Source organism: Rhodocyclaceae bacterium, assembly GCA_020248265.1.
Taxonomy (GTDB): Bacteria; Pseudomonadota; Gammaproteobacteria; order Burkholderiales; family CAIKXV01; genus CAIKXV01.
Genome location: JADCHX010000010.1, coordinates 1 through 57,671, shown reverse-complemented (window position 1 = coordinate 57,671; position 57,671 = coordinate 1). Strand labels below are relative to the sequence as shown.

46 protein-coding genes and 1 tRNA gene (1 of these 47 running past the window's edge) are annotated in these 57,671 nt (G+C 68.0%); 27 read left to right on the top strand and 20 right to left on the bottom strand.

What is annotated here, in order from left to right; genetic code table 11:
- Positions 1–1,245, top strand: the final stretch of a protein-coding gene (gene alaS, locus ING98_09870; protein ID MCA3102170.1) for an alanine--tRNA ligase. Its footprint begins 1,383 nt before the window's first position; the window shows 1,245 of its 2,628 coding nt (coding positions 1,384–2,628); its start codon lies off the left edge, out of view; it ends in the stop codon at positions 1,243–1,245.
- A 173-nt stretch (positions 1,246–1,418) separates the two neighbouring features.
- On the opposite strand, the gene ING98_09865 is transcribed toward alaS, so the two are convergent.
- Positions 1,419–2,192, bottom strand: coding sequence for a TetR/AcrR family transcriptional regulator (locus ING98_09865; GenBank protein ID MCA3102169.1), 774 nt, complete (start codon positions 2,190–2,192; stop codon positions 1,419–1,421).
- A 54-nt stretch (positions 2,193–2,246) separates the two neighbouring features.
- On the opposite strand from ING98_09865, the gene ING98_09860 reads away from it, so the two are divergent.
- From ING98_09860 to ING98_09845, 4 genes are read left to right on the top strand one after another with little or no spacing between them, the layout of a single operon-like run.
- Positions 2,247–3,386: an FtsX-like permease family protein gene (locus ING98_09860; protein MCA3102168.1), complete on the top strand. Its 1,140-nt coding sequence runs from the start codon at positions 2,247–2,249 to the stop codon at positions 3,384–3,386.
- 3 nt (positions 3,387–3,389) lie between these two features.
- The gene (locus ING98_09855) at positions 3,390–4,091 is read left to right on the top strand and encodes an ABC transporter ATP-binding protein (protein MCA3102167.1); all 702 of its coding nucleotides are present in this window, start codon (positions 3,390–3,392) and stop codon (positions 4,089–4,091) included.
- A gap of 11 nt (positions 4,092–4,102) precedes the next feature.
- Positions 4,103–5,125: an HlyD family efflux transporter periplasmic adaptor subunit gene (locus ING98_09850; protein ID MCA3102166.1), complete on the top strand. Its 1,023-nt coding sequence runs from the start codon at positions 4,103–4,105 to the stop codon at positions 5,123–5,125.
- Positions 5,126–5,172: 47 nt separating this feature from the next.
- Complete coding sequence (locus ING98_09845; GenBank protein MCA3102165.1) at positions 5,173–6,630, top strand: TolC family protein; 1,458 nt, start codon at positions 5,173–5,175, stop codon at positions 6,628–6,630.
- 13 nt (positions 6,631–6,643) lie between these two features.
- On the opposite strand, the gene ING98_09840 is transcribed toward ING98_09845, so the two are convergent.
- Positions 6,644–7,648, bottom strand: coding sequence for a tripartite tricarboxylate transporter substrate binding protein (locus ING98_09840; protein ID MCA3102164.1), 1,005 nt, complete (start codon positions 7,646–7,648; stop codon positions 6,644–6,646).
- A 128-nt stretch (positions 7,649–7,776) separates the two neighbouring features.
- Between ING98_09840 and ING98_09835 the strand changes: the two genes are divergently transcribed.
- The 3 genes from ING98_09835 to ING98_09825 all read left to right on the top strand — a co-directional run bounded on the left by ING98_09835 (position 7,777) and on the right by ING98_09825 (position 10,426).
- Entirely contained in the window at positions 7,777–8,661 is an 885-nt protein-coding gene (locus tag ING98_09835) for a polysaccharide deacetylase family protein (GenBank protein ID MCA3102163.1), read from the top strand.
- Between the two features lie 18 nt (positions 8,662–8,679).
- A complete protein-coding gene (locus ING98_09830; protein MCA3102162.1) occupies positions 8,680–9,603 on the top strand; it encodes a 2-dehydropantoate 2-reductase in 924 nt (307 codons plus the stop codon).
- 115 nt (positions 9,604–9,718) lie between these two features.
- Positions 9,719–10,426 carry a zinc ribbon domain-containing protein gene (locus ING98_09825; GenBank protein MCA3102161.1) on the top strand — a complete coding sequence of 236 codons (708 nt, stop codon included), beginning with the start codon at positions 9,719–9,721 and terminating at the stop codon, positions 10,424–10,426.
- Between the two features lie 30 nt (positions 10,427–10,456).
- On the opposite strand, the gene ING98_09820 is transcribed toward ING98_09825, so the two are convergent.
- From ING98_09820 to ING98_09795, 6 genes are all read right to left on the bottom strand, one after another.
- Positions 10,457–11,179 (bottom strand): proteasome-type protease, encoded by a 723-nt coding sequence (locus ING98_09820; protein MCA3102160.1) that lies wholly within the window; start codon positions 11,177–11,179, stop codon positions 10,457–10,459.
- Complete coding sequence (locus tag ING98_09815; GenBank protein ID MCA3102159.1) at positions 11,176–12,111, bottom strand: transglutaminase family protein; 936 nt, start codon at positions 12,109–12,111, stop codon at positions 11,176–11,178. Before ING98_09815 ends, ING98_09820 begins: the two co-directional genes overlap by 4 nt.
- Before the next feature lie 10 nt (positions 12,112–12,121).
- Positions 12,122–14,713 carry a circularly permuted type 2 ATP-grasp protein gene (locus ING98_09810; GenBank protein MCA3102158.1) on the bottom strand — a complete coding sequence of 864 codons (2,592 nt, stop codon included), beginning with the start codon at positions 14,711–14,713 and terminating at the stop codon, positions 12,122–12,124.
- Positions 14,714–14,785: 72 nt separating this feature from the next.
- Complete coding sequence (locus tag ING98_09805) at positions 14,786–18,151, bottom strand: transglutaminase family protein (GenBank protein MCA3102157.1); 3,366 nt, start codon at positions 18,149–18,151, stop codon at positions 14,786–14,788.
- A gap of 3 nt (positions 18,152–18,154) precedes the next feature.
- Positions 18,155–19,126 (bottom strand): alpha-E domain-containing protein, encoded by a 972-nt coding sequence (locus ING98_09800; GenBank protein MCA3102156.1) that lies wholly within the window; start codon positions 19,124–19,126, stop codon positions 18,155–18,157.
- Positions 19,127–19,176: 50 nt separating this feature from the next.
- Positions 19,177–20,631 (bottom strand): circularly permuted type 2 ATP-grasp protein, encoded by a 1,455-nt coding sequence (locus tag ING98_09795; protein MCA3102155.1) that lies wholly within the window; start codon positions 20,629–20,631, stop codon positions 19,177–19,179.
- 118 nt (positions 20,632–20,749) lie between these two features.
- Between ING98_09795 and ING98_09790 the strand changes: the two genes are divergently transcribed.
- Together ING98_09790 and ING98_09785 are read left to right on the top strand one after the other, a co-directional pair.
- Positions 20,750–21,811, top strand: coding sequence for a DUF72 domain-containing protein (locus tag ING98_09790; protein ID MCA3102154.1), 1,062 nt, complete (start codon positions 20,750–20,752; stop codon positions 21,809–21,811).
- 7 nt (positions 21,812–21,818) lie between these two features.
- The gene (locus ING98_09785) at positions 21,819–24,086 is read left to right on the top strand and encodes a bifunctional (p)ppGpp synthetase/guanosine-3',5'-bis(diphosphate) 3'-pyrophosphohydrolase (protein MCA3102153.1); all 2,268 of its coding nucleotides are present in this window, start codon (positions 21,819–21,821) and stop codon (positions 24,084–24,086) included.
- A 34-nt stretch (positions 24,087–24,120) separates the two neighbouring features.
- Here ING98_09785 and ING98_09780 read toward each other — a convergent pair whose 3' ends face one another.
- The 3 genes from ING98_09780 to ING98_09770 are packed head-to-tail and all read right to left on the bottom strand — an operon-like array spanning position 24,121 to position 27,024.
- A complete protein-coding gene (locus tag ING98_09780; GenBank protein MCA3102152.1) occupies positions 24,121–25,005 on the bottom strand; it encodes a dipeptidyl aminopeptidase in 885 nt (294 codons plus the stop codon).
- Between the two features lie 19 nt (positions 25,006–25,024).
- Entirely contained in the window at positions 25,025–26,023 is a 999-nt protein-coding gene (locus tag ING98_09775) for an amidohydrolase (protein MCA3102151.1), read from the bottom strand.
- Positions 26,020–27,024: a LysR family transcriptional regulator gene (locus ING98_09770; protein MCA3102150.1), complete on the bottom strand. Its 1,005-nt coding sequence runs from the start codon at positions 27,022–27,024 to the stop codon at positions 26,020–26,022. The genes ING98_09775 and ING98_09770 overlap by 4 nt, the downstream gene beginning before the upstream one ends.
- A 169-nt stretch (positions 27,025–27,193) precedes the next feature.
- Here ING98_09770 and ING98_09765 point away from each other — a divergent pair, with 169 nt between their 5' ends.
- The 4 genes from ING98_09765 (at position 27,194) to ING98_09750 (ending at position 31,598) form a co-directional block, all read left to right on the top strand.
- The gene (locus ING98_09765) at positions 27,194–28,300 is read left to right on the top strand and encodes a Gfo/Idh/MocA family oxidoreductase (GenBank protein MCA3102149.1); all 1,107 of its coding nucleotides are present in this window, start codon (positions 27,194–27,196) and stop codon (positions 28,298–28,300) included.
- A 59-nt stretch (positions 28,301–28,359) separates the two neighbouring features.
- Complete coding sequence (locus tag ING98_09760) at positions 28,360–29,469, top strand: Gfo/Idh/MocA family oxidoreductase (protein MCA3102148.1); 1,110 nt, start codon at positions 28,360–28,362, stop codon at positions 29,467–29,469.
- 93 nt (positions 29,470–29,562) lie between these two features.
- Complete coding sequence (locus ING98_09755) at positions 29,563–30,555, top strand: tripartite tricarboxylate transporter substrate binding protein (GenBank protein MCA3102147.1); 993 nt, start codon at positions 29,563–29,565, stop codon at positions 30,553–30,555.
- Between the two features lie 56 nt (positions 30,556–30,611).
- The gene (locus ING98_09750; GenBank protein ID MCA3102146.1) at positions 30,612–31,598 is read left to right on the top strand and encodes a tripartite tricarboxylate transporter substrate binding protein; all 987 of its coding nucleotides are present in this window, start codon (positions 30,612–30,614) and stop codon (positions 31,596–31,598) included.
- A 4-nt stretch (positions 31,599–31,602) separates the two neighbouring features.
- Here ING98_09750 and ING98_09745 read toward each other — a convergent pair whose 3' ends face one another.
- Entirely contained in the window at positions 31,603–32,547 is a 945-nt protein-coding gene (locus ING98_09745) for a LysR family transcriptional regulator (GenBank protein MCA3102145.1), read from the bottom strand.
- A 149-nt stretch (positions 32,548–32,696) separates the two neighbouring features.
- Here ING98_09745 and ING98_09740 point away from each other — a divergent pair, with 149 nt between their 5' ends.
- The 3 genes from ING98_09740 to ING98_09730 are packed head-to-tail and all read left to right on the top strand — an operon-like array spanning position 32,697 to position 35,401.
- Positions 32,697–33,218, top strand: a complete 522-nt coding sequence (locus tag ING98_09740; GenBank protein MCA3102144.1) for a flavin reductase family protein — start codon at positions 32,697–32,699, stop codon at positions 33,216–33,218.
- A gap of 60 nt (positions 33,219–33,278) precedes the next feature.
- Positions 33,279–34,391 carry an LLM class flavin-dependent oxidoreductase gene (locus tag ING98_09735; protein ID MCA3102143.1) on the top strand — a complete coding sequence of 371 codons (1,113 nt, stop codon included), beginning with the start codon at positions 33,279–33,281 and terminating at the stop codon, positions 34,389–34,391.
- Positions 34,392–34,402: 11 nt separating this feature from the next.
- Positions 34,403–35,401: a Gfo/Idh/MocA family oxidoreductase gene (locus ING98_09730; GenBank protein MCA3102142.1), complete on the top strand. Its 999-nt coding sequence runs from the start codon at positions 34,403–34,405 to the stop codon at positions 35,399–35,401.
- 1 nt (position 35,402) lies between these two features.
- Here the strand turns inward: ING98_09730 and ING98_09725 are convergent, their stop codons facing one another.
- The 3 genes from ING98_09725 to ING98_09715 are packed head-to-tail and all read right to left on the bottom strand — an operon-like array spanning position 35,403 to position 38,709.
- Positions 35,403–36,677, bottom strand: a complete 1,275-nt coding sequence (locus ING98_09725; protein MCA3102141.1) for a hypothetical protein — start codon at positions 36,675–36,677, stop codon at positions 35,403–35,405.
- A gap of 31 nt (positions 36,678–36,708) precedes the next feature.
- The gene (locus ING98_09720; GenBank protein ID MCA3102140.1) at positions 36,709–37,737 is read right to left on the bottom strand and encodes a tripartite tricarboxylate transporter substrate binding protein; all 1,029 of its coding nucleotides are present in this window, start codon (positions 37,735–37,737) and stop codon (positions 36,709–36,711) included.
- Between the two features lie 48 nt (positions 37,738–37,785).
- Positions 37,786–38,709 (bottom strand): LysR family transcriptional regulator, encoded by a 924-nt coding sequence (locus tag ING98_09715; GenBank protein MCA3102139.1) that lies wholly within the window; start codon positions 38,707–38,709, stop codon positions 37,786–37,788.
- A gap of 120 nt (positions 38,710–38,829) precedes the next feature.
- Here ING98_09715 and ING98_09710 point away from each other — a divergent pair, with 120 nt between their 5' ends.
- The 5 genes from ING98_09710 (at position 38,830) to ING98_09690 (ending at position 45,564) form a co-directional block, all read left to right on the top strand.
- Positions 38,830–40,878 (top strand): hydantoinase/oxoprolinase family protein, encoded by a 2,049-nt coding sequence (locus ING98_09710; GenBank protein ID MCA3102138.1) that lies wholly within the window; start codon positions 38,830–38,832, stop codon positions 40,876–40,878.
- Entirely contained in the window at positions 40,878–42,554 is a 1,677-nt protein-coding gene (locus ING98_09705; protein MCA3102137.1) for a hydantoinase B/oxoprolinase family protein, read from the top strand. Before ING98_09710 ends, ING98_09705 begins: the two co-directional genes overlap by 1 nt.
- A 41-nt stretch (positions 42,555–42,595) precedes the next feature.
- The gene (locus ING98_09700; GenBank protein ID MCA3102136.1) at positions 42,596–43,708 is read left to right on the top strand and encodes a threonine synthase; all 1,113 of its coding nucleotides are present in this window, start codon (positions 42,596–42,598) and stop codon (positions 43,706–43,708) included.
- Between the two features lie 61 nt (positions 43,709–43,769).
- Entirely contained in the window at positions 43,770–44,540 is a 771-nt protein-coding gene (locus ING98_09695) for an aspartate/glutamate racemase family protein (GenBank protein ID MCA3102135.1), read from the top strand.
- A 49-nt stretch (positions 44,541–44,589) separates the two neighbouring features.
- A complete protein-coding gene (locus ING98_09690; GenBank protein ID MCA3102134.1) occupies positions 44,590–45,564 on the top strand; it encodes a tripartite tricarboxylate transporter substrate binding protein in 975 nt (324 codons plus the stop codon).
- Positions 45,565–45,619: 55 nt separating this feature from the next.
- Here the strand turns inward: ING98_09690 and ING98_09685 are convergent, their stop codons facing one another.
- Positions 45,620–47,038: an MmgE/PrpD family protein gene (locus ING98_09685; GenBank protein MCA3102133.1), complete on the bottom strand. Its 1,419-nt coding sequence runs from the start codon at positions 47,036–47,038 to the stop codon at positions 45,620–45,622.
- Between the two features lie 95 nt (positions 47,039–47,133).
- On the opposite strand from ING98_09685, the gene ING98_09680 reads away from it, so the two are divergent.
- Both ING98_09680 and ING98_09675 read left to right on the top strand, forming a co-directional pair.
- Positions 47,134–47,463, top strand: a complete 330-nt coding sequence (locus tag ING98_09680; protein ID MCA3102132.1) for a hypothetical protein — start codon at positions 47,134–47,136, stop codon at positions 47,461–47,463.
- Between the two features lie 69 nt (positions 47,464–47,532).
- Positions 47,533–48,801 carry a hypothetical protein gene (locus ING98_09675; protein MCA3102131.1) on the top strand — a complete coding sequence of 423 codons (1,269 nt, stop codon included), beginning with the start codon at positions 47,533–47,535 and terminating at the stop codon, positions 48,799–48,801.
- Positions 48,802–48,862: 61 nt separating this feature from the next.
- Here the strand turns inward: ING98_09675 and chrA are convergent, their stop codons facing one another.
- The gene (gene chrA, locus ING98_09670) at positions 48,863–50,224 is read right to left on the bottom strand and encodes a chromate efflux transporter (GenBank protein ID MCA3102130.1); all 1,362 of its coding nucleotides are present in this window, start codon (positions 50,222–50,224) and stop codon (positions 48,863–48,865) included.
- A 284-nt stretch (positions 50,225–50,508) separates the two neighbouring features.
- Between chrA and ING98_09665 the strand changes: the two genes are divergently transcribed.
- On the top strand, positions 50,509–51,432 hold the full coding sequence (locus ING98_09665) for a tripartite tricarboxylate transporter substrate binding protein (GenBank protein MCA3102129.1): 924 nt from the start codon (positions 50,509–50,511) through the stop codon (positions 51,430–51,432).
- 52 nt (positions 51,433–51,484) lie between these two features.
- Positions 51,485–52,354: an amidohydrolase family protein gene (locus tag ING98_09660; protein MCA3102128.1), complete on the top strand. Its 870-nt coding sequence runs from the start codon at positions 51,485–51,487 to the stop codon at positions 52,352–52,354.
- Positions 52,355–52,372: 18 nt separating this feature from the next.
- Here ING98_09660 and ING98_09655 read toward each other — a convergent pair whose 3' ends face one another.
- Positions 52,373–54,298, bottom strand: a complete 1,926-nt coding sequence (locus ING98_09655; protein MCA3102127.1) for a PhoX family phosphatase — start codon at positions 54,296–54,298, stop codon at positions 52,373–52,375.
- A gap of 148 nt (positions 54,299–54,446) precedes the next feature.
- On the opposite strand from ING98_09655, the gene ING98_09650 reads away from it, so the two are divergent.
- Positions 54,447–54,523: transfer RNA gene (locus tag ING98_09650), tRNA-Val, on the top strand.
- Positions 54,524–54,768: 245 nt separating this feature from the next.
- Here ING98_09650 and ING98_09645 read toward each other — a convergent pair.
- Entirely contained in the window at positions 54,769–55,533 is a 765-nt protein-coding gene (locus ING98_09645; GenBank protein ID MCA3102126.1) for a hypothetical protein, read from the bottom strand.
- Positions 55,534–55,589: 56 nt separating this feature from the next.
- On the bottom strand, positions 55,590–57,638 hold the full coding sequence (locus ING98_09640) for a DUF2974 domain-containing protein (protein MCA3102125.1): 2,049 nt from the start codon (positions 57,636–57,638) through the stop codon (positions 55,590–55,592).
- Positions 57,639–57,671 lie beyond the last annotated feature (33 nt).

The window sequence follows — 57,671 nt, the reverse complement described above, 5'->3', positions numbered from 1 at the left end:
GGCAGGGTGGTGGCGCTGTACGTCGGCGGCACGGCGGTGGACAAGGTGGGTGCTGGTGACACGGCGATCATCGTGCTCGACGAGACGCCGTTCTATGCCGAGTCCGGTGGCCAGGTGGGCGATGTCGGCGAACTGGTCGGCGCCTCCGGCACGTTCACGGTCGACGACACGACGAAGATCCAGCCGGACGTGTTCGGCCACCATGGCAAGATCATGACCGGTTCGATCGCGATCGGCGAGACGCTCGGTGCGCGGGTCGACATCGTCGCGCGTTCGCGGGCGGCAGCCAACCATTCGGCCACGCACCTGATGCATGCGGCGCTGCGCAAGGTGCTCGGCGCGCATGTGCAGCAGAAGGGCTCGCTGGTCGATGCCGACCGCACCCGGTTCGACTTTTCGCACGACAGGCCGATGAGCGCCGACGAGATCGCGGCGGTCGAGGTGCTGGTCAATACCGAGATCCGCCGCAACACGGCGGTCGGCGCACGCGTGATGAAGTACGACGATGCGATCAAGGCTGGTGCGATGGCCCTGTTCGGCGAGAAGTACGGCGACGAGGTGCGGGTGCTGTCGATGGGCGGCGACAGGTCGGCTGCGTTCTCGACCGAACTGTGTGGTGGTACCCACGTGTCCCGCACCGGTGACATCGGCTTCTTCAAGGTACTGATGGAAGGTGGCGTGGCGGCCGGCATCCGCCGGGTCGAGGCGGTCACGGGCGAAGGCTCTCTAGCCCACGTGCAGCGGATCGACCGTTCGCTGTCCGAGATGGCGTCGGTGCTCAGGACCAGCCCGGCCGAACTGCAGGCGCGCGTGGGGCAGGTGCTCGACCAGGTGCGGATGCTCGAGAAGGAACTCGGCCGGCTGAAGTCGAAGATGGCTTCGTCGCAGGGCGAGGACCTCTTCACGCGCGCGGTCGACGTCAAGGGCATCAAGGTGCTGGCCGTGTCGCTCGATACCGGCGATGCAAAGGCGCTGCGCGAGACGATGGACAAGCTGAAGGACAAGCTGAAGTCGGCGGTGATCGTGCTCGGTGGCACCGCGGACGGCAAGGTCACGCTGATCGCCGGCGTGACCCCGGATCTCGTCGGCAAGGTGAAGGCGGGCGAAGTCGTGAACTTCGTCGCACAGCAGGTCGGCGGCAAGGGCGGCGGCCGGGCCGACATGGCACAGGCGGGCGGAACCGAACCGGCGAAACTGCCGCAGGCGCTGGCTGCGGTCGAGGCCTGGGTGGGGGAACGGCTGTAGCGTTGGAGCGATGCCTGCGCGTTAACGGAGAGTGCTGCGCCCGAGCGTCCGGGCGAGGGCGCCGATCAGGCGCTGGCCGGGCGTGTGCCGACAGCATCGCGCAGCTCGAGGCTGGTTTCGTCGACACGAAGGTCGAGGCATTGTCGGCGCTGCGCTGAACGTCCGCTGCAGCTTCAGCCGCGTTTCGAGCGCCGGAGGCCGGCGACCGGACCTGCTGCAGCCCTGGTGCGCGTGCGGCCGTCCGCTCCAGTGACCGCAGGTCGGGTCCAGGCGCGCAGCATCAGGTCGGCGCAGTGCTCGACATGCCGTTCGAGTTCGGACTGGCCCATCGGCGGCAGTCCCATCTGTGAAAGCAGGAACGGACGTCCCTTGACCAGATCCAGATAGTCGTGCGAAGCCTGCCGTGGATCGCCGACGGAAAGGCGCGCATCGGGTTCGAAGCCGGCGATGACCGAGGCGACCTGCTCGATCGTGGGCTGGATCGCCGAGCGGTAGAACAGTTCCGACAGCTCGCTCGACTGCTCCTGCATGATCAGCCGGAACATCGCGACCGCCTCGGGGCTGAGCAGTAGCCCGAGGAACGTGTCGCCCACGGCGATCAACGCACGCCGGGGCGCCATGTGCCCGGTGGCTGCGAGGTCGAGCGGAGCCAGCATCTCGGCACATTTCGTGGTGACCGCCGAGACGAACACGTCCTGCTTGGAGCCGAACTGGTTGTAGACCGTCAGCTTGGACACGCCGGCATGCTCGGCGATCGCTTCCATGGTGGTCGCGCCGTAGCCGTTTGCGCAGAACAGTGTCTGCGCTGCCAGCACGATGGAGGCGCGCTTCGATTCGTCGCGCGGACGTCCGCGCCCGCGCGATCGCGCAGGAGCGTCCGCGGCAGGACGCACATGGCCTGCGCCAGCGGTCGAAACCATCACGCCATGGATAGACTGCTTGCTCATCAGAATACTATACTGTACCGTACAGTTTATTAAACATTACGCGCGTGGTATACGATGATCGAGATTGCGCTGCGCATGCTGTCCGGCGACCGGACCAAATATCTGGGCCTGGTCAGCGGCATCGCGTTCGCGACGCTGCTGATTTCGCAGCAGGCGTCGATCTTCGTGTCGCTGATGATACGCACGGCCAATCAGGTGCTGGACGTGCGCGAGGTCGACCTGTGGGTGATGGATCCACGCGTGCGCTACGTAGACGAAGTCGAGCCGCTGCGCGATGTGGACCTCGGACGCATCCGCGGGGTGGATGGCGTCGAGTGGGCCGTCCCATTCTACAAGGGCACTGCCATCCTGCGCACCCGTGAAGGGCTCATCAACCAGGTGTTCCTGGTCGGCGTGGACGATGCCACGCTGGTCGGTGCGCCGCACCAGTGGGTGAAGGGCGACCTGTCCGCGTTGCGCCGTCCGAACGGCATCGTACTCGACCTGCAGGGTGCGCAGTTCATCTGGCCCGGCGAGGACGTGCCGCTGGGACGCAGCGCCGAGATCAACGACGTGCGGGTCGAACTGACCGGCATCGCGGACGTCTCGCCGACGTTCATCACCTGGCCGATCGCCTACATGCGGTATTCCGATGCCGTGCGCCTGCTGCCGCCGCAGCGCAACGTGCTGTCGTATGTGGTCGTCAAGGCCGCGCCAGGCATCGACCCGGCGGAACTCGCTGCGCGCATCGCCGCGCGTACCGGATTGCAGGCACTGACCTGGGACGCATTCGCCTGGCGCAGCGTCGAATACGTGCTCACCCGTACCGGCATCCCGGTGAACTTCGGCATCACCGTGATGCTCGGCATCCTGGTGGGCGCAGCCGTGACCGCACAGACCTTCTATCTGTTCGTGTTCGAGAACCTGCGCCAGTTCGGCGCACTCAAGGCGATCGGTGCGACCAACAGGCAGATCCTGGGCATGGTGCTGGCCCAGGCGGCGGTGGTGGGCGCGCTCGGCTATGGCATCGGCGTCGGGCTGTGCGCGATCTTCTTCGAGGTGACCAGCGGCTCGGCGGCGCTCGAGGGCTTCCGGCTGGTGCCGCAGGTGGTGGTGGCGACAGCGGGCGTGATCGCGCTGATCCTGGTGCTGTCCTGCCTGTTCAGCGTGCGCCGGGTGTTCGTCGTCGACCCAGCCATCGTGTTCAGGGGCTGAGCGATGATCGCGGCAAGCGCGCGCGACGTGGTGATGGAGTTCGAAGGCGGCGGCGGCCGGACACGCGTGCTGCACGGCGCCAGCATCGAGGTGCCGGCGGGCGGCCTGACCCTGCTGGTGGGGCCGTCCGGCTGCGGCAAGACGACGCTGCTCTCGGTGCTGTCCGGGACGCTGGCCGCCACCTCGGGCGAGGTGGAAGTGATGGGCGAGCGGTTGTCGGACCTGGACGACGCCGCGCGCGTGCGCCTGCGCCGGCGGCGCATCGGTTTCATTTTCCAGCAGTACAACCTGCTGCCAAGCCTCACTGTTGCCGAGAATGCCGCGATCCCACTGGTGACCGCAGGCATGAAGCTGTCCGAAGCCAGCCGGCGGGCGCAGCCGGTCCTGGAACGGCTGGGCATGGCTGCGCACCTGGACAAGCTGCCTCGGCAGCTCTCTGGCGGGCAGCAGCAGCGGGTGGCGATCGCCCGGGCGCTGGTGCATGAACCGGCGCTGGTGGTGTGCGACGAGCCGACAGCGGCGCTGGACGCGAAGACCGGGCACACGGTGATGGAACTGCTGCGCGCGGTCGCTGCGGCCCCCGGGCGCGCGGTGCTGGTGGTGACCCACGACAGCCGGATCCATGAATTTGCCGATCGTATCGTGGAGATGGAAGACGGCCGTGTGCTGGGCGAGCGCATCCTGCATCGTCCGGAAGCCAACTGAGGGAGGCGTGGATGACTGACGAGACCTGGCAGCGGCGATTGCGCCGCCGTTCCGGGACGGCCGTGCTGCCGCTGATGGCGACTGGCCTGTTCGTGTTTGCGATGGTGTCTATCGTCGAGCCGGAGCGCACCCGGGCGGCGCCACCGGTGCCGCCGCCGGCGACCGGCTACGGCTCTACGATCGCCGGCATCGGCATCGTCGAGCCGGAGTCGGAACCGGTGGCGATCGCCAGCGAACTGGCCGGCGTCGTGCGTTCGGTCGAAGTGGTGCCCGGACAGGTCGTAAAGGCCGGCACGGTGCTGTTCCGCCTCGATGACCGCGCGCTGTCGGCGGCACTGGACAGTGCGAGCGCCGAAGCGCGCTCGGCGCTCGCCGAGCAGCGCGTGGCCGAGGCGGCGCTGCCGGTGGCACGCGCGGGGCTGGCCGATGTCGAGGCGCGACTCGCGCTCTACGGCGCTGTAGACGATGCGCGCGCGGTGTCCGGCGACGAGGTCGAGCGCCAGCGCTTCGCGGTCGAGCGCGCTCGTGCGGCGCTCGCCCAGGCCAGTGCACAGGCAGAGGCGGCGCGGGCCCGGGCCGAGCATGCCGATGCGCGCGTGCGCTCGGTACGCACCGACCTGGACCGCCTGCAGGTTCGCTCGCCGATCGATGGCCGGGTCTGGCGGCGCAACGTGCGTCCCGGCGAGTTCGCGCCGGCCGGCATCACGCCCGAGCCGCTGATGGTCCTGGGATCGGACCGGGTACTCCAGGTACGGGTCGAGATCGACGAGGAGGATGCCGGCCGCCTGCGTGCGGGCGCGCGTGCCGAAGGGTTGTTCCGCGGCGAGCCGGGGCTGCGTATCCCGCTGGTGTTCACCCGCATCGAGCCTCAGCTGCGCGCCCGGCGCGCCTTGTCGGGGGCGGCGCAACGGGTGGACAGCCGGGTGGTCGAGGTGCTCTATCGATTCGAACCGGCCGGCGCCGGCGATGCGCCGCTGCTGATCGGGCAGCGGATGGATGTGTTCATCGAGGCCGACGCTGGGAGGCGCCGGTGAACCGGTGGTGGCGGCAGGGGCCGCGCGCGGCGTGCCCCGGAACCGGCGTGCGCCCGGGCAGGAGTGCTGCCGCTTCAGCCGTGCTGCTGCCGATCGCGCTCGGCATCGTCGGTTGTGCATCGACGCCGAGCGGTGGACTAGAGCCTTTGCCGGCGATCCCGAGCGGCTGGACGCACGCACGCGATGCGACGACGACCGTAACCACGACCGCACCCGATAGCGGCAGCGCTGGCGACGATCGTCCCGCCGGACGAATGCCAGGCCCTGCAGGCAGCTGGTGGCTGGCGGTCGACGATCCGCAACTGCATCGCCTGGTGGAGGCCGCCGGCGACGTAGCCTCGGTACGCCTCGCGCGCGAGCGTCTGGCCGAGGCCGAGGCTGCGCTGCGTGCGGCGAGTGCGGCGCTGGCGCCGTCGGTCAACGGTAGCGTGTCCGCCAGCTTCAACGCGCCCGGCGACGGCGCCGTGCGTCAGTCGACACGCAGCACCGCTGCCGTGTTCGGATACGACTTCGATGTCTCCGGCGCGGGACGTGCGCGCGAATCGGCGACGCGTGCGCTGGTCGAGTCGCGTACCGAGGCGGTGGCCGCCGCCCGCATCGCTGCGCGCGAGATGGCGGTGCGGTTGTATGCCGCCTTTGCCGGTGCTGCGGAGAGACGACAGGCAACGCTGCTGTCGGTGCGTTCGCTGGAGGATGCGCTGCGGCTGGCCGCCGCGCGTACGCGTGCGGGACTGGGCACCGAGCTCGATGTCGCGCAGGCCAGGGCTGCGCTGGCCGCCGCGCGGGCGCAGTTGCCGCGGCTGGAGGCGGCGCGCGACAGCGTACGGCTGGGGCTGGAAGCGCTGCTGGGCCACTTGCCCGGGACGCTTGCGCCGACGCTGGCGCGCCTGGAGGCCGCCCCGACCGTCGACGCGATGCCGTTGATGCGTACGCCCCTGCAGGTCGTCGCTTCGCGCCCTGACCTGCGCGCCGCTGAACACGAACTGGCGGCCGCATCGGCTACGACGGCGGCCGCCTTGCGCGATCGCTGGCCGAAGCTCACGCTGGACGTGCTGATCGGCGTGCAATCGGTGCGCATTGCCGGTCCGCTGGCGGGAGACGGGCTGACCTCCTCGCTGCTCGCAGGCCTCACCGGACCGCTGTTCGATGCCGGCCGGCTCGCGGCAAGGGCCGATGCCGCACGGGCACGCGAGCGCGCGGCGGCGATCGCCTATCGCCAGGCAGCGCTGGAGGCGCTGGGCGAGGTCGAGGACGGCCTCCAGCGTCTCGCGCAGGCGATGGCGGAGGACGATCAGAACGCGGTCGCGGCCGATGCAGCGGCGGCGCGGGTGGCGCTTGCCCGGTCGCGCTGGCGGGCTGGCCTGGTGCCCTTCCTGGACGTCGTGCTGGCCGAGCAGGCATTGCATGCAGCCAATGCCGAGCGTGCGCTGTCGCGCAGCCGGATGCTGGAGTCCTTCGCGCGGCTGTCGGCCGCGGTCGGGCTGGGCGGGGAGGCCGGAGGCTGATCCGGCCGCCAGCTCACTTCACCCGGATGTTCGCGTCCTTCACCAGCGCGCCGAATCGCTCGCGCGCCTTCTGCTGGCTGGCTGCGAACTCGTCCGGCGTCGACGGCGTGGCCGGCTCGGCGGCCATGCTGGAGAGCACTGCCCGAGCCTCAGGCGTCTGCATGATGCGGTTGATCTCGCGGTTGAGCCGCAGCACGACATCGCGCGGCGCTGCGGCCGGCGCATAGACGCCGGACAGCCATGCGATGGTCATGTTGGTGCCGGCTTCGATCATCGTCGGCGCGTTCGGGAACAGCGACGAGCGGGTGGTGGAGGGTACGGCCAGCAGCCGCACCTTGTCCGACTTGATGTGCTCGATGGCGGCGCCGAGGTCGAAGGTGAAGTCGATCTGGCCGCCGAGCAGGTCGACCATCACCTGCTGCGATCCCTTGTAGGCGACATGGACCACGTTGAGCTTCGCCTCGCGGGCGAGCATCTCGGTGGCCACGTGCTGCAGGGTGCCGTTTCCGGCTGACCCGTAATTGAGCTTGCCAGGGTTGGCGCGCGCATGGGCGATGAACTCGGGCAGCGTCTTCACCGGCAGCCCGGCACGCGTCACCAGGAAGATCGCGGCACGCCCGGTGGGGGCGACCGCAGCGAGGTCCTTCGCCGGATCGGACGGCATCTCGTACAGGAACGGGTTGATCAGGATGGTGCCGTCGGACGAATGCAGCAGCGTGTAGCCATCCGGGGCCGAGCGGGCGACCACGTCCAGGCCGATGTTGCCGCCGGCGCCGACCCGGTTCTCGACCAGCACCTGCTGGCCGAGCGCATCGCCCAGCCGGGGTGCCATCGACCGTGCGATGACATCGGTGCTGCCACCGGCCGCGAAGTTCACGATCATGCGGATCGGCTTCGCCGGCCATGCCTGTGCGCTCGCGCCTGACGGTGCGAGCAGTGCCGCAGCCAGCAGTGGCGGGAGCAGGGCCGGGAGTGTCCGGAGATGCGCCGTGGCGCAGGCAGTCGGGCGATCGTGCATTCAGGCATCCCCTCGGGTCGACGTTGCACCCAGCATAGCAGCGCGCCCGCGCGGCTGTCGATGCCGCGTTGACCAGGGCCCCCGCCACGGCTTAAGGTTGCCGCCTGCGACGACACCAGGGCCATCCCATGCTCAAGAGCCACGGCAGGTACGACTACTCCCCGATCAGCAGGCGCCCGGACTACAGCTGGCCGGGCGGCAAGCGGCTGGCCGTCCACTTCTGCCTGAACGTCGAGCACTTCTCGTTCGGGGAAGGGCTGGGCAACGACTACGGCGTGCCGCAGCCACAGCCCAACGTGCGCAGCTACGCCTGGCGCGACTACGGTAACCGGGTCGGCGCCTGGCGCCTGCTCGAGTTCGCCGAGGAATACGGGCTGCCTTATGCGCTTCTGATCAACAGTGCGTTGTACGACTACTGCCCGCAACTGGTCGAGGCCTATGCCGCGCGTGGCGACGAGATCGTCGGACACGGCCGTACCAACGCAGAACGGCAGAGCGAGATGCCGCTCGACGAAGAGCGCCGCTGCATCGGCGAGGCCACTGCGGCGATCGAGAGGCACTGGGGACGCAAGCCGCTCGGCTGGCTGGCGCCATACATCGCGCAGACGCACGACTCGCTCGACCTGCTGAAGGAAGCCGGTTACCGCTACATGATGGACTGGTCGCTCGACGATCAGCCGGTGTGGTTCCGCACGAAGCATGGTCCGATCCTCTCGGTTCCCTACGCGCACGAGCTGAACGACTCGGTCGAGGTGGTGTCGCGCAGGACCGGCTCCGAGGAACTGTGCAACAACCTGATCGCCCAGTTCGACGAACTGCTGGCCGAGTCGGCGCGGCGTCCGCTGGTGATGCCGATCGTGCTGCACAGTTTCGTGCTCGGCCAGCCGTACCGGCTGCATCATTTCCGGCGCGTGGTCGAGCACATCCTGCGTCACCGCGACCGTGTCTGGCTGACCCGTCCCGGCGAGATCTGCGAGTACATCGAAGGCCTGCCTGCAGGCATCGTGCCCTGAGGGGCGGAAGGAAAACCAATGCGCATTGCAATCATGGGTGCCGGCGGCATCGGCGGGTACTACGGCGCGAAGCTTGCGGCGAGCGGTAACGAGGTGGCATTCATTGCGCGCGGTGCCCACCTCGATGCGATCCGCTCGAAGGGGTTCTCGCTGGTCGGCCCGGCCGGGGACATCCACCTGCCGGAGGCGGTGGCCACCGATGACCCGTCCTCGCTGGCGCCGGTGGACGTCGTGCTGTTCTGCGTGAAACTGTTCGACACCGAGGCCGCGGCACGGGCGATCGAGCCGCTGCTCGCGCGCGGCGGCGTCTGCATCAGCCTGCAGAATGGCGTCGACGGACAGCACCGGATCGGCGTGGTGGTCGGCGCCGATCGCGTGCTCGGCGGGCTCGCGTTCGTCTCGGCAGTGATCGAGACGCCGGGCACCGTGCGCTACAACTCGGCCAACCCGGCGCTCGAGTTCGGCGAAGTCGATGGCAGCCAGTCGGAGCGTGCGGTGCGCTTCCGCGACGCCTGCCTGGCCGCCGGCTTCGGCGCGACCGTGGTGAAGGACATCCGCGCCGCGCAGTGGAACAAGTTCATCGGCCTGAGCACCAATGCCGCGCTGACGGCGCTCGCGCGCCGCCCGGCGGGCGTCGTCTACCATGATCCCGACCTGCTCGAGGTCGCGCGCCAGGGATTTGCCGAGGCAGCCGCGGTGGCACGTGCGGTCGGCATCGATCTGCCGGCCGACATCGTCGAGCAACTGGTGAAGAAGCACCAGGGCTTCCCGGCCGACATGTATGCCTCGATGTACCACGACCTGAACCGCGGCAAGCGGCTGGAACTGGAAAGCCTGTCCGGCCTCATCGTGCGCAAGGGGCGCGAACTGGGCGTGCCGACGCCCGTGCATGCGGTGGCCCATGCCTGCCTGAAGCCGTTCCTCGGGGGCGCTGTCCGCTGAGGCGGGCAGCCGGCCTCATCCGGCCCCATCCGGCCGCGTCCGCATGTATCCGGCGATCTGTCCGAAGTGCACGACCGCGCGCGTACGCGGACCCGACGGACCGGCGCCGTCTTGCATGCAATGCGGACTGGTATTCTCCAAATGGATCGACGCGCAGTCCGGACGCGGCACCGATCCTGATGACGAGGAGGTCGATACGGGCCGGCCGACCTGGCCGGACGGACCTGTCGGCGAGTTCCTCGCGCGGTTCATGGTGCCGCCGCAGTCGATGGGCGAGACCTCGCGCATCGCCCACGGACTGCTGCTGGCGGCGCTGTTCTGCTACAGCTGGACGTTCATCCTGGGCGACGTGCGCACGGCGGATGCATGGAACGGGTTCCTGCATGGCGTGAACCTGGTGTTCCACGAAGCGGGACACCTGTTCATGATGCCGTTCGGCCGATTCATGCATGTGCTCGGGGGCACGCTCGGGCAACTGGCGATGCCGCTGGTCGTGTGCATCGCCTTCGTCGTCAGTCGCGGGGACACGGTGGGGGCATCGGTCGGCCTCTGGTGGTTCGGCCAGAGCCTGACCGACTGCGCGCCCTACATCGCCGACGCGCGCAAGCTCGACCTGCAGTTGCTCGGTGGCGGCACCGGCGCCGAGCGCGACGGCCACGACTGGGAGTACCTGCTGAACACGCTGGGCCTCGCACCGTACGACCTGTTGCTGGGCAGCCTGGTGAAGTACACCGGGGGGGCGATCATGCTGCTCGCCGTGGCCTGGGGTGGATGGATGCTCTGGCGGGCGCAGGCGGACAGTGCACGGCCGGTCGATATCTGAAGCCGGGAGGCGTGCGAAACGGGAAAGTCCTCAGACCGGGTCTGGCAGCCCGTCGAACACGCGGATGATGCCTTCGCCGAACGCCGAGCCCAGTGCGTCGAAGTAGGCATCGTTCGGCGGGTAGCGCCGGCGGAAGTCGACCTGCAGGCTGTCTCGACGGTAGATGAGCAGGTCGATCGGCATGCCTACGGTGACGTTGCTGCGCAGGGTCGACGCGAACGAGATCAGCGCGCATTTCGCCGCCTTGCCCAGTGGCGTCTCGGCGGTTACCACGCGGTCGAGCATCGGCTTGCCGTACTTCACCTCACCGATCTGGAAGTAGGGCGTCTCGCGCGTCACTTCGATGAAGTTGCCGGCGGCGTAGATGTTGAAGAGACGGGGCGCCTCGCCGGCGATCTGCCCGCCGAGGATCAGCGAAACGGTGAACTCGTAGCCGAATTCGCGCAGCGCGGCACCGTCGAGCTTGTGGACTTCACGCACGGTATCGCCGATCAGCTGGGCGACATTGAACATCGTGGTGGCGTTCCACAGGTTGACCTGGCTGGCGACATGCAGGCGCTCGTTCAGCAGGTTGATGACCTTCTGCGTGATGGCCAGGTTGCCCGACACGAGCAGCACGATGACCCGGTCGCCCGGTCGCTCCCAGACCGACATCTTCGGCACCACCGCGATATGGTCGGGTCCGGCGTTGGTGCGCGTATCGGACGCGAACACGATGCCGTCGTCGACGTGCAGCGCGCAGCAATAGGTCATGGCTGCCAGGAGCCGGTCCCGCCGACGCTTTCGGTCGCCGACGTGGCGCCTGCGGTATCGAGGTTGAGCACGTCCACCGCGACTTTCATCGTCATGCGGCCGCCGCCGAAGATGATGCCCTTCAGCGGGGTGACGTCGGAGTAATCGCGACCCCAGGCCACCGTGATGTGCTGGGTCTCGGGCATCTGGTTGTTGGTCGGGTCGAAGTCGACCCAGCCTGCGTCCGGCACGAACACCGAGAACCAGGCATGCGAGGCGTCGGCGCCGACCAGCCGCGGTTTGCCTGGTGGGGGCAGCGTCTCGATGTAGCCGCTGACGTAGCGGGCAGGTAGTCCCTGCGAACGGATGCAACCGATCGCCAGGTGCGCGAAATCCTGGCACACGCCGCGCCGGTGCTCCAGCACCTGCGTCAGTGGCGTCGACAGCGTGGTGAACTCCGGGTCGTAACGGAAGTCTCGATGGATGCGCTCCATCAGGTCGTGCACCGATTCGAGCAGCGACCGGCCGCGCGTGAAACTGCCGGTCGCATAGTCGGCCAGCCCGGGCTGGGCTGCGACCAGTGGCGAATCGAGCACGAAGTCGCGTGCCGTCAGAGACTCGGCGTCGATCGACTGCATCAGGATGCCGCGGCTCTTCTCCCACGACTCGCCTTCGAACAGTTCGAGGCGGCCCGAGCGGGGTTCCACCGCGACCTCGCTGGTCGCTGTGACGGTGAGCGACCGGTGTGGCTGGTCGATGGAGAAGCTGGCCACGCGGTTGCCGAAGTAGTCGAGCCGCTCCCGGTAGTCGGACGGCGGAGGATCGATCGCGAGTGCCGATGCGGTGGCGACCTGCCGCGGCACCACGCGTGGCAGCAGCCGTGCCTCGTTGTAGCCGCTGTCTACGGGCTCGGCGTAGTGGTACTCGGTCCTGTGGCTGATCCGGTAGTTCATCGCGCGCCGTTCAGCCGTTCTCGATGCGCGCCTGCGCAAGTTGCTGGCTCTCGCGCAGGTGCGCGAAGTACTGCTCCGCGATCACCTCGGACATGCGGGTGAGCAGGTGCGTGATGCGTGCCATCGTCTGGTCGAGGTCGTGGCGCAGTACCGATCCCGGGCCGGATTGCACCAGCCGGTCGAGGCTGACCAGCCTGAGCTGGGTCACTGCTTCGAGCGCCAGCCGGTCACGCTCGCAAAGCTCCGAGCCACCCGTGGCCGCGCCGGGGGAGGGTGGCAACCCTGACAGCGCCTCCTGCAGGCGGAGCAACTGGTGGATGAGCCCGCGCGGGTTGTTCGAGTCGAGCAGCATCAGCTCGAGCACGGTGCGCACCTCGAGGTAGGAGCGGTAGCGCTGCCGGTAGGTGAGGATGCTCTCGCCGGTGGACAGTACCGCGTCGAGCAGCAGGGCCTCGACCGCCGCGTCGGTGTGCAGCGCGACGGTGGAACGGGTCAGCGAGGCGAGCAGCAGCGAGCGTTCGATGCGCCTGCCCATGTCGAGGAATCGCCATGCCTGGTCGCGCATCAGCCGGTCGCTGGTCAGTCCGTTGAACGCGGCAAGCGAGACCACGATCTGGTTCAGGTGCTCTGACAGGTTCTCGATGGTCACGCCGCTGCGGTGGCGCAGGGTCGCGAGCTGGGTGTCTATCGTGTCGAGCACGCGCCAGGAGTCCGACGACCAGAAGTCGCGGATCGCATGTGCCGAATGGATCAGCGCCTGCAGCGACTGGGCGAGGCTTCCGCTGCGCGTGGCGTCGCACGCGACAGCCAGCAGTTCGTCGTCGGGCTGTTGCAGCCGGGCGTCCTCCGCCATGAAGCCGGGGTAGGTCGCCGTGAAATGCGTGAGCGAGCGCAGCAGTGCATGCAGGCACTGTGCGTGTTCGGGATCGTCGTACTGCAGTGCCTCGTCGTACTTCTGAAGGATCGTGCCCAGCAGCCGCGCCGTTCCTTCCGCCCGCTCCGAGTACCTACCCAGCCAGAAGAGATTGTCTGCCGCGCGCGAGGACAGCGGCGCCCGGTTGCCCGAGGTCATCTGTTCGCGGGCCGGCTGCAGCCACAGCGTGACCTGCTGTTCCGGCTCGGAGGCGAGCACCCAGGTGTCTTTGCTGCTGCCGCCATGCTGGTTGCTCACCAGCGGGCTGCCCTGGCTCGAGGCGACACGGGTCAGGCCTCCCGGCATCACTGCGTAGTCGGCATCGCGCGCGACGAGGAAGGTGCGGAGCACGGCCGCTCGCGGCTCGATGCCCGCGTCCGACAGCGTCGGCGTGGCGGACATGAGGGCGAGTTCCTGCCCGGCGTAATTTCGCGGCTGCGCGGTGATCTGCGCGCGCAGCCGGTCGAGTTCGGCGCGGCTCATGGTCGGCCCGAGCAGCGTGCGCTCGCCGCGCGCGCGCGACAGGGGCTTGATCACCAGGCGTTCGAGGTTGGCCAGAACATGCTGCAGCTCTGACGGGTTGCCGCACCACCAGGTCTGTACCGAGGAAAGACGCAGCGGCTGGCCCAGGAAGTGGCGCGCGATGGCTGGCAGGAAGGCGAGCAGTGCCGGGTTCTCGAGCAGCCCGCTGCCCAGCGGGTTGGCGATCGACACATTGCCACGCCTCACGCAGTCGAGCAGGCCGGTGACGCCCAGGCGCGACTCTGGCCGCAATTCGAGGGGATCGCACCAGTCGTCATCGACCCGGCGGATGATCACGTCGACCGGCTGCAGGTCGGCCAGCGTACGCTGCCAGACGCGGCCGTTCCTCACCGTGAGGTCGTCGCCCTGTACCAGCGGGTAGCCGAGGTAGCTGGCGAGGTAAGCATGCTCGAAGTAGGTTTCGTTTCGCGGCCCCGGCGTGAGGATCACGATGCGTGGCTCGCGGCTGGCCCGCGGTGCGATCGAGACCAGCGTCTGGCGCAGCGCTCGGAAGAACACGGCGACCCGGTGTACCCGCGAATCCCGGAACAGTGACGGCAGGATGCGCGTGATCACCATCCGGTTCTCGAGCGCATAGCCGGCGCCCGATGGTGCCTGGGTACGGTCGCCGAGTACCCACATCCGGCCATCCGGTCCGCGCGCGAGGTTCGCCGAGTACAGGATCAGCTGTCGCTCGCCGGGCAGCCTCGCGCCGTCGCACTGGCGCAGGAAGCCCGCATGGCCGAACACCAGTTCAGGCGGCAGGAGACCTTTGCGGAGCAGTTCGCGCGGCCCGTACAGGTCGCGCAGGATCAGGTCCATCAGTTCGGCGCGCTGGATCAGCCCGCTCTCGATGCCTGCCCATTCGTTGCTGCCGATGACCAGCGGGATCGGGTCGAGGTCCCAGACGCGGTTGTAGCCATCCGGATCGTCGTAGACGTTGTAGCTGACCCCGTTCTCGCGCAGCAGGCGGCTCGCTTCATCGCGCCGGCGCCGCAGTTCGGCCGTACCGAGGCCCTGCAGCGCACGGGACAGGTACTCCCAGTGCGGGCGGACCGTCCCGTCGGCCGACCGCGTCTCGTCGAACAGGCCTGCGGTGGGCGCATACCAGGGTTCGGACAAAGGTTTCGGGGTGACTGCGGTATCTGCGCGCGCGTCCGTCGACATCGGTGCGGGGGGAACCTGTGGAACGGAGGATTCTGACCGGGTCAGTCTAGCACTGCGGCCATTCTCGAAGGGTCATCGACGCAGGTCCAGCGTGTGCGGAAAGTCGCGATCGGGCTCGACCGGGGGCGGTGCCATCGGCCTGGGCGTGTCCTTCGGCAGGTGGCCTCCCGGCTCCGGCGGCGGCAGGTCGCCCGGCGTGTGGCCGTAGGCGTGGAAACGCGACACCCGGCGCGACTCGGCCTCGAACGCATTGACCGGGAAAGTCTCGTAGCTGCGCCCGCCCGGATGCGTCACGTGGTAGCGGCAGCCCGCGACCGCGCGTCCGTTCCAGGTGTCGATGAGGTCGAACGTCAGCGGGGCATGCACGCCGATCGCGGGATGCAATGCGGACGGTGGCTGCCAGGCGCGGTAGCGTACGCCGGCTACGTACTCGCCGCGGACGCCGGTCGCGCGCAGTGGCACCCGGCGGCCGTTGCAGGAAACGACGTAACGCGAATCGGTGAAGCCGGTCGCCTTCACCTGCAGGCGTTCTACCGATGAATCGACGTAGCGCGCAGTGCCGCCCGCGGACACTTCCTCGCCGAGAACGTGCCACGGTTCCGTGGCAGCGCGCAGCTCGAGCTGCAGGTCGCCGCTGACCAGCGTGCCGTAGTGCGGATAGCGGAACTCGAAGAACGGTGCCAGCCAGTCCGCCGAGAACGGATATCCGGCGGCCTGCAGGTCTGCGACCACGTCTGCGATGTCGGAGCGGACGTAGTGCGGCAGCATGAATCGGTCGTGCAGTTCCGTGCCCCAGCGTACCAGCGGTCGGTTGTAGGGATCCTTCCAGAAGCGGGCGATCAGTGCGCGCAGAAGCGCCGCCTGCACCAGCGCCATCTGCGGATGCGGTGGCATCTCGAACGCGCGCAGCTCGACCAGGCCGAGGCGGCCGGTTTCGCCTTCCGGCGAATGGAGCTTGTCGATGCAGAATTCGGTGCGGTGCGTGTTGCCGGTACTGTCGATCAGCAGGTTGCGCAGCAGCCGGTCGACCAGCCACGGCTGTGCCACGTCGCCGGTCGGCAGCTGGCGGAACGCGATCTCCAGCTCGTACAGGCTTTCGTTGCGCGCCTCGTCCACGCGCGGCGCCTGACTGGTCGGCCCGATGAACATGCCCGAGAACAGGTAGGACAGCGACGGATGGTTCTGCCAGTAGCTGATCAGGCTGCGCAGCAGGTCGGGGCGGCGCAGGATCGGGCTGTCGGCCGGCGTCGCCGCGCCGATCGTGATGTGGTTGCCGCCACCGGTACCGGTGTGCCGGCCGTCGAGCATGAACTTCTCGGTGGCCAGCCGCGTCTCGCGCGCCTCCCGGTACAACGCCTGCGTGTTGTCGACCAGTTGCGTCCAGCTCGAAGCCGGATGGATGTTCACCTCGATCACGCCTGGATCCGGCGTGACCGGGAGCCGCACCAGTCGCGGGTCGCGTGGCGGCGGATAGCCTTCGATCACCACCGGCAGGCCGAGCGCCGCGGCGCTGGCCTCGATCGCGCCGACCAGTTCCAGGAAATGCTCGAGGAAGGCCAGCGGCGGCAGGAACACGTACAAGCGCCCCTCGCGCGGCTCGATGCACAGCGCGGTGCGCACGGCATCGTTCGGCTGGTGGCTGGCGCCGCCTTGCGTCGATGCGAGTGCAGCTGCCGGACGCTGTACGCCGCTGGCAGGAGCCATGGCCGGGCCGGCCGCAGCCGGCACGGCGCGTGCGCGGCCATAATCGGGGAGCCCCGGCAGCGGCTGCATCAGCGAGCGTTCGATGAACGGGAGCCGTTGTTCCGGCGTCAGCTGTGGCAGTGCGTCGAGCGGCAGGCGGTAGCCCATCGCGGAATCGCCGGGCAGCAGGTACATGTGCCCGCGGCGGAAGGTCCAGTTGCCGCTCAACCAGCGGTTGCGCGCCGTATCCCATGCCAGCGGTAGCGCGAAGCCGGTCGCTTCGCCCAGCCCGCGTTGAAGCAGGCGCGCCAGCCGCTGCCGTTCCAGCGGATCCTTCAGGTTCGCGGACAGTGGATCGACGTTGTCGGGAAGATTCTGCTCAGCGTGAATGTAGTACAGCGTGTCTTCGTGCCCGGGCTGCAGGTAGACCGTCGGCAGGCCCAGGCGTTCGGTCAGTTCCTGTGCGAACGCCTCCGCTTCCCGGAGACCGTGGCCGTAGTCCTTCGTCGTGTCGGCGAGCAGCGATGCGTCGTGCCATACCGGCCGGCCGTCGGCCCGCCAGAACACGGCGAGCAGCCAGCGTGGCAGCGGCTCGCCCGGATACCACTTCCCCTGGCCGTGGTAGAGCATGCCGCCGGGTCCGAAGGTCTCGCGCAGCCGTCGCACGAGCACGTTCGCGCGCTCGCGCTTGGCGTCGCCGTCGGCGGCGATGGTCCATTGCGGCGATTCCATGTCGTCGATCGACACGAAGGTAGGCTCGCCGCCCATCGTCAGGCGCACGTCGCCCGCCTGCAGGTCGGCATCGACCTGCTGTCCTAGTGCGTCGATGCGCGCCCACTGGTCAGGCGAGTAGGGCCGGGTGACGCGCGGATCCTCGTGGATGCGGGTGACCGTGTTCGCATACTCGAAGGTGACCACCTTGCACTCGTCGGTGAAGCCGGTCACTGCAGCTGCGCTCTCCGGGTCGGGCGTGCAAGCGAGCGGGATATGTCCTTCGCCGGCGAACAGGCCGGAGGTCGGGTCAAGACCGACCCAGCCCGCGCCCGGTATGTATACCTCGGCCCAGGCATGCAGGTCGGTGAAGTCCTCGGTCGGGCCACTCGGGCCTTCCAGCGGCTTCTGGTCGGCGACCAGCTGCACCAGGTAGCCGGACACGAAGCGGGCGGCGAGCCCCATGTGGCGCAGCACCTGCACCAGTACCCAGCCGGTATCGCGGCAGGACCCGAGCGCGCGTTCGAGCGTCTGCTCGCAGGTCTGGACGCCCGGCTCCATCCGGATCGTGTAGGCCACGTCGCGCGCGAGGCGCTGGTTCACCGAGACCAGGAAATCGACGGTGCGCATGCGCGAGCGGTCGACGCCGTCCAGCCATCGGCGCAGGTGCGGGCCGGATTCGCGTACCTCGAGGTAGGGCGCCAGGTCCTTCCTCAGATGCGCTTCGTACTCGAACGGGAAATGCTCTGCGGCTTCCTCGAGGAAGAAATCGAACGGATTGATCACCGTCATGTCCGCGACGATGTCTACCTGTATCGACAGCTCCAGCGTGCGCTCCGGGAACACGACGCGTCCGAGGTAGTTGCCGAACGGATCCTGCTGCCAGTTGAGGAAGTGTGGCTCGGGCGTGACGCGCAGCGAATAGCTCTCGATGGGCGTGCGGGAATGCACGGCCGGGCGCAGCCGCATCACATGCGGAGACAGGGCGACCGGACGATCGTAGCGATAGAGCGTCTTGTGATGGAGCGCGACACGGATGGTCATGGATCAGGTGCTTCCGGGCGCGGTGGCCGGTCCCGTGAGGAAGTAGGTCGCGCTGATCCGGTCGTGCAGCGTGCCGAAGCCGATCTGAAGCTCGTCCGTGTAGCGATGGAGCGCCTGCCGGTCGAGGCGGTCGAAATCGACATGCTCGAGGTCGTCGACCAGCCTGCGGATGTCGCGGGTGATCGCACTGCTGCGCGGCAGCCGCCGCAGCAGCGCGTCCATCTGAGCCAGGCAGAAGCCGATCGAGCGCGGAAAGCGCGTGTCGGTCAGCAGGAATCGCAGCACGTCTGCGTGGCTGACCGGGCCGCGAACGGTCTGGCGGTACACCTGATAGCCTGACAGCGAGCGCAGCACGCTCATCCACTGGATCGTCTCGAAAGGCGCCAGGTCTGCCGCACCGTCATCGGACTTCACGCTGCCGTCGAGCAGGTTGGCCGAACGCACGTCGATGATACGGGTGGTCATGTCGGCGCGCTCCAGCGCGAGGCCCAGGCGCAGGAAATCGTACGGGTAGTCATGCGCCATCGTGCCCGCCAGCGTGCCGGACAGCTGCTGCGCGCCGCGGATCACTGCCTCGAGGTAGTCGTAGCGCCGACCTTGCGCGAGCGAGTTGCCGGCATCCTGCTTCGCGCGCAGGTAGAGCTCGTTGATCTGCTCCCAGGCTTCGCGCGGCAGCAGGTCGCGCAGCAGCCGAGCGTTCTCGCGAGCGCAGGCGAGCGAGGACAGGATCGACCCCGGGTTCTTCTCGTCGGCGATCAGGAAGCGCACGACGTTGCGTTCGTTGGTTTCCCTGTACAGATCGGCGAACAGGTCGGAGTAGCCGGTGATCGCGATCAGCGGCGCCCAGCCGAAGGTGTACTTGCGCGGCAGGTCGAGGAGCAGGTTGGCATGGACGTTGGCCAGTCGCGCGCCGTCCTCGGCCCGCTCGACATAGCGGCCCAGCCAGTAGATCGATTCAGCGTGCCCGGAAAGCATCGAGCGGGCTCCAGACGGTGAGCGGGACGCTGCTGCGGCGTTTGATGGGGTCAGCTCGCTTCATGGTCGACGATCCAGGTGTCCTTGCTGCCGCCGCCCTGCGACGAATTGACCACGGTCGAGCCCTTGCGCAGTGCGACGCGGGTCAGCCCGCCGGTCGTCACGTAAGTGGACTTGCTGGACAGTATGAACGGACGCAGGTCGACATGACGCGGCTCGACGTGGTCTTCGACCAGCGTAGGCGCGGTGGAAAGCGTGATCATCGGCTGCGCGATGTAGTTTCGGGGATCACGCCGGATGTGGCGCGCGAAGTCTTCCAGGTCCTTGCTGCTTGCCTGCGGGCCGATCAGCATGCCGTAGCCGCCTGACTCGTTTGCGGGCTTGACCACCAGTCTGGCGAGGTTCGCCAGCACATGGTCGCGTTCCTTGCGGTCGACGCACTTGTACGTTGGCACGTTCGGCAGGATCGCCTCCTCGTCGAGGTAGTAGCGGATCATCGCCGGCACGAATGCGTAGACGACCTTGTCGTCCGCCACGCCGGCCCCGGGCGCGTTCGCCAGCCCGACCTTGCCGTTGCGCCAGGCGCGGAACAGCCCCTTAACGCCGACCACCGAATCGCTGTTGAACGACTCCGGGTCGAGGTAGAGGTCGTCGATCCGGCGATAGATGACGTCGACGCGTTCCAGCCCGGTGATCGCCTTCTTGTACACGCAGTCGTCGTCGCCGACCACCAGGTCGGACCCCAGGCAGAGCTCCGCGCCCATCTGCTGTGCGAGGTACGCATGCTCGAAGTAGGCGGAGTTGTGGATGCCCGGCGTCAGCACCACGACTTCTGGGCGACGGCCGCGGCGCGGCGACAGCGAGGCAAGGCAGTCGAACAGCTGCGACGGGTAGTCGTCCACCGGCAGGATCGTGCTGTTGGCGAACAGTTCCGGGAACACGCGCTTCATCACCAGCCGGTTCTCGAGCATGTACGACACGCCGGAGGGTACGCGCAGGTTGTCTTCGAGCACGTACATCGTGCCGTCGCGGTCGCGCACCAGGTCGGAGCCGCAGATGTGCGCCCAGATACCGTGCGCCGGCGTCGCACCGACGCACTGCGGCCGGAAATTCTTCGAGTCGGCCAGCAGTTCGGCAGGGAACACCTTGTCCTTGACGATCCGCTGGTCGTGGTAGATGTCGTCGATGAACAGGTTCAGGGCCTCGACCCGCTGGCGCAACCCGCGCTCGATGCGCGTCCACTCGCTGCGCGCGATGACCCGCGGGATGATGTCGAACGGCCAGGCGCGGTCGATCGACCCGCCCTCTTCGGAGTAGACGGTGAAGGTGATGCCGAGGTTGCGGATCGCCAGGTCTGCGGCGGCACGTCGGTCGCGCACCTCCTTCTCGGTCAGCGAACCGAGGTAGTCGCAGAGGCTGCTCGCCACGGGCCGTACCTCGCCGGGTGCGGCGAGCAGCGTGTCGTACACGCCGCGGGCGGGGTAGGTCTTCCAGTTGATGGCCATGTCGAGCGATTACCAAGCCTTCCGAAGCAGAAAACATGCCTGTAAGGCGATCATTGTAGCGGGTCGCGGGTGCGCCTGCGGCACGATGGATACGCGGATTTCGCCTTATCCTTCCGCGATGACTTCCGGAATGTCGCAACTGGATCTTTTCGGGCGGCCGGTCCCGGCCGCATCCGAGGGCGCCGGGACCGGGCCGCGCGCCGCGCGTCAGGCCGGCGGTCTCGGTCCGGCAGTGGTGTCGCCGGCATTGGTCGAACTCGGCCAATCGCTTCCGGCAGCGCTCTACCTCGGTACTTCGTCCTGGTCGTTCCCGGGCTGGGCCGGTCTCGTCTACGACCGCAGCGCAGACCCCTCCCGGCTGTCGCGCGAAGGGCTGGTCGCGTATGCGCGCCATCCCGTGCTGCGTACGGTCGGCATCGACCGCACCTTCTATTCGCCGCTGCCGGCGGCAGCGTTCGCGCGCCATGCTGCGCAGGTGCCTGACCATTTTCGTTTCCTGGTCAAGGCACCGTCGGCGTGCACCAGCGCCGTCGTGCGCAGCGAGGGTGCGTTGCCGGTGGCCAATGATCAGTTCCTGGACGAACGCGTGGCCATCGACCAGTTCGTTCGCCCGGCGCTCGAAGGACTCGGCCCGAAGGCCGGACCGCTGGTGTTCCAGTTCTCACCGCTGGGCCGGGCGTGGACGCGCGTGCCGCAGCGCTTTGTCGATGCGCTCGACGGATTCCTCGGCGCAGTGCGCGCCGAAGAGCCCGATGCCCTGCTGGCGGTCGAGGTGCGCGATCCGGAGGTACTCGAGCCGGCTTTCTTCGCGGCGCTGGCCGGGCATCGTGTGCGCTATTGCATCGGCGTGCATGCCCGGATGCCATCGGTCCAGGCGCAGGCCCAGCGGGCGCGGCTGGCCGGCCCCGGCCCGCTGGTCGTGCGCTGGAACCTGCACTCGGGGTTCGGGTACGACGAGGCGAAGGCACGTTACGAGCCGTTCGATCGCCTGGTCGATGAAGATCCAGTGGCGCGGGCGGCGCTCGCGGCACTGGCCTGCGACACCCTCGGCGCCGGCGACGCCGTGTACGTCATCGCCAACAACAAGGCCGAGGGCTCGGCACCGTTGACGCTCACCCGGCTGGCGGAAGCGGTGCGCGGACGCATCCACGCCGGAGCCGCGGCAGGGCCGGTGGGATAATCGCACCATGACGACCGACGAACGGCCCCTGCCGCTGCAATGGACGACCGACGACTGGGCGCTGCATGCGGCGGCCCTGCTGCGCGAGCAGGGCCGGCTGGCGGCGATCCCGGGTGCGCAGGTCGAGGCGGCGCTCGCCTGGGCGGGGCTCAGGTATGGCGACCTGAAACTGCCGGTGGGCTCGCTCAGGTCGGCGGCAGCACTCGATGTCGCCCAGGTGCTGGCCACGATCGGTGCGGATCCGGCGAGCCGCATGGCAGCGCTGCTCGCCTGGCTGCCGCTCGATGCCGGCAACGCGCGCGAGGCGCTGCGACAGCGCGCCGGCACCGAGGTTGCCGCACTGGTCGAAGGAACGGCCCGCCTCGATTCGATCCAGACCCTGTCCGAGGTGGGCGAGGCCGGTACCACGCCCGCCCAGCAGGAGTCGCTGCGCAAGATGCTCCTGGCGATGGTGCAGGATATCCGTACCGTACTGATCAAGCTGGCCCAGGAACTGGTCACCCTGCGCGCGCTCATCCGGCATCCCGACGAGGCACTGCGCCGACGCCACGCGCGGGTGACGCTCGACCTGTTCGCGCCGCTCGCCAACCGGCTGGGCATCTGGCAGCTCAAGTGGGAGATGGAAGATCTCGCCTTCCGGTTGTCGGATCCGGTCACCTACAAGCACATCGCCAAGCTGCTCGACGAGAAGCGCGTGGCGCGCCAGAAGATGATCGACGAGGTGATGCGCATCCTGCGCGCGGACCTCGCGGCTTCCGGCATAGCCGCCCAGGTGACCGGCAGGCCGAAGCACATCTACAGCATCTGGCGCAAGATGGGCCGCAAGGGTGTCGAGTTCGGAGACCTGTACGACGTGTTCGGCGTGCGCGTGCTGGTCGACGAGGTGAAGGACTGCTATGCCGCGCTCGGTCTGGTGCACAACCGCTGGACGCCGGTACCGAAGGAATTCGACGACTACATCGCCAAGCCGAAGGGCAATGACTACCGGTCGCTGCACACCGCCGTCATCGGTCCCGGCGACCGGGCGGTCGAGGTCCAGATCCGCACCCATGCGATGCACCAGCACGCCGAGCTGGGCGTGGCTGCGCACTGGGCCTACAAGGAGGCCGGCAGCCGGTCGGCCGGCAGCGACTACGACCAGCGGATCGCCTGGCTGCGGCGCGTGCTCGACTGGCGCGATACCGTCGTGCAGCAGGGTGGGCAGGCCATGGGCCAGGCACCGGACGCGGCGCCCGATCCAGACCAGCCCGCCGAGTCGCTGGGCGAACGGTTCAAGACCGAACTGTTCAGCGACGTCGTCTATGCGCTGACACCGCAGGGACGGGTGGTCGACATGCCGGCTGGCAGCACGCCGGTGGACTTCGCCTATGCGCTGCATACCGAACTGGGCCATCGCTGCCGCGGCGCCCGGGTCGACGGTGCGATCGTCCCGCTCAGCTTCCCGCTGTCCAATGGCCAGACGGTCGAGATCATCACCATCCGCGAGGGTGGCCCTTCGCGCGACTGGTTGAATCCGCAGCTCGGCTTTACCCGCAGCTCGCGTGCGCGCAACAAGGTCCGGCAGTGGTTCAACGCGCAGAACCTGGCAGCCAGCATCTCGCAGGGGCGGGCGGTGGTCGAACGCGAGCTGCAGCGACTGGGCATCGGCTCCTACAACCTGGAGCAGTTGCCGGGTCGCCTCGGCCTGGGCAAGCTCGACGATGCACTGGCCACCATCGCGCGCGGCGAGATCAACCAGCGCCAGCTGCAGGTTGCGCTGCGCGACCCGGCGTCCGACGCCAGCCAGCCGCACGAAGCGCCCGACGTGGTACCGATCGCGCGCCGCTCCGAGGCCGGCAACAGCGGGCGCGGCATCCTGGTGGTTGGCGTCGACAAGCTGCTCACCGTGCTGGCGAAGTGCTGCAAGCCGGCACCGCCCGATCCGATCATCGGCTTCGTGTCGCGCGGGCGCGGCGTCACCGTGCACCGGCGCGACTGCCCGAACGTTGCGCGCATGCCGCAGGAGCGCATGATCGAATCGGGCTGGGGTCAGGCCGGTGGCGAGCGTTTCGCAGTCGACCTCGAGGTGCTTGCGCACGACCGGCAGGGGTTGCTGCGCGACATTTCCGAGCTGCTGTCGCGCGAGAAGGTCAACGTCACCGCTACCCAGACTGCTTCGCGCAGCGACACCGCGCACATGATGTTCACGGTGGAAGTGCTGGACGTGGCCCAGGTGCAGCGGCTGCTCGGGACGATCGGCGACGTCAAGGGCGTCATCCGCGTCCGGCGCCGCTGACGCCGCTGCTGACGCTGCTGCTGACGCTGCTGCTTCAGAACCCGTGTTCGACCAGCCAGGCCTGCAGCGGAACTGACCACAGTTTTCCGCCCACGCGCAGCAGGTCGTGGCCGTCGGGCGCTGGCACGGGTGCAGTGCCGACGAAGCGCGCCGGGCTGCCGCCCGCTGCGAAGGCTGCGTGCCAGCGCATGGGCGCTTCCGCGCCCCAGTACAGGTCGTTGGGTGCGTAGAACCAGATGCTGGGCAGGCGGTTGGCCTGTCCCCATCCGGCCATCAGCGACTCGATGCGCTCCGGCTGGCACATCCGGCCGTTAGAGGCCGGAGCGCCGCCGGAACCCCCGGCGAAGTTGATGCAGCCGATCACCCCTGGCAGGTTGGCCGAGCAGGCAGCCATCGTCGCGAGGCCGCCGACCGAGTTGCCCGACAGCAGGATGCGATCGGATCGCGCCCATGGCTGGGTGCGCACCCATGCCACCGCCGATGCGATCGTTTCCGCAGCAGGCCCGGCCGTACGCTGCGGTTCCGGGCGGGTGACGCAGGCGCCCCACTCGTTGTAGCGCGCACCGGAGTCCTCCCGGTCAGGCCCACCGGTGACCCCGTATCCGGGGCGGATCGGTGCCACCACCGCATAGCCGCGCCCCATCCACAGGCGCGCATGGCCGTGCAGCACGGGGTTCACGAGCGAGCGGCGCTCGAAGTCTGAGCCTGCGCGCCCGTGCGAAAAGACCAGTACTGGAAACGGACCCTCGCCCGGCGGCCGGAACACGTGGGCCACCATGGTCGTTTCGCCCGGCAGCGTGATGCGCGCGACCTCCGGTACCAGCGGCTCCGGCGCCCCCTGTGCAGCGGCATCGAGTGCCGCGCACAGGAGGGCGGTCGCCAGCAGTGCGGCCGCGCAGGTCCTGCCTGTCGTCTCCATGCTCTTGCGCCGCGCCCGGTCAGACCGGACCGCCCATGAACGCTTCCGCGTTCTTCCAGTAGATCCGCTCGCGCTCCGCATCGGTCAGGCCGGGCACCTTCTCGATGTTGTCGATCGGGGTCATGTCGCCCATGTCGAAAGGATCGTCCGTGCCGACCACCACGCGGTCCGCGCCGACCTGCTCGATCAGGAAACGCACCGCCTTCGGGTTGTGTGCCAGCGCGTCGAACCAGAACCGGCGCAGCAGTTCCATCGGCGGGGTCTTGCAGTCGATCGCGGTGTCCGGCCTGCAGCCATGGCCCCACTGGAAGCGGCCGATGTCGGCGACGGTGAAGCCACCGGCATGCGGCAGCAGGAACTTCAGTTCCTTCAGTTCGTCGAGCGCGCCGCTGAACATCAGGTTGGCGACCATGATCGTGGTGTCGAGCGGATTGCCGATCAGGTTGGTCATGTAGTAGCAATCGAGGCGGCCGGTGGCACCGATGTTCTCGGGGTGGGTGAACACCGAGACCTTCAGGTCCTGGCAGCGCTTGAGGAAAGGCCGGAACTTCTTCGCGGCCAGCTCCTCGCCGACGATCGACGTGGCGATCTCCACGCCCTTGAAGCCATAGGTCTTTACCGCATGCTCGAGCTCGGCGATCGCCAGGTCGGGATGCTGCATCGGCACGCTGGCCATGCCACGCAGGCGGTCGGGGCGCTCGGCGACCATCTTCGCGATGCCCTCGTTCACAGCGCGCGCGGTCTTCACTGCGTCTTCTTCTTTCTGCCAGTAGCAGAAGGCCTGCGGGCCGGTCGAGATGTACGAGATGTCGATCTTCATCCGGTCCATCTTGGCGACCTTGCCTTCGCCGCTGTAGTACTCGGGATCGAGTTCGAACTGGTTCTTGCCGCGCGAGTAGAAGCGCTTGCCGTCCTTGCGGATGATCTTCGCCTTGTAGAGGTCGGCGTCGCTCGCCTTCTCCATCAGGTCGAGCACGGTGTCGGGCAGCACGTGGCTGTGCAGGTCTACTTTCTTCATGCGGACTTCCTCAGTTGGGATCGTGTCTGGACTGCAGTCACGTCGGGTGTGACGGGGATGGGGCCGGGCAGGCGGCGCGGCCCGGGACCGGGCGGCACCGGCAGCGCAAAGATGCCGCGTTCGAACAGGCTCTCGATCTCGGCCGTGACGATCTGTGCGACGGCTTCGGTCGCGGCCGGCTGCGCCGGTTGCACGGGCTGCGCGAGCACCAGCATGCGATGAAGGCTGGCATCGGTGATCTGCCAGGCCGAGAGCCGGCCGCTCGCGATGTCGTCGTGGAAGGTCGACACCGGCATCAGCGCATGGGTCGACCCGCGCAGGAGCAGAGCGCGGATCGCCTCGATGGAATCGATCTCGACCTCGACGTTGAGCCGGGCACCGGCGCGGGCCAGTTGCTCTTCGAGGGCGCTGCGGATGCCGTCGGTGATCAGCACCGGCGTACGCGACAGTTCCGCCAGCGTGAAGAACGGCCGCGCAGGGGCTGCGCCGCGCGGGCCGACGACCACGATCGGTTCTGAGAGCAGCGGCGTGTAGCGCAAGGCGCGCGCCGGCTGCGGATTGGTAAGCAGCGCGACATCGACGCGGCCCGCGCCGAGCGCATCGGCGAGCTGCGGGCTGAAACCCTCGATGACCTTGATCGACAGCTCCGGCGCCTGCCGCCGGCAGCGCTCTACGCAACCGGGTACCAGCCAGGCGGCGGTGGTCGGTGAAACGCCGAGGATGACCCGTCCGCCGGCCGGCTGTGCAGAATGCGCCAGTTCAGCCTGTGCACGGTCGATCTCGCGCACGACGCGCCGCGCATGTTCGAGGAACTTGCGGCCGGCAGTCGTCAGGCGCACCCCGCGCGGCAGTCGTTCGAGCAGGGGCGCGCCCAGTTCGGCCTCCATGCCTTGTACATGGCGCGTCAATGCCGGCTGTGCGATGCCGAGCTGGCCCGCCGCGCGTGTGATGCTGCCGGCGTCGGCGATGTGCACGAAATAGCGGATGCTGCGCAGATCCATGGAGCCGGAGGATAGCCGATTCCGGCAGGCCGGCGCGATACGGATCCGGTATGCGCCGCACGTCCGGCGCCGCGCCGGCTGCAAGCGCGGCTCAAGCGCCCCGGGGAACGGGCGGCGGCTGCAATGCCGTCCTGGCATGGCACGGATGCGCATTCGACATTTGCCCGAGATGTGGGGGGGTCGGTACCATCCCGGTCACCGAACGAATCGACTGGAGAACATCGTGGCCCGGGAAATCAATGTAGGCATCATCGGCGTGGGCTGGTGCGGCGGCATCCGTGCCGAGGCGAGCGCGCGCCATCCGCTGGTGAACGAACTGCACCTGTGCGAGATCCGCCCCGACCGGCTGGCCGATATGGCCCAGAAGTGCAACGCGACGTCGGCGACTACCGACTGGCAGGACATGCTCAAGAACGACGCGATCGACGCGTACATGATTTCGGCCACGCCCGAGCACCTGCACTACCCGATGGCGAAAGACTGCCTGTCGCGCGGCAAGCACGTGTTCCTCGAAAAGCCGATCTCGATCGAGATCCACGAGGCCGACGAACTCATAGCCATCGCCCGCCGCAACGGCGTCAAGTTCACCATCGGCTACTCGCAGCGCTTCAACCCGAAGTATGCCTACGTGCACAAGTGCGCCACCGACGGCACGCTGGGCCGACCGGTCAGCGCGCTGGTCAGCCGCCACATCGGCCGCAGCCTGGGCAAGAAGATCACCGGCCGCAGCAAGCTCTCGCCCGCGGCGATGGAGTCGACGCACGACCTCGACTTCCTGCTCTGGTGCCTGGCGCCGGCCAAGCCGATCCGCGTGTATTCGCAGAACAACTATGGCGCGATGCGCGACATGAGCGGCGCCGACGTCCCCGACACCCAGTACATCATGGTGACGATGGACAGTGGTGTCTCGGTGATGGTCGGCGGCGGCTGGAGCCTGCCCCCGGCCTACCCGAACTTCTCCTCGACCTGGATCGAGCTGATCGGCACCGAAGGCGCACTGATCATCGACGACACGCACCGCGACACCCAGCTGTCCACCGTCAAGAACGGTATCGTGCACCCGATGTCGACGATGCCCGGCGAGTATGTCGAGCACACCTATGCTGGCGCGATGGCACCCGAGACCGACCACTTCATCGAGGCCTGCGCGCTGGACAAGCCGGTGCTGGTCACGGCCGAGCAGGCGCGGCAGGTGATGGAAGTCTATGTCGCGGCAGACATCTCGGCCGAGCGCCATGAGCCGGTGAGCCTGCCGCTGCCGGAGTCACGCCGCTGAACTGAAGCGAACAGCGCAGGGGCCTGCAGAGCCCCTGCCGACATCACCGGAGGAGCACCATGAACAGGAACGCGAAGGGTATCGGCCTGGCCATCGTCGGCGCGGGCCGGGTCGGCCTGATCCGCGGCGCGGTGGCGAGCCGCCATCCGTCGGTCGAATGGATCGGCATCGCCGAGAAGGATCCGGCGCGTGGCAAGCTGGTCGCCGAGCAGATCGGCGCCGACTTCGTCACCACCGACTACAAGGAACTGCTGCGCCGCCCCGAGGTCACCGCGGCGGTGATCTCCACCGACGAGCACCTGCATGTCGATCCGATCCTCGGCGCCTGCGAGCGCGGGATCTCGTTGATGATCGAGAAACCACTGGCCACCGACCTCGAAGAATCCGAGATGGTGCTCAAGGCGATCATCGAGGCGAAGCTCGACGCGGTGGTCGGCTATACCCAGCGATTCCGCCGGCGCTGGCTGGTGACCAAGGAAAAGGTGCGCACCGGCGCGTTGGGCGAGGTCACCATGGTCACCTCGCGCGGCTTCATGAACCGGCTGGTCGCGCTCGACAACTACAAGCGCACCGACAATCCTTCGGAGATCTCGCCGATGGTGATCTCGGGCACCCATGCACTCGACATGTGCATGTGGATGCTCGAGGCGAAGACCGCGGTCGAGGTCTATGCCCGCTCGGTGAACAAGGCGCTCAAGCCGATCTGCGACGGCATCGACGGCACTGCCTACACCATCACCTTCTCCGATGACACGGTGTACAGCGGCGTGCTGAGCTGGGGCCTGCCGGAAGTCTGGCCAGGCGCGGTGTACAGCCTCGAGGTCGGCATCGTCGGCACCGAGGGCGTGCTGACCATCGACGACACCCACCGCGACATCGTGCTGGCGACCAACCTGATCCAGGGCGAGGGCTATGCCCCTGACAAGCGCCGGCATGTCGACTTCCTGACCAGCTATCCGGTCGGCGACATGGCGCTGGGCGAGCTGCGCGGCCCGATGCGCGAGGAGACGGTCGACTGGCTCAATCGCGTGTCGCTCGGCCTCAAGACCCAGCATGCCACCGCGGCTGAAGGCCACAACCGGCTGATGCTGACCAAGGCGATCGACCTGTCGGCACGCCTGCGCCGGCCGGTACCGCTGCCGATCAGCGCCGGCGACATCCGCTCTTAGGCTTTACAGGCGCTTCGGCGCGATCCCAGCCATGCCCTATCCGGCGCGTTCGAACGCCGGGCGGGCGAGGCAGACCTACCCCAGGAGGAATGCATGTCCCGTCTGATCGTTTCGATCGCCACTGCGATCGCGCTGGCGCCGGCCCTGTCCGGGGCTGCCGCGGCAGCCGACAACTTCCCGTCGCGTCCGGTCCGGATGCTGGTGCCGTTCTCGCCCGGCGGCGCCACCGACATCGTCGCCCGCCAGGTCGCCTCGAGGCTGGGCGAACTGTGGGGGCAGCCGGTGATCATCGACAACCGCGCGGGGGCCTCGGGCAATATCGCGCTCGAGGCGACCATGAAGGCGGTGCCCGACGGTTACACCCTGTTCGTCGGCAATGTCACCACCAACGCGATCAACGAAACCACCTTCGAGCAGGTGCTCGGCAAGTCGCGTCCTTCGCGCGACCTGGTGGGCATCACGAACCTGATCGAGATTCCCCATGTCGTCGCGGCGCATCCCGGCCTGCCGGTGGCCGACGTGAAGCAGCTGGTCGAGTACGCGCGGAAGAATCCGAACAAGCTGAACTATGCATCGGCCGGCATCGGCAGCTATCCGCACCTCGACATGGTGCTGTTCGCCCGGGTCACCGGGATGCAGGTCACGCACATCCCCTACAAGGGCGGTGCCGGGCAGATGGTGCCTTCGCTGATGGGCAACGAGACGCAGGTGGCCTTCCTCAACCTGGGTTCGACCATCGAGCACCTGCGCGCCGGTCGATTGAAGGCACTGGCCACCACTGCGCCGCAGCGGCTGCCTGAACTGCCGAACGTGCCGACGATGGCCGAGCAGGGCTTCGCCGGCCAGGGTACCAATGCCTGGAACGGGCTGTTCGGCCCGGCCGCGCTGCCCCGGCCGATCCTCGACCGCATCTTCAACGACACGTTGAAGGTGCTTTCGACGGCGGAACTGCGCGACTCGCTCGGCAAGCTGCTGATGCAGGTCGCGCCCAGCAAGTCGCCCGAGGCCTATACCGCGTTCGTGCGCGCCGAGACCGCGAAGTGGGCGAAGGTGATCCGAGAGAACAACATCAAGGTCGCCGAGTAGCACCCAGGCCCTGCCGGGCAGGCCGGCAGGGCGATCGACACCACGGAGGACGATCCATGAACCGCTCGACGCTGCTCATCGCGGCATCTGCCGCCCTGCTGCCCTTCGCAGCCCAGTCCGCCATTGCCCAGCCGGTCGATTTTTCCAAGCGACCGGTGCGGATTCTCGTCCCGTTCGCCCCCGGCGGCGCCTCGGACTTCGTCGGCCGCATCCTGCAGCCCAGGTTGGCCGAGGAACTGGGCACACAGGTACTGCTCGACAATCGCGCAGGTGCGGCCGGCAACATCGGCGTCGAGGTGGCTGGGCGGGCTTCGCCGGACGGCTTCACCCTGCTGCTCGGCAACGTCGGCACGATGGCGATCAACCCGAGCCTGTATCCCGATTTCCCGTTCAAGCCGACGAAGCATTTCATCCCGGTCACGCAGGTGGTCGACGTGCCGGGCGCGCTGGTGGCGAACCCGTCGCTGCAGGTCGCCAGCGTGCCGGATCTGATCGCGTTCGCCAAGGCCAATCCGAACAAGCTCAATTTCGCATCGCCCGGTCCGGGCAGTGCCAATCGCATCGAGATGGAGATCCTGATGCGTGCGGCCGGCATCACGATGACGCACATTCCCTACAAGGGCGGTGCCGGGCCGGCCGTCACGTCGTTGATCCAGGGCGAGACGCAGCTCGGGTTCGTGACGCTGTCCTCTGCGATGTCCTTTGTCAAGGCGGGCAAGCTCAGGATGCTGGGTATCGTCGCGCCCGCCCGCAATGCCGGCGTCCCGGATGTGCCGACGATGGCCGAGGTGGGATTCAAGAGCATGCGCACCGGTTCCTGGCAGGGCGTATTCGTGCCCGCCGGCACTCCCAGGCCTGTGGTCAATCGTCTGTTCGAGGCGTTGCAGAAGGTGATGGCCCATCCGGACGTCAAGAGGCGGCTCAACGAAGGCGGCGCGGAAGTCGTGGTGAGCAAGTCGCTCGACGATTTCATGGCTTTCGTGCGTGACGAGAACGAGCGCTTCGGCCGCGCCATCCGCGAGGCGAAGATCACGGCCGACTGAGCGATCAAGGCGCCGCCGGCCCCGTGCCCTGGTGCCAGGGCTGCGTGGTGCCGGGCGGCGGCGGTTCGATGCGTGCGGCCAGTTCCGCCAGGAATGCCTCGGCTGCCGCCGGGGGAGGCCGCCGCGCCGCCTCGATCACCACCAGGTCCAGCGTGAACGGCGGGGCCTGAAGCGGGCAGACCGCCAGCGAGCCGTCGGCGATCTCGGGCGTGAGCATCGCGCCTGGCAGGATGGCGACCCAGTCGCTGCGGCCGATCATGTCGAGTGTGCCGTACATCGAATCGAGTTCCAGGCGCTGCGCGACCGTCGCACCGTTGGAAGCCAGCCAGCTCTCGATGCGCTGGCGGCGGGTGTTCAACGGCGCAGGTACCATCAGCCGCAGTTCGAGCAGCCGGGCTGCATCGACCGGTTCGCCGGCCGGCCAGCGCCCGTCGGGACGCGACACGAGCAGTTCCGGCGTACGCGCGAGGAAGCGGCTGCGGATCCCGACCGGTGCGTCGAATGCCGGAACGATCGCGAAGTCGAGTTCGCCCGCGCGCAGCAGGTCTGTGAGCACGCCGCTGTAGGCTTCGGTTACCTTCAGCGTGACCTGCGGATGGCGCTGCCCGAAGGCGGCCAGCGCAGGTGCGAGGCAGCACCGGGTGAGGGAGGGCATCAGCCCGACCCGGACCTCGCCGGACAGCGCGCTGCCCACGGTTCGCGCATCGCGGCCGGCCTGTTCCAGCGTGGCCAGCAGGTCGATCGCCCGCCGGTAGTACGCGTCGCCGGCCGCCGTCGGCGTGACCTGCGAGGGCGAACGCTCCAGCAGGCGTACCCCGAGTTCGTCCTCCAGTGCACGCACCCGCTGAGATACGGCTGGCTGGGTGGTGTGCTCCCGCGCGGCGGCGCGCGAGAACGAACGCTCTTCGTACGCGGCGGTGAACAGGCGGATGGCAGTCAGGGAGGGCACGGTTCCCGTGTCGAGGCGGGCGATCTTGGGAAGTACGAAGAATAACGAAAACGGATGCTCATGATTATGAATCATCATTTGGCGTAATGCGAATCGATCGCTACAGTGCGCCGTCGAAAGATCCTGTTCGCCCTCACCGTGGAGCCCCGATGACCCGCCTGGACCTAAGCCGCGACGCCACCGGCGATATCGCATCCCAGCGCAAGCTCCGGGACGCATTCGGCCGCTTCGCCACCGGCGTCACCGTGATCACCGCGTTGCTGCCCGATGGCCGGCGTACCGGTCTGACCGTGAATTCGTTCACGTCGCTGTCGCTCGAGCCGGCGATGATCCTCTGGAACCTGCGGGCCGGCTCGCCGTCCGAGCCCGCGTTCGGCAAGGGCTGCGCGTTCGCGGTCAACGTACTCGCGACCGCGCAGCACGAGGTGTCGCAGCGTTTCTGCCGCCCGTCGGACGACAAGTTCACCGGCGTTGCGATCGAGGACGGGCTCGATGGCGTACCTCTGCTGTCCGGCAGCCTCGCGACGTTCGAATGCCGCGTCGAGGATACGGTCACCTGCGGCGACCACCGGATCGTGATCGGCCGCGTGCTCGCCGCCCATTACGGCGAAGGCGAGCCGCTGATCTACAGCCAGGGCCGCTACTGCACCGCCATACAGTTGGCAGCCTGAGCGCGCGGCGCGCCTCGATCCACTTCCATCCGCAACAGACATCCGCATACGGAGACCTGCATGAAACTGTCCACCTTCATGATGCCGCTGCACCCCGTGGGCAAGCCGTGGCCGCTGTCGCTCAAGGAAGACCGCGAGGCGATCATCCTGGCCGATCGTCTCGGCTACTCGGAAGCCTTCGTCGGCGAGCACGTGACCGACGCCGCCGAGACGGTGACCTCGTGCATGATGTTCCTCGCCAGCCTCGCCCACGACACCAAACACATCAAGCTCGGCACCGGCACGATCAATCTGCCCAACAGCCATCCGGCCCACGTCGCCTCGCAGGCGGCCATGCTCGACAACATCCTGGAAGGTCGGTTCATCATGGGCATCAGCCCCGGCGGCCTGATGTCGGATGCCGAGGCCTTCGGCAACTACGGCCGCGACCGCATGGCGATGTTCGTCGAAGGCATCAACATGGTGCTCGACATCTGGGCCGGAGAGGCGCCGTACAACCTCAAGGGCCAGTTCTGGGAAGTCACCACCGAGAAGACGATGATCGCCGAGATCGGCACCGGCATCATGCTCAAGCCCTACCAGCAGCCGCATCCGCCGATCGTCGGCACCGTGGTGGCGCCGTTCTCCAAGGGCGTGGTCGCGATGGCCGAGCGCGGCTGGAAGCCGATCTCGGCGAACTTCCTGCTGCCGCAGTGGGTGAAGACGCACTGGGACAGCTACGTGCAGGGCAAGAAGAACATCGGCGTGGTGGCCGACCCGGCCGACTGGAGCGTCGCCAAGTGCGTCTTCGTCGCCGACGACGATGCCACGGCACAGCGCTACGGCTATGGCGAGGACGGCCCCTACCACCACTACTTCAAGCAGCTCATCCGCAAGCTGGTGGGCTTCGGCAACCGCGGCAACCTGTTCAAGGCCGACCAGAGCATGCCCGACGAGATGATCACGGCGGATTACGTGAACCGCAAGCTCACCATCGCCGGCACCGTCGACAGCGTGGTCGACCAGATCCTCGCCTTCCGCGAGGAGGTGGGCGACTTCGGCACGCTCGTCTATGCATCCCTGGACTGGAAAGACCCGGCGCTGGGCAAGCGCTCGATGGAACTGATGGCCGAGAAGGTCATGCCCGCGGTGAATGCCGCGATCGCGTCGGGCAAGACCGCCCGCGCTGCCTGAGGAGAAACTCGATGTTGAACGTAGCCGTCGTCGGCATGGGATGGTGGGGCAAGATCATCGTCCCGCTGCTCAAGACCAGCAAGAAGATCACCGTCGGCAAGGTGGTCGAGGTGAACCCCGACTCGATCGCCGATTTCGCGCGCGAGCAGGGCGTGCAGGTGGTGACCCGCTATGAAGACGTGCTGGCGGATCCGTCGATCCAGGCGGTCGTGCTGTGCACGCCGCACACCCAGCACACCGACCAGATCGTCGCCGCTGCCGCGGCCGGCAAGCATGTGTTCTGCGAGAAGCCGCTGTCGATGACCCGCGCCGACGTGCTGCGTGCAGTGGCCGCGATCGAGAAGGCCGGCGTCGCGCTGGCGGTCGGCCACGAGCGCCGGTTCGAGCCGCCGATCCTCGAGATGATGCAGATCGTGAAGTCGGGCGTGCTCGGCAAGCCGCTGCAGGTCGAGGCCAACTTCAGCCAGGACAAGTTCCTGTCGCTCGCGGCAGACAACTGGCGCCTGTCGGGCAAGGAAGCGCCGGCCGGTCCGATGACCGCCACCGGCATCCACCTGCTAGACCTGTCGGTCGGCGTGTTCGGCGAAGCCGACCATGTGTATGCCAGCGTGAAGCAACTCGGCAGCCATCTCGTCAACGGCGACACGCTGGCGATCCTGGTGTCGTTCCGCAACGGTGGCCATGCGCTGATCAGCGCGATCCTGGCCACGCCGTTCGATGGCCGCTTCGCGATCTACTGCAACGAGGGCTGGATCGAGGTGCGCGACAAGACCCACCCGGAAGCGCCGGAAGGCTGGACGATGACCCAGTGCTTCCGCGGCGGCCGGCGCGAGGTCAAGGAGTTCCCGCCGGTGCCCGGCGTGCTCGCCAACCTCGAGGCCTTCGCCGACGCGGCCGAAGGGCGCGCGCCGTACCCGGTGCCGCGCGAGCAGATGGTCGCCAACATCTCCGCGCTCGAGGCCATCTTCAAGGCAACGAAGAGCGGCGTGGTGGAGAAGGTCGAAGGTTGAGTCAGTCCCCGGCCCAGGCCCAGAAGTCGAGCGTGGTGGTGCAGCCCGGGACGGGATGGGATGGTGCCTTGACCGCACAGTAGGGGACGCATTGCACGTCGGCGACCGCGTCCCACATCGCGAGGGTGTCGCGGAACGCCGACAGATCGGTGTGGAACTGCATCGCCCGCGTGATGGATGCCGCGCTGGTTCCGGCTGCGCTGCAGATCTTCATCGCGTGCTGCAGCAGGCAGGCCATCTCCGCGCGCGCTGGCGCGCCGAAGTGGCCGAGACCGGCCGCCGCGGCGATCGACGCATCGGCGCCCTGCCGGTCACAGGCCATCAGCCCCGAGGCGAACAGCAGGTCGCCCCCGAGGACACCCGGCGCACCGAAGGTCGCTTCGGCCGGAATGTCGACGTCGAGTATCCGCTTGCGCGCGATCGCATGGTCACGCAGCCCGACCAGGTTGATCTCGAGGCTGCCATCCACCAAGCCGAACTCGTCGGCCTGCACGATCGTGAGGGCGACCTTGCGCGCACCGAAGCGGTCGTTCCAGACTTCGAGGAAATGCGGCAGGTCCTCGGCGTGGCGCAGGTAGGCTTGCGCCTTGAGGGCCCCTTCAAACGAAGCGCCCGCCGCAGAGAGTGCCGGCGCCAGGCGGTAGTCGATCACGAACTCGGCCTGCTTGCGCGCCTCGTAGCCGCCCCAGCGGCTGTGCTTGGGCACATGCGCGCGGGGGTCGGGGCCATCGTCGCCACGCGCCATCTGGCCGGCCACGAACACATAGTCCCCGACGGTCGCCGCGGGCACGAAGCCCGACCACACTGGCGCGTCTACCTTCGGAGGGTCGATCCGCTGCGGCTCGAGGCCGGTACCCGGCAGCACCGCCATCAGGTTCGTGCAGATGCCGGCCCCCTCGGCCAGAAGGCCTCCCATCACGACCGAGGTGCTCGGTGGAATGTAATCGCCGAAAGCCGCGCGGCGCGCACGGTGGTAGGGGTTGACTGCCTGCCAGGTCGGGTAGTACTGGTCGAGCCGTACCGTGTTCTGGAACGAGGTGCCTGCGCCGTCGAGCAGCGTCTTCAGCCGTTGCGCGATGAAGTCGCCTTCGCGCCGGTGGCGCGGCAGACCGTGCAGGGGCAGGGCGGGCTCGCCCGCGACCTGGCTATCCAGCCGCTGGCTTCCGTCGGTAGCCTCGAGGCCGTTGAGGAAGACCCAGGGGCCGGCGCTGACGCAGACGGCGTGGCTGAGCGGCGTGTAGGGCAGGGTGTCGCTGGCAAGGATCCTGATCGTCATGTCCGTTTCCGTTCTGTAGCGTGGAAGGGGCTCATTGCACCTCGAGGCGTATCTTCGCTTCTCGCACCACGCGCTCCCAGCGCCGCGTTTCATCCAACAGGAATGCGCCGAAGTCGCCCGCGTCGCTGCCCGCGGGATCGACGCCGAGCGCCTGCAGGCGCTCTCGTACTTCCGGCACGACGATCGCCCTGGCCAGTTCCTGCCGCAACCGGGTCCCGGCGGTCGCAGGGATGCCCGCGGGTGCCGCAATGCCATAGAAGCCGATCGACCGGAAGCCTGGAAAGCCCGACTCGGCCACGGTCGCAGTATCGGGGTAGGCAGGTATGCGCCGGTCGCCGCCCAGGGCGAGCAACTGTAGTTTGCCGGCTTTGACCAGGGGCGCGGCGGACGGCAGATTCACGAACATGAAGTCGACTCTTCCCGCCATCAGGTCGTTCATCGCAGGGCCGCTGCCGTTGAACGGCACGTGGGTCGCGCGTACGCCAGTGACCTGGTTGAACAGTTCGCCGGACAGGTGCGGGCTGGAGCCGATGCCTACCGAGGCGAAGTTGACCGAATCGCTGCGTCCCTTCGCCCAGCCGATCAGTTCCTTGACGCCGCGCGCCGGCACCTTCGGCGAGGCCACCAGCACGTTGGGTGCTGTCCCGATCAGCCCGATCGGCGCGAACCCGGCCACCGTGTACTGCGGTTTCTCGTGAAGGCTGACCAGCAGCACGAACGGCGCGCTGACGAACGAGATCGTATGGCCGTCGGGCTGTGCGCGCATGCCCAGGCCGTAGGCGAGCATCCCACCCGCCCCTGGCCGCGGATCGACCACCACCGGCTGTCCGAGCCCTTCGGACCAGCGTCCGCCGACCGTGCGTGCGATCGTGTCCGACACGCCGCCGGCCGGAAAGTCGACGATCAGCCGTACCGGCTTCGTCGGCCAGCCAGTGGCTAAGGGTGCCTGTGCATGGGCTGCCCCGGTGCAGGCAGCTACTGCGATGGAAAGCATGCCGATCGGTACAGCCAGCCTGGCTATCGGGGAGTGCTTCAGCATCCGCGTCAATATTGTGTCCATTGCAGGCTCCGTTTCCGGGCGTTCACGTCGGAACAGTTTACACAGGGATCAGCCCCGCGGAGCCGCCAGTGCCTGCGGCAGGAAACGGGTGCGGCCGTCTTCGAGCAGGGCGAGGAACGCACTCGCGGCAGGGCTTGGCCGCCGGTCGGCACGGCAGACGATCGATACCCGCCGCAGCGGGCGCGGCACGCCGATGCGGCGCACCTCGAGGCCTTCCTGGCGCATCTCGGCCAGCGCCAGCCACGGCAGCACGGTGATGCCCAGCCCGGAGCGGGCCATGCTGGCCGCAGTAAGCATGTTCGCCACTTCGAACGCCGGCTCGCGCGCGGCACGGTGGCGAGCGAGCGAAGCCTCGACCAGTTGGCGGACGCTCGACGGTCGTGGCAGCAGGATCAGGGGCTCGGCCGCTACCGCCTTCCAGGACAGGGTCGTTCGCGCGGCCAGGGGATGCCCGCTCGCCAGCACTGCGACCAGTTCGTCGACGAACAGGTCGGTCGCCTCCAGTTCCGGATCGCGGCCTGCCAGGATGCCGATGCCGAAGTCGACCTCGCGGTCGCGCACCTTCTGCAGCAATACGTCGTTCTGTTCTTCGCGCAGCGTCACCTGGACCAGCGGGTGAAGCGCCCGGTACGCGGCCAGCGCGCGGGTGACGAAGCCGAACGCAGCCGATGGCAGCAGTGCGAGCGCGATCCGTCCGCGCGTGCCGGCGGCCACACCGCGCAGGTCGAGCCAGGCATCGGCGAGTTCATCGACCGGTCGTTGCACCAGGCCGACCAGCGTGCGGCCGGCGTCCGTCAGGTCGACGCGGCGCGTCGTGCGGTCGAACAGGCGCACGCCCAGCGCCGTCTCCAGTTCCCGGATCATCTGAGAAAACGCCGGCTGGGTCATCGACGAGTCCGCCGCCGCGCGGCTGAACGATCCGGTGCGTGCAAGGGCGAGCAGGCCCTGCAGCTGGCGAAGCTTGAAATTCATTGACCAAGCCTATGAATCGGGATGGAAGATCTATTTGCCTGAAGAATACGAAGCGCTGTAGTTTTCGTCCACAGGCAGTTCGACGAGGGAGGAGCCGCTGCCCTGGCAGCGCGACGCAAGATGGCTGGATACTGGATTGGCATCGACACCGGTGGCACGTTCACCGACCTGGTGCTGGCGGAACCTTCCGCCGGCCGCTGGGAGTACCACAAGGTCCCGACGCGCACCGCGGACCCCGCTGCTGGCATCCACGACGGCATCCGCGAACTGCTCGCCCTGTCGGGTGTGGCCGCAGCCGACGTCGCATTCCTCGTGCTCGGCACGACCCTGGCGACCAACGCGGTGCTCGAGGGCAAGTGGGCGAAGACCGGACTCGTCACCACGGCCGGCTTCCGCGACGTGATCGAACTCGCGCGGCAGCGGCGCCCCGACTACTTCAACCTCGACAAGGTCAAGCCGGTGCCGCCGGCCTCGCGCGACTGCCGGCTGGAGGTGAGCGAGCGCATCGACGTCGAAGGCCGCGTGGTCACGCCGCTCGACGAGTCGACCGTGCATGCGGCGGTGGCCGCGCTGAAGGAGGCTGGCGTGCAGTCGGTCGCGATCTGCTTCCTGCACTCGTACCAGAACCCGGCGCACGAGGCGCGCGCGCGCGCGATCATCGAGGCTGCCTGGCCCGGTTCCGCAGTCTGCGCGTCGTACGAAGTGCTGGCCGAGTTCCGCGAATTCGAGCGTTGCGCATCGACGCTTGTCAACGCCAGCCTGATGCCGATCATGGCGACCTACCTCGACCGCTTCGAGGCCGGCGTACGCGAACTCGGCGTGCCGCGCACGCCGCGGGTGATGCAGTCCAACGGCGGTGCGGTGACGCCAGCTGCGGTCAAGCGCCTGCCGATCAACACCTTCTTCTCCGGTCCGGCCGGCGGGGTGATCGGCAGTGCCCGCCTCGGCAGCCGCATCGGCCTGCCCAACCTGATCACCTTCGACATGGGCGGCACCAGCACCGATGTGTGCCTGATCAAGGACGGCGAGCCGGCCAAGAAGAGCCAGCGGGAAATGGGTGGCTATCCCGTGCGTACGCGCACGCTGGACATCCACACCATAGGCGCGGGCGGCGGCAGCATCGCCTGGATCGATGCCGGCGGGCTGCTCAAGGTCGGCCCGCGCAGTGCCGGTGCATATCCGGGGCCGGCCGCCTATGGGCGTGGTGGCACGGAGCCCACGGTCACCGATGCCAATGTCGTGCTCGGCCGCCTGAGCCCCGAGTCGTTGCTCGGTGGCCGCATGAAGATGCATCCGGACAAGGCACGCGAAGCCGTCGAAGACCTTGCGCGCAAGTTGAGTGTCGACCCGGTACAGGCCGCCGCTGGCGTGGTCGAGATCGTCAACGTGAACATGATGGGCGCAGTACGCGTGATCTCGATCGAGCAGGGCGAGGACCCGCGCGACTTCGCGCTGGTCGCCTTCGGCGGGGCGGGGCCGCTGCATGCGGTGGAAGTCGCGATGGCGATGGGCATGCGCCATGTGCTGGTGCCGGCGCGGCCCGGGCTGCTGTCTGCCGAAGGGCTGCTGCAGGCCGACCAGCGTGGCGACTTCAGCCTGACCCGGCTGGTGGTGCTCGCACCGGCGCAGTTGCGCGCGATCGATGCCGGTTTCGCCGAACTGCGCCGCCGCGGCGAGGCGTGGCTGGCCGAGGAGCGCGCCGACGCTGGCGCTTCGGTGTCCGAATGGAGTGCCGACCTGCGCTATGTCGGCCAGAGCTTCGAACTGGTTTTGCCGCTGTCGGGCGGATCGCTCGATGAAGCTTCGGTGGCCGCGCTGGTCGAGGCGTTCCACCAGCGCCATCGCGAGTACTACGGTTACGACATACGCGACCAGGCGGTCGAACTGGTCAACCTGCGCCTCGCGCTGACCGTGCCACGGCCGCGGCCGTCATTCTCGGCGGTGGCATCGGCGCCGGTCGGGACGCCGGGCAGCCGCGACGTCTGGTTCCCGGCTGGCGGTTACGTGCGTTCGCCGGTGTACGATCGATCGCACCTCGTTCCGGGCATGGCGTTCGACGGACCGGCGATCGTGGAACAGATGGATGCGACCACGGTGATCCCGCCGTCGGCGCGCTGTCGGATCGACGACGCCGGAAACCTGCATGTGATGCTTGGCGAGGTCCAGTGATGAGCAATGAACGCAAGCCGGGGGCGCCCGTACAGGCGCCCGATCCGATCCGTGCCGAGGTGATGGCGCGATACCTGCTCGCCGCCGCGGAAGAGATGGGTGCGACGCTGATGCGCACGTCCTTCTCGCCGAACATCAAGGAGCGTGCCGACTGTTCCACTGCGATCTTCGATGCGCAGGGCCAGGTGATCGCGCTCGCGCAGCGGGTGCCGATTCACCTCGGCTCGATGGTCGGTGCGGTCGACGAGATACTCTCGCGTTACGGTCGCGAGAACATCCTGCCGGGCGACATGTTCATGGCCAACGACCCGTACAACGGCGGCGGCTCGCACCTGCCCGACATCAACGTGATCTCGCCGGTGTTCATCGGTGGCGAGATCGTCGCCTTCGTCGCTAACATCGCGCACCACGCCGATGTCGGCGGCATGGTGCCCGGCAGCGAGGCAGCGGTCTGCAACTCGATCTTCCAGGAAGGGCTGCGCCTGCCACCGGTGCGCATCATGCGTGGCGGCGAGATCAACCGCGACGTGCTCGACATCGTGCTGCTCAACTCGCGCACGCCGGACGAGCGTCTTGGCGACCTGCGCGCGCAGTTCGCGGCGAACCTGGTTGGTACGCGCGCCGTCGAGACGCTGATCGCGCGCTACGGTCCGGAAGAGACCGCGCGCACGATCGCCGGCTACCTCGACTTCACCGAGCGCCGCTTTGCCGCAGCGATCGCGCGGCTGCCGGCGGGTACCTACCATGCCGAGGACTGCCTCGACGGCAATGCCGAGGGCGAGCGCGCGCTGATCCGCCTGGCGATGACGATCGAGGGTGGCCGCCTGCACTTCGATTTCGCCGGCTCCGCGAAGCAGCTCGAATCGGCGCGCAACATCCCCGAGCGCGCGCTGCTGGCGACGATCTACACGGTCGCCAAGAGCCTGCTCGATCCGGACGTACCTGCGAATGCCGGCTACTACCGGACGATCACCACGGCTGCACCGAAGGGCAGCGTGGTCGGTCCGCAGTCGCCAGCCGCGGTCGGCTGCCGATCGATCTCCTGCGGGGTGCTCGGCGACGTCGTGGCCAAGGCGCTGTCGCAGGCGCTGCCGGTGCGTGCGCTGGCGCCCAGCGGGCCGCACCACCTGATGGTGCTGGCCGGCCGCGATCCGCGCAGCGGCACCTACTTCGTCAATTACGAGACCGTGGCAGGGGGCATGGGCGCGCGCTCGAACCGCGACGGCATGGACGCGGTTCGCGTGCACGCGTCGGGCGCGTCGAACCTCCCGGTGGAGGCGCTCGAGCATGCGTTTCCGTTCCGCGTCGATCGCTATGCGCTGTGGGAAGGCTCCGGGGGCGAGGGCGAGTATCGCGGCGGCATGGGCGTGATCCGCGACTATCGGGTACTGGGCGACGACATCGTGGTCAGCCTTTCGTCGGAGCGACAGCATGTCGAAGCCGAGGGGATGAAGGGTGGCCAGCCTGGGTTGCGCGGGCGCTTCGTGTTCAACCCGGGCCGTGCGGACGAGCGCGTGCTGCCGTCGGCCGCAGCGGATGTCCGATTGCCCCGGGACAGCGTGCTGCGTGTCTGCACGCCGGGCGGCGGGGGCTTCGGCGATCCGGCTGCACGCGCGCCGGCGGCACGCGAGCGCGACCAGCGGGAAGACCGGTCGCCGAAGGAGCCGGCGCAGTGAACTACGTCGATATCGTCACGGGGAAGCGCTACCCGTCCGACATGCCACGCTGGCAGTCCGACGACGGCAACGGCGTCGACCTGGAAACGTGTCCAGGCATCACGCGCGACCGGATCGATCCGTCTCGCCGCTCCCTGTGGCGTTATGCCGCCGCGATGGCCGTGCCGTACGAAGGTGCTGTCACGCTGGGCGAGGGCTGGACGCCGCTGCTGCCCAGGTCGTGGAAGGGTGTAGAGCTGCTGTGGAAGCTCGAGTACGTGATGCCGACCGGTTCGTTCAAGGACCGCGGCATGACTGCGATGGTGAGCTACCTGAAGCTGCATGGCATCACGGACGTGCTCGAGGATTCGTCCGGCAACGCCGGCGCGTCGCTCTCGACCTATGCCGCCGCAGCCGGGATGCGCTGCCGGATCATGGTGCCGGCAACGGCCTCCTATCCGAAGATCGCCCAGATGGCCGCGCACGGAGCAGACGTGGTGGCGGTGACCGGCACCCGGCAGGATGTGGCCGACGCCGCACTGCGCGAAGCCTCGTCGATGTTCTACGCGAGCCACAACCGGCAGCCTTACTTCCTCGAGGGCACCAAGACGCTGGCCTACGAGCTCTGGGAACAGCTCGGCTTCCGGCTGCCGGACAACGTGATCGTCCCGGTCGGCTACGGTGCGAACGTGCTCGGCTGTGAGCGCGGCTTCGCCGAGCTGATGCGCGCCGGAGAAACCGACCGCATGCCGCGCATCTTCGGCGTGCAGGCGGCCAACGTGTCGCCGCTGGCGCAGGCGTTCGACGAGGGCCTGGAAGACTACAAGGACATCGTGCCGGTACCGACGCTTGCCGAAGGCATCGCGTCGCAGCGCCCGACGCGTGGCCGCTCGATCCTGCGCGCCGTGCGCGAGTCCGGTGGCCGCATCCTGTCGGTCGGCGAGGACGAGATCGTCGCGGCCTTGCGCACGCTGGCCGGCATGGGGTTCTATGTCGAGCCGACCTGCGCCTCGGTCGGCGCGGCGCTCGGGCACCTGCTCGATGCGGGCGACATCCGGCCGGGCGAGACGACGGTGGCGGTTCTCACCGGCACCGGACTGAAGGCCTCGGAGATGATCGGAAAGGCGCTCGGACTGTCAGCGCGCACGCTGGATCCCCTTGCCGCGCGCCTCTGAGACGCGCGGCATCCCGCACGCAGCACCCCGCAAGTGACCATTGTCGAGAAGGAGTAATTCCATGTACGGATGGAGAGGCAGGATCGGATTGCTGGTTCCGTCGATCAACACCACGATGGAGACCGAGTTCTGGCGTATCGCGCCGCCAGGCGTGTCGGTGCATACCGCGCGCATCGCGGGTGGCCGCGAGGGCACGCCAGAGGAACTGCGCAACATGGAGCAGGCCAGCAAGCATGCGGCGAGCGAAGTGGCGATGGTCGAGCCGGACGTGGTCGTCTATGGCTGCACCAGCGGCAGCTTCTTCGAAGGTCCCGAGTGGAACGACCGCATCTGCGAGCAGTTGACCGAGATCACGAAGGCACCCACCGTCACCACGGCCGGCGCGATGGTCGCCTGCCTCGCCGACAACGGTGTGAAGAAGGTCGACGTGGTGACACCCTATGTCGAACTGACCAACGAACGGTTGAAGCAGTTCGCCAGCGCCTATGGCATTACCACGACCAAGCTGGGAACCTTCGACATGCTGGACATGTTCGACCATGCCAAGGTGCTGCCGGAGGAGATCTACCGCAAGGTGAAGGAGATGACGACGCCGGATTCGCAGGCGGTGTTCGTCGCCTGTACGCAGCTGCGCGCCCTCGAAGTGCTCGAGATGCTCGAGCGCGACCTGGGCAAGCCGGTCTACTCGGCTGTGCAGGCGTCGGCCTGGCAGGCCTACCGCGCGATGGGCGTTGACCCGAAGATCGTGGACTGCGGTAGCCTGTTGCGCTCGCTCGCCTTTACCGAAGGCAAGCCGGCGAAGATGCCGCCGCTTGCACGCATGTCGGCGTGACGCCCGTCCGCGCCGGGATATTCCCTTCCACGCAGAGGAACGTGTCCAGATGAAAGCACCGATCCGCAGTGCACTAGCAGGGCTGGCAGGGGGCGCCCTGGCGCTGTCTGCCGCGAGCCAGGCCGTCGCCCAGGCCTATCCGGAGCGCGCGATCCGCTACGTGGTGGCCTTCGCCCCCGGCGGCATCAACGATCTGCTTGCACGAGTGGTCGCCCAGAAGCTGACCGAGTCCTGGAAGCAGCCCGTGATCGTCGACAACCGGCCGGGGGCTGGCGGCAATGTCGGTGCCGAGGTCGCCGCCCGGGCTGCGCCCGACGGCTATACGCTGCTCAACATCAGCACCGCGCACGTGATCGCGCAGTCGCTCTATCCGAAGCTCGGCTACAGCCTCTCGCGCGACCTGACGCCGGTTGTCTACCTCGGAAGCTCGCCGCTGATCACGGCGGTCAGCGGCACGCTCCAGATCAGGACGGTACCCGAACTCATCGCGTGGGCGAAGCAGAACAAGATGGTCTACGGCTCGGGCGGCGTTGGTGCGATCAGCCACCTCTCGATGGAGATGCTGAAGGTATCCGCCGGTATCGAGGGCGTGCATGTTCCCTACAAGGGCGCCGCCCCAGCCGCAGCCGACCTGATCGGCGGGCAGGTGCACGTCATCTCCAACGCGGTGCCGGAACTGTGGCCGGCGGTGAAGACTGGCAAGGTGCGCGTGATCGGTGCGATGTCCGAGAAGCGGCTGCAATGGATGCCGGACGTCCCGACCTTCGCAGAGCAGGGCGTCAAGGGATTCGTGCTGGGCAACTGGGTCGGGCTGATGACGGCGGCGGGTACACCACAGGCGACCGTCCGCAAGCTCAGCGAAGAGATCAGCCGCGTGCTCAGGCTCCCGGATGTCAGCGAGCGCCTGATCGGGCTCGGGTTCGAACCCGGCGGCGGTACGCCGGCGGAACTGGCCAGGCTGATCGCTGCCGAGACGGTCACCTTTGCAAAGGCGGTGAAGGCGTCGGGCGCCAAGGCAGAGTGACCCACGGCCCGGTGCAGGCGCGCGAATCGCGTCTGAGCCGGGGCACGCTCCGTGTTCAGCGCGGGAAAGCGTCGATCAATGCGCGCGCCGCGTCGGGTGCAGCCTCGAGCTGGTCCACCGCTCCGGCCAGCCGGTCCGCAGCCGCGTCGCCGGCACCCAGCCCGAAGCGCAGGCAACCGCGCAACTTCGCGCGCTGCTCGTCGCGCGTCATCGGCTCCTGCGGGCTGCCCTTTACCGTGTCGCTGCCGACCTCGATGGTCTCGCCGCTGGCAAGCACCACCCTAACCCGCGCAGGTTCGATGGCCGTCGGATCGATCGACGGGTCGTCGACGATCGTGGTCTTCGATGTGAGCATGCCGACCTCGGGTGCCGAGATCACCGACTTCAGGTATGACTCGAGGCCGACCTGGCCATCCAGCAGCGCACGCGCGAAGCCGTAGGCGATGTTGAACTGCGCATGGACCACGTCGTTGCGTGCGGGGTCGTAAGGCGTTCCGACGGTGAGCCAGTTCACGTGGCCGATACGGATCTCGATCGAAGCCACGTCCGCCGGACGGATGCCGCGCGCATGCAGGCCGATGCCGAGGCCGATCGCGGTGTGGTTGCAGCGGCAGCACGGGTAGGGCTTGAAGCTGTACTCGGGCACCCGCCAGCGTTCGCCGAGGCCGTCGGTGAGCAGGTGCGGATGCACGTCGTTGCCCTCGTACAGCGCGAACAGGCCGGCATTGCCTTCGAGCGTGCGGCGCGTGCCGGTCAGCCCGTCCGCGCCCAGGAAGGCGCCCAGCACCGCGGCGCGCGAAGCGAAACCGGCGCCGATGCGCTTCGACAGCACGCCATCGCGCATGCTCTGCGCCGAGCCGCTGGCCTGGTGGTAGGCGAAACCCAGCCCGTTGGCGATGTGCTCGCCATCGAGCCCGAGCAGCCGGCCGGCGGCGATCGATGCAGCCACGGTGCCCGAGACCATCGTCGGGTGCCAGCCGCGGCCGAGGCTGTTGTGGCAGGCCAGGCCGAGGCGCGCATGCAGCTCGGCACCGATGGCAAAGGCGAGGATGAAGTCGCGGCCGCTCACTGGCGCGGCGTCCTCGGCGGTGGCGAGCAGCGCTGGCAGCACCACGCAACTGGTGTGCACGCGCGCCGGGTCGTGCTGATCGTCGAAGTCGAGCGCATGCGCGGCGGCACCGTTGGCGAGCGCGGCCGTCGGTGGCGAGAACCGGCGCAGGCCGATGAGGCCGGTCGCGCTGCCCGCCTGTTCCCAGCGCGACAGGCGTGCCAGCAGTTCCGGGATGCCGGGCGCGTGCGACGCACCTGCGATCGTACCGAGGGCGTCCAGGATGAGTGCCTTGCTGGTCGAGACCACTTCCGGCGGAAGCCGGTCGTAGTTCCAGCCGGCGATCGTGTCGCACAATTCGCGCGTGTACCCATCGTGAAGGGGCAGCGCTGGCGCTGCGCCGGACGGGTTGCTGTGATCGGGCATCGTGCATCTCCAGGCGGGGTAACGAGCAGTGGTTATGATAGCTTCCGCTCGAACGATGCGTCTTTTTACGTTGCCCGATTACCGAAGGAAGACCGATGTCCGTCATCCCCGACAGCAGCGCGACCGGCAGCGGCGGTGCAATGCTGGCCGTGCTCGATCCACTCGCGCCCAGCCATGCAGCCGTCCACGCGCCAGCGGCACGGTTCACCGGATCGCTCGCCGGTGCGACGGTCGCCTTCATCGACAACTCCAAGCCCAACTTCTCGCTCCTCGCGGACGACCTCGAGCAACTGCTGCTGTCCAGGCATGGCGTGGCGCGGGTGCTGCGGCACCGCAAGCCGAATGCGTCGATCGGTGCCGATCCTTCAGTGCTCGACCGGATGGCGTCCGAAAGCATGGTGGTGATCAGCGGCTCTGGCGACTGAGGGTCCTGCGCGTCGTGGAGTGTCCACGACTCCGTTTCGATCGGCCGCCGCGGCGCGTTCGGAATCAGCGTGTGCTCCACGGCATTCGGCGGCCTCGCGCGCGCCCAGGCCAAGGCGCTCGGTGCGCCAGACCAGCCGCTGCTGATCATCGAGCATCCGTTCGGGTCGCGGTCGCGCGAAGAGGTCGCAGCGCTAGCGGAAACACTGGCCGAGCGTATCGCCGAGACGGTACGTCTCGCCGCAGTCGCTGGCGCGGCACGGGCGGGGTCGCATATCGGCGCTACGCCAGCGGCCGGCGCGGCCGATGGCAGGCTGATCGAACTGCCCGCCGATATCGAAGCCTTCCACCAGGCCTGCAGCGACCGACGCTGGAGTGACGGCCTGCCGGTGATCCCGCCGACGCCAGCACGCGTCGCCCGCATGCTGTCCGGCAGCCGCCGGGCGCCGACAGCGGTCGTCGCGACGCTCGCTCCCGGCTTCGGTGCAGCCACCGTCGAGCTGATCGCGGTCAATGCGGTGATGGCCGGTTGCTTGCCTGCCCACCTGCCGGTGCTGATCGCCGCGGTGGAGGCCGCCGCCGATCCGGCGTTCAACCTGCAGGCCGTGCAGTCGACCACCAACCCGGTCACGACCTGGCTGATCGTCAACGGGCCGATCGCGCTGGCGCTCGGCATGAACGCTGGCATCAACTGCCTCGGGCAGGGCAACCTGCCAAACGCGACGCTGGGCCGTGCGCTGCGGCTGGTGATGCAGAACATCGGCGGTGCATGGCCAGCGGAGATGGACCGCGCGACCCACGGCCAGCCGGGCAAGTTCCTGTTCTGCTGTGCCGAGAACGAAGCCGCCAGTCCATGGGCGCCGCTGCATGCCGACCGCGGTTTCGCGACGGGCGACGACGCGGTCACTTTGGTTGCTGCATCGGGCACGCTCAACCTGAACACGCACAGCAAGGATGCCGACGAACTGCTTGCATGTCTGGCACGCTCGATGGCGTACCCGGCCAGCAACGACTATCACTACTGCGGCGAGCCCTGGATGATTCTGTCGCCGGAGCATGCCGCGGTGATGGCCAGGCATGGCTACGACAAGGCGGCCGTCCGGCGGATGCTGTGGGAGCAGTCGATGATGGTGGCCGGCGAGTTCGCGCAGCGGGACTACGAAAGGACGCGCAATGCACGCCTGGGCGAGCTGCCCGGATTCGACCGGTCCACGCGGGTACCACTGTCGCGCTCGCCAGAGGATGTCGGCATCGTCGTGGCCGGCGGGCCGGGTACGCACTCGGTCTACGTGCCGACCTTCGGCGAGACGCGGGCCGTGACGCGCCGCATCGAAGCCTGACTGCGCGGCTGCCGGGGCGGCCAGGATCGCGCCCTGGGCGCGGCAGCGACAGGGAGCGTGCTCAGCCGGCGAGCACTGGCCGCAGCAGGCTGAACGCAAGGCCGACCGCCGCACACCCCGCCAGCAGGGGCAACACGCCGACCCTGAAACGGAACAGCGCGACCCCAGCCGCGATGGCGATCAGTGCTGCAGCCGGATCGAAGGCGTCCGCGAAGCCTTTCGGCCAGAACACGTGGTACGCAAAGAACAGCGCGAGGTTGACGATCACGCCGACCACCGCCGCGGTGATCGCCGACAGCGGCGCGGTGAAGCCGAGCCGACCGCGCGTGGCCTCGACCATCGGCCCGCCGGCGAGGATGAAGATGAACGAGGGCAGGAACGTGAAGAAGGTGACCACTACGGCCGCCAGCGCCCCGCCGAGGAACGGCGCAGCGTCTCCCGCGACCTGCGCCGACCAGCCGCCGATGAACGCGACGAAGGCGACGACGATGATCAGCGGGCCCGGCGTGGTCTCGCCGAGCGCAAGCCCGTCGATCATCTGCGTCGGGGTCAGCCACTGGTAGTGCTCGACCGCGCCCTGATACACGTAGGGCAGCACGGCATACGCGCCGCCGAAGGTGAGCAGCGCCGCCTTGGTGAAGAACCAGCCCATCCGCGTGAGCGTTCCGTCCCAGCCATGCAGGGCCAGCAGGATCGCCATCGCGGCCACCCACAGCCCGCCGCCGACCGCCAGCACCAGCGCGAGCCGCGACCGGGTGAACAGCGTGTGCATCGCCCGCGGGCTGTCGTCGTCGATCAGCGCCGGACCATAGCCCTTCTTCCCGGCTGCATGGCCTCCGCCGAGCGCAAACACGCCCGGCCAGCGCCGCGCGCCGAAATGGCCGACCAGCGCGGCGGCGACAACGATCGCCGGGAACGGTACATCCAGTGCGAAGATCGCCACGAAGGCCGTCGCGGCGATGCCTGCCATCCAGCGGTTCGCGATCGCCCGGCTGCCGATGCGCCACGCCGCATGCAGCACGATCGCGGTGACTGCCGGCTTGATGCCGTAGAACAGCCCGGCGATCACGGGCTGTTCGCCGAAGCGCACGTAGATCCAGGACAGCGCGATCAGCAGCAGCAGCGAAGGCAGCACGAACAGCGCACCGGCGACGATGCCGCCCCAGGTCCGGTGCAGCAGCCAGCCGATGTAGGTCGCCAGTTGCTGGGCCTCCGGCCCCGGCAGCACCATGCAGTAGTTGAGCGCGTGCAGGAACCGCTGCTCGCTGATCCAGCGGCGGCGCTCGACCAGTTCGGCATGCATCAACGCGATCTGGCCCGCCGGGCCACCGAAACTGATGAAGCCGAGCTTGAACCAGAAGCGGAGCGCCTCCGCGAACGTCACCTGCGCTGGTGCCTGCATCGGTGCCTGCGCCGGTGTCATTGGCCTGCCGAGGCGTCGGTCTCGGCCTGACGGCCCTGACCGTGGGGCAGGTCGAGCAGGACGGTGCTCCGGTGTTCGACAGCCATGCCGTGCATGCTCGATCCTGAGGGAAGCTGGGCCTGCAGTTTACCTCACGGTGCCAGGGTGTCCCGCTCGCGGAGGCCGGGGCGCGTTCGGTTACCATCGGCCGATAACGAGACAGTCGAACCAACGGAGGAATCGCCATGCATGCCACGGCCCGGATGAAAATCGCTGCAACCCTCGTGCTCGCATCCGCGGGCGCGATGGTCCCGATGACCGCCGCCGCACAGGACTACCCATCGCGGCCGGTGCGCATCGTCCTCGGTTTCGCGCCAGGCGGCGTCGCCGACCTCACCTCGCGCCTGCTCGCGCAGCAACTCGGCGAGCGGACCGGCCAGCCGTTCCTGGTCGACAACCGTCCGGGTGCCGGCGGCATCATCGCCGCCGAGACGGTAGCCAAGTCGGCAGCCGACGGTTACACGCTGCTGCTCATCACCAACGGCAACGCGGCTGCGGTGACGCTGATGAAGTCGCTGCCTTACGATCCGGTGAAGGATTTCGCGATGATCGCGCCACTGGCCTCGTTCGAACTGGTGATCGTCACCGGGCGCAACTCCCCGATCGGATCGATCAAGGACATCCTTAGCCTGGCGCGTACCGCGCCGCAGAAGCTGAACCTCGGATCGATCAACATCGGCAGCACCCAGCACCTCGCGACCGAACTTTTCCGTGCCCAGGCCGGGGTGCCGATGAACGCGGTGACCTACAAGGGCACGCCGGCGCTGGTTGCAGCGTTGCAGGGCGACGAGGTGCAGGTCGGGTTCGAGGTGCTCGGGCCGGTATTGACGCAGATCACCGGCGGCGCGTTGCGCGCGATCGCAGTCACGGCCGGCAAGCGGTTCGAAGGCCTTCCGAACGTTCCCACTGCAGTCGAGAGCGGCATGCCGCAGTACAACGTGACAGCCTGGAACGGCGTGGCTGCGCCGGCGCGCACGCCGCGGGCGATCGTCGACCGGCTCAACACGGAGATCAACGCTGCGATCGCCCGCCCGGAGATGCGCAAGCGGATGGCGGAACTTGCCGTCACGCCGACCGGTGGCACGCCCGAGGACATGTCGAAGCTGCTGTCGAGCGAGATCCGCCGCTGGGGAGACGTGGTCACACAAGCGAAGATCGAGCGGCAGTAGACTCGTCCGCCCGGGATAGCCCGGCCCGATTCCGCCACGGAGTTCACGCCCGATGAAACCCTGCCGTCCCTACGATACGCAACCGGTCAAGCCATCGTGGGTGCCACCGCCGCTCGCCTGCGACGCCCATTGCCATATCTTCGGGCCTGCCGACCGATTCCCGTACGCGCCCGACCGGACCTACACGCCGACCGACGCGGGTTACGACCACCTGCGCGGCCTGCACGACTTCCTCGGCTTCGAGCGCGCGGTGCTGGTGCAGGCGAGCTGCCACGGCGCCGACAATTCGGCGATGCTGGATGCGATCGCGCGCAGCGGCGGGCGCTACAAGGGCGTCGCGATGGTCGATCCCGGTACGTCCGATGCGGCGCTGGCGCGGCTGCACGCAGGCGGCGTGCGCGGCGTGCGTTTCAACTTCGTGAAGCATCTCGGCGGCGCACCCGCCATGGATTTCTTCCACGAGACGGTGGCACGGCTTGTGCCGCTCGGCTGGCACCTGCAACTGCATTTCGACGCGCTGGACATCCCGCAATACCGTCCGCTGCTCGATGCGCTGCCGGTGCCTTTCATCATCGACCACATGGCGCGGGTGAAGGCAGGGGCAGGTACCGGCCAGCCGTCGTTCGTGCAGTTGCTCGACCTGATGCGCAGCAACCCGAGGGCCTGGGTGAAGATCAGCGGCTCCGAGCGGGTGTCGGTCGGCAAGGCCCCGTTCGACGATGCGATTCCCTTCGCACGTGCGCTGGTCGAAGTCGCGCCCGACCGGGTGCTGTGGGGCACCGACTTCCCGCATCCGAACATCAGCGCCGACATGCCGAACGACGGCGAACTGGTGAACCTGTTCGCACGCACGGTCACCGACGAAGCGCTGCGCCGCCAGGTACTGGTCGACAATCCCGCGGCGCTGTACTGGGCTGATTGAGCGTCGTCGGCGCCCGGTTCAGGTGCCGATCAGGCCGCCGTCGATCCGGCGGATGGCCAATGTCGCAGAGCGGGGACGGCCGCCGGCCGTGCCGTCCGGCCAGCTGCTGACCGCCTTCGGACGCGCGGGGTTGCTGCGCTCGCCCGCCGGCTCACCCGGATGCTGGATGTTCACGAACAGCGTCCGGCCGTCGGGCGACATCACGCAGCCAGTCACCTCGGAGCCATTCGGACCGGTCAGGAAGCGGCGTGTTTCGCCGGTCGTGACGTCGGCAACCAGCATCTGGTTGTTGCCCATGCTCTGGTAGTCGCCGCGATGGAGATTGTTGGTCGATACGTCGGTCTGGATCCACAGGTTGCCGGAGGGGTCGAACCAGAGACCGTCCGGGCTGCCGTAGCTGTCGCCCTTGACGTTGCCGCGCTGCACGGCATCGGCTGCCTTCGGGTCGCCGGCGAGCGCGAAGAGATCCCAGTCGAAGCGGGTGGCCTTCGGATCGCGGCCTGCCTCGCGCCAGCGCAGGATGTGCCCGAACACGTTGCGCGCACGCGGGTTCGCGGCATCCGGTCCAGGTCGCCCCGGGGCGCCACGCAGGGGGTTGTTGGTCATCGTCATGTAGACATCGAGCGTGGATGGATGTACCGCACCCCACTCCGGACGATCCATGGGCGTGGCACCGACCCGTTCGGCCGCCTCGCGCGTGCGGATGAGGACGTCGGCCTGGTCGGCGAAGCCGTTCTCGGGCGTCAGCCCGTTGCGCCCATGGACGAGTTCGACCCATTCGCCGCTGCCGCCTGCGTTGAAGCGCGCCACGTAGAGCGTGCCATGGTCCATCAGGTTGCGGTTGGCGGCGCGGTCGCGCGGGTCGTAGGCGTCGCGGGTGACGAACTTGTAGACGTACTGGAATACCTCGTCATCGCCCATGTACCAGGCGAGCCTGCGGTCGGGCCCGACTGCAAGCATCGCCCCTTCGTGCTTGAAGCGGCCGAGTGCGGTGCGCTTGACCGGGACCGAATCCGGCTCATAGGGGTCGATCTCGACCACCCATCCGAACCGGTTGGCTTCATTGGGTTCCTGCGAGAGGTCGAATCGTGCATCGTGCTCGTGCCACCGGTAGGAACTCCTGGCGTTGACGCCGTAGCGGCGCAGCGCCTCGGGGACGGGACTGGCACCGCCGTGGAAATAAAGGTTCCAGTTCTCCTCGCAGGTGAGGTAGGTGCCCCAGGGCGTATAGCCGCCCGCGCAGTTGTTCAGCGTGCCGCGCACGCGGGTGCCCGAACTGTCGTAGCTCGTGCGCAGCGCAGCGGCGCCGGCGGCAGGGCCGGACAGCATCATCGGCGTGCGTGGGGTGACCCGGCGCGCATGGCGCGACGGCGTGACGACGGCCCAGCCGTCGGCGGTCGCGGCCACTTCGATGATCGACACACCATGCGCGGCCTGCGACTTGGCGACCTTCGCAGCCGTCCAGGGTTCCATGCCATCCGCATGCAGCAGGCCGTCATCCGTGTATTCGTGGTTGATGGCGAGCAGCGCGCGGCGCGATCGGCTGGAGCTGTCTGCCGAACCGTACGGCAGCGGGAAGTATTCGATCGCATCATGGTGCATGCCGGACTGGAGCAACTGCTCGTCTGCCGTGTTCGAAGCATCCTGGCGGAACGCAGGCGCGCCCAGCGGTGACCCGATCGGATCACCCCAGGCATTGAGCACTTGCACCCGGTATCCTTCGGGCACCCGCACCGAATCCTCCGCCATCGGCGCGATCGACTTGAAGCCGAGCGCGGGCGGCCCTTGCCAGCGCGTGCCCGAAGGGGTGGCACAGCCAGCCATGGGCACTGACAGCGCGGCGCCGGCCATCGCAGCCTTCAACAGGCTGCGCCGGGTCCGGTCAGGGTGCGCGTGCGCTGCCGGGGCGGTGCCGGGCTGCGAAGGGATGTCGACGGGTTTCATGGGGTTGCTCCGCTGTGTGATGGGCCGGCGCGGCAGGTTTGCGCGATGAAATGCAGCGTAGCGCGGTCCCGTGAACGTCGCGTGACACGCGTGAATTTGCGATGCATTCGCCAACGCCGCACTTTGCGATACAATGCGAGGCTTCGGCAGGCGCGTAGCTCAGCTGGTTAGAGCACCACCTTGACATGGTGGGGGTCGTTGGTTCGAGTCCAATCGCGCCTACCAATTACAAGCCCAAGTAAATCATTGATTTTCTTGGGCTTTTGTACTTTCTGGGCGGCCTCGGGAATGCCCGTTGGGACGAATTCCTTCAGTACCGGGCGCCATTGCGGCCACCAGAAGCTCCCGCGCGTTGCCTTGATCTCCACCAGGAATCCATCTGGCGTAGCGGTCGAGGAGCATCTTCACGGAGTTGCCAGCCCGTCACCGATTTCTCCTTATCCTCCCCGAAGCGCGAGCGGAAGCCTCATTCAGTCGTCGCACTTGGGACTGGGGTGCAGCGCAGGATCAACGCGTGAACGCGCAACCCCCTTGGCCAGCAGCCAGTCTCGTACCAGGTCCCGGTATGTGAAGGCTTCGGAGGGTCCCAGCACATTCGCGCGATAGCTATTCCGAAGAAAGCACATCAACGTTCCCACGCGATCTCGGGCCTCATGTTGTGCGCCGTTTTCCAGTAGCCAATGCACCGCGCGCCAGTCCCCGATCTTGCTGAATGCAATCGTCTGTGTCTCGCCGCCTCCAAGATCTAGGTTCACATTCGCGCCATAGCGAATCATCGTCGCGGCGCGCTCGAACCGCTTGTCGCCCAGCGCCCGGCGTTCTTTCAGCAAGAACATCAAGGCAGTCTGTGGTGCCCACGTCCGCATTACCTTGTTGGGATCCGCCTTGTAGCGAATGAGCAGCAAATCGAACAGTGCCTCGTTTGGGGAGGGCGCCCCCATGATCAGCGCCGTCATGCCGGCCTTGGTGGCCTTGTTGACGTCGGCGCCCGCTTCAAGCAGGGCCGTGGCCGCCTTGACGCTGTCGGAAGCCGCCGCATAAAGCAGTAAATGCACCGTGTCCAGTCCCCAGGCCGTGCGTACGGCCTGGGTTTCGTGGTTCACATCCAATCCGCGTCCGATCAACTCCCGCAAGCCAGCGGCGTCGTCTCGGCGGATAGCCTGAGCCGCTTCGATGTAGGGCGATGTTTCAAACGCCTGACTTTCACGGCTTCCAATCGACATGCTGGTGGCCATCGGTGTGCATCCCGCAAGAAAGACCGTCAAGAAAGCAATCGCGTAGATTCGTCGGTTCATTGGCGGCCTTGTTTCGCATAAGCGGACATGCCCCGCAGGACGTAGTCCATGCCATGCAGGGCAATCGGGGTCATCTTAACGAGGTTGTTGCGTTCAGGCCACGACATGGGTGTGCCCGACGTGCCAATGGCATCGAGCGTGACTTGCCGGCCAGCCGCGTCAGGCAGGGCTGCTGCCGCCCCCTGCAATGCCAGTCCGGCAACAGGCCCCACGAAGAGGGCACTGGCCGCCAGCGGTATCGATCCGATTGAGCCACGCTCTTGCAGGCTCGTCAGTACTTCGTCTTTGACCCTGTAGTTGGTGATCAGGGTTTGTGAACGCTCGTCGCTCCACGTGCCGCCTGCGCGCGTCACGGTGCTGGTGTTCAGACCCGCCGCGTTGAAGGTGGTCGCGGGTAGCCCCGTCATCATCGACATTGCCGCCGCCAGTCCCCCGCCGAGTGAATGGCCTGTCAGGTCGGTGAGCTTATCGCCAAGAATAACTTGGAGCTCCTCAACCAATCGACGGGCTTCTTCGTACTGCGGCGCACGCGGGTCGACGGCCTGCCGATTCCCGGTGATGAAGTCCTGGATGTTATCGGTGCCACGGAAGGCCAGCGTATAGGTGTCGCTCTCGGCGAGATAGAACAGGCGCGCTGCGAAACCGGTGTCGCGGTTCTCGAACCATTCGGGCGCAAGGGCGGACAACACGCCCTCTCCAGGCTCAACACTGTAGACGCCCGACGGTAGCGTACCCCGATAACCCTTCGTTGGATCGCTCGGGTTCACCAGGTATGCAGCGTCGGACATGTGGGCTCTCAGCAGCGCATGCACGCGCTGTTGCGCCGTGGACTGCTGCGAGTCCGCAGCGCCGCCCCCGACCGTCTGCCACATGGCCGCCTCGCGCACATCCTCCCGCGCGGCGAGTTGCTGTTCGCGCCACTCGTCGAACACACCGAGCTCCGGCACACCCTCGGCCGCATCGCTGACCAGCCCACCCGAACTGGCCATCATCCGCCAGTACGATTCCGGCGGTCTTGCTGCTACCGGGGACTGCTGCGAAGGTGCAGCGCCGCTCCCGACCGCCTGCCACATGGCTGCATCGCTGACCGGCCCCCCCGAACGGGCCATCATCCGCCAGGACGATTCCGGCGGTCTTGCTGCTATGGGGGACTGCCGCGAAGGTGCAGCGCCGCTCCCGACCGCCTGCCACATGGCCGCCTCGCGCGCATCCTCGCGCGCGGCGAGCTGCTGCTCGCGTCTCTCGTAGATCTGCCCCGCCAGGGCATTGCCGAGCAGGTTCCCGAACACATCGCCCGCGACCTGGGCGAAGTTCACCCGTCCTCGGGCAACCAGTTGCCCGGCGATGTTGCCGACCACCCGCTCCCCGATGCCCGGTGTCGCGCTGAGCCCGGTCGTCAGCCCCACCCCGACCGCCGCGCCTGCTACCGCGCGCCAGTCGAAGCGCTGCTGCGCCCCGATGACGATGCCCACGCCTTGACCGACGATGCTGCCCGCTGCGGCGTGCACCGCAGCGGCCTGCCACCCCGATAGGTTGAGCTTCTTGGCAAGCCCACTATCGACGCTGTTGAGGCCCATCCGTTGCGTGATGCCGGCACTGATCACCGAGGTGGCGAAGGATCGGAAGTTGAAGCCCTTCTGCACCCCGGCGATGTTGCCGGCGACTTGACCGGCGATGTTGCTCACTGCCCCGATGGTCATCGCCTGGCCCAGAGTCAACTGGCCGGCAGTCCAACCCATCGTTGCAGGCATCGCCACGGCCACCGCAATACTCACCACCATCACCAGCACCTGCCCGAACCCGCCACACCCCCCTCGTCCCTGGGGCGGGGGAGGCGGGGGCGGGGGATCGGGCAAGGTGGGGGTGGTATCGCCGACGATCTCGCCGGGCGAATACGGCCTCACCGGCTGCGCCGAGGCGTAGAGGTCGGTGACCCGATTGGGCACGTTGAGCGTCTGGCCGGCTCTGAGGTCCGCGTCGCTGGAGAGCCCATTGGCCTGCGCGATCAGGAACCACAGCCGTGCATCGCCGTAGACGGCCAGCAAACGTGCTTGAGAATCCAGCGGGCGTGCTTTACC

Coding starts and splice junctions, on each gene's coding strand:
- ING98_09865 (MCA3102169.1), bottom strand. CDS start 2,192: ATGAGCAAGCAGTCTATCCATGGCGTGATGGTTTCGACCGCTGGCGCA.
- ING98_09860 (MCA3102168.1), top strand. CDS start 2,247: ATGATCGAGATTGCGCTGCGCATGCTGTCCGGCGACCGGACCAAATAT.
- ING98_09855 (MCA3102167.1), top strand. CDS start 3,390: ATGATCGCGGCAAGCGCGCGCGACGTGGTGATGGAGTTCGAAGGCGGC.
- ING98_09850 (MCA3102166.1), top strand. CDS start 4,103: ATGACTGACGAGACCTGGCAGCGGCGATTGCGCCGCCGTTCCGGGACG.
- ING98_09840 (MCA3102164.1), bottom strand. CDS start 7,648: ATGCACGATCGCCCGACTGCCTGCGCCACGGCGCATCTCCGGACACTC.
- ING98_09835 (MCA3102163.1), top strand. CDS start 7,777: ATGCTCAAGAGCCACGGCAGGTACGACTACTCCCCGATCAGCAGGCGC.
- ING98_09830 (MCA3102162.1), top strand. CDS start 8,680: ATGCGCATTGCAATCATGGGTGCCGGCGGCATCGGCGGGTACTACGGC.
- ING98_09825 (MCA3102161.1), top strand. CDS start 9,719: ATGCAATGCGGACTGGTATTCTCCAAATGGATCGACGCGCAGTCCGGA.
- ING98_09820 (MCA3102160.1), bottom strand. CDS start 11,179: ATGACCTATTGCTGCGCGCTGCACGTCGACGACGGCATCGTGTTCGCG.
- ING98_09815 (MCA3102159.1), bottom strand. CDS start 12,111: ATGAACTACCGGATCAGCCACAGGACCGAGTACCACTACGCCGAGCCC.
- ING98_09810 (MCA3102158.1), bottom strand. CDS start 14,713: ATGTCGACGGACGCGCGCGCAGATACCGCAGTCACCCCGAAACCTTTG.
- ING98_09805 (MCA3102157.1), bottom strand. CDS start 18,151: ATGACCATCCGTGTCGCGCTCCATCACAAGACGCTCTATCGCTACGAT.
- ING98_09800 (MCA3102156.1), bottom strand. CDS start 19,126: ATGCTTTCCGGGCACGCTGAATCGATCTACTGGCTGGGCCGCTATGTC.
- ING98_09795 (MCA3102155.1), bottom strand. CDS start 20,631: ATGGCCATCAACTGGAAGACCTACCCCGCCCGCGGCGTGTACGACACG.
- ING98_09790 (MCA3102154.1), top strand. CDS start 20,750: ATGACTTCCGGAATGTCGCAACTGGATCTTTTCGGGCGGCCGGTCCCG.
- ING98_09785 (MCA3102153.1), top strand. CDS start 21,819: ATGACGACCGACGAACGGCCCCTGCCGCTGCAATGGACGACCGACGAC.
- ING98_09780 (MCA3102152.1), bottom strand. CDS start 25,005: ATGGAGACGACAGGCAGGACCTGCGCGGCCGCACTGCTGGCGACCGCC.
- ING98_09775 (MCA3102151.1), bottom strand. CDS start 26,023: ATGAAGAAAGTAGACCTGCACAGCCACGTGCTGCCCGACACCGTGCTC.
- ING98_09770 (MCA3102150.1), bottom strand. CDS start 27,024: ATGGATCTGCGCAGCATCCGCTATTTCGTGCACATCGCCGACGCCGGC.
- ING98_09765 (MCA3102149.1), top strand. CDS start 27,194: ATGTGGGGGGGTCGGTACCATCCCGGTCACCGAACGAATCGACTGGAG.
- ING98_09760 (MCA3102148.1), top strand. CDS start 28,360: ATGAACAGGAACGCGAAGGGTATCGGCCTGGCCATCGTCGGCGCGGGC.
- ING98_09755 (MCA3102147.1), top strand. CDS start 29,563: ATGTCCCGTCTGATCGTTTCGATCGCCACTGCGATCGCGCTGGCGCCG.
- ING98_09750 (MCA3102146.1), top strand. CDS start 30,612: ATGAACCGCTCGACGCTGCTCATCGCGGCATCTGCCGCCCTGCTGCCC.
- ING98_09740 (MCA3102144.1), top strand. CDS start 32,697: ATGACCCGCCTGGACCTAAGCCGCGACGCCACCGGCGATATCGCATCC.
- ING98_09735 (MCA3102143.1), top strand. CDS start 33,279: ATGAAACTGTCCACCTTCATGATGCCGCTGCACCCCGTGGGCAAGCCG.
- ING98_09730 (MCA3102142.1), top strand. CDS start 34,403: ATGTTGAACGTAGCCGTCGTCGGCATGGGATGGTGGGGCAAGATCATC.
- ING98_09725 (MCA3102141.1), bottom strand. CDS start 36,677: ATGACGATCAGGATCCTTGCCAGCGACACCCTGCCCTACACGCCGCTC.
- ING98_09720 (MCA3102140.1), bottom strand. CDS start 37,737: ATGGACACAATATTGACGCGGATGCTGAAGCACTCCCCGATAGCCAGG.
- ING98_09715 (MCA3102139.1), bottom strand. CDS start 38,709: ATGAATTTCAAGCTTCGCCAGCTGCAGGGCCTGCTCGCCCTTGCACGC.
- ING98_09710 (MCA3102138.1), top strand. CDS start 38,830: ATGGCTGGATACTGGATTGGCATCGACACCGGTGGCACGTTCACCGAC.
- ING98_09705 (MCA3102137.1), top strand. CDS start 40,878: ATGAGCAATGAACGCAAGCCGGGGGCGCCCGTACAGGCGCCCGATCCG.
- ING98_09700 (MCA3102136.1), top strand. CDS start 42,596: ATGCCACGCTGGCAGTCCGACGACGGCAACGGCGTCGACCTGGAAACG.
- ING98_09695 (MCA3102135.1), top strand. CDS start 43,770: ATGTACGGATGGAGAGGCAGGATCGGATTGCTGGTTCCGTCGATCAAC.
- ING98_09690 (MCA3102134.1), top strand. CDS start 44,590: ATGAAAGCACCGATCCGCAGTGCACTAGCAGGGCTGGCAGGGGGCGCC.
- ING98_09685 (MCA3102133.1), bottom strand. CDS start 47,038: ATGCCCGATCACAGCAACCCGTCCGGCGCAGCGCCAGCGCTGCCCCTT.
- ING98_09680 (MCA3102132.1), top strand. CDS start 47,134: ATGTCCGTCATCCCCGACAGCAGCGCGACCGGCAGCGGCGGTGCAATG.
- chrA (MCA3102130.1), bottom strand. CDS start 50,224: ATGACACCGGCGCAGGCACCGATGCAGGCACCAGCGCAGGTGACGTTC.
- ING98_09665 (MCA3102129.1), top strand. CDS start 50,509: ATGGTCCCGATGACCGCCGCCGCACAGGACTACCCATCGCGGCCGGTG.
- ING98_09660 (MCA3102128.1), top strand. CDS start 51,485: ATGAAACCCTGCCGTCCCTACGATACGCAACCGGTCAAGCCATCGTGG.
- ING98_09655 (MCA3102127.1), bottom strand. CDS start 54,298: ATGAAACCCGTCGACATCCCTTCGCAGCCCGGCACCGCCCCGGCAGCG.
- ING98_09645 (MCA3102126.1), bottom strand. CDS start 55,533: ATGGCCACCAGCATGTCGATTGGAAGCCGTGAAAGTCAGGCGTTTGAA.